The 40,544-nt window shown below is 61.0% G+C and carries 32 protein-coding genes and 3 pseudogenes; 23 read left to right on the forward strand and 12 right to left on the reverse strand.

Annotation, left to right across the window (positions count from 1 at the left end; translation table 11 throughout):
- The first annotated feature begins 144 nt into the window (after positions 1–144).
- Together ASG68_RS28905 and ASG68_RS28910 are read left to right on the forward strand one after the other, a co-directional pair.
- On the forward strand, positions 145–495 hold the full coding sequence (locus tag ASG68_RS28905; protein WP_062581283.1) for a hypothetical protein: 351 nt from the start codon (positions 145–147) through the stop codon (positions 493–495).
- A gap of 21 nt (positions 496–516) precedes the next feature.
- Positions 517–1,497, forward strand: a complete 981-nt coding sequence (locus tag ASG68_RS28910; protein WP_062581284.1) for an SDR family oxidoreductase — start codon at positions 517–519, stop codon at positions 1,495–1,497.
- On the opposite strand, the gene ASG68_RS28915 is transcribed toward ASG68_RS28910, so the two are convergent.
- Positions 1,491–2,105 carry a TetR/AcrR family transcriptional regulator gene (locus tag ASG68_RS28915; protein WP_062602489.1) on the reverse strand — a complete coding sequence of 205 codons (615 nt, stop codon included), beginning with the start codon at positions 2,103–2,105 and terminating at the stop codon, positions 1,491–1,493. The genes ASG68_RS28910 and ASG68_RS28915 overlap by 7 nt on opposite strands.
- A gap of 77 nt (positions 2,106–2,182) precedes the next feature.
- Here ASG68_RS28915 and ASG68_RS28920 point away from each other — a divergent pair.
- Both ASG68_RS28920 and ASG68_RS28925 read left to right on the forward strand, forming a co-directional pair.
- A pseudogene (locus tag ASG68_RS28920) lies at positions 2,183–2,796 on the forward strand (NAD(P)H-dependent oxidoreductase).
- A gap of 111 nt (positions 2,797–2,907) precedes the next feature.
- Positions 2,908–4,362, forward strand: coding sequence for an MFS transporter (locus ASG68_RS28925; protein ID WP_082478135.1), 1,455 nt, complete (start codon positions 2,908–2,910; stop codon positions 4,360–4,362).
- A 4-nt stretch (positions 4,363–4,366) separates the two neighbouring features.
- On the opposite strand, the gene ASG68_RS28930 is transcribed toward ASG68_RS28925, so the two are convergent.
- The 4 genes from ASG68_RS28930 to ASG68_RS28945 form a co-directional block, all read right to left on the reverse strand.
- Positions 4,367–5,911: an MFS transporter gene (locus tag ASG68_RS28930; protein WP_062581287.1), complete on the reverse strand. Its 1,545-nt coding sequence runs from the start codon at positions 5,909–5,911 to the stop codon at positions 4,367–4,369.
- 387 nt (positions 5,912–6,298) lie between these two features.
- Positions 6,299–9,787 (reverse strand): carbamoyl-phosphate synthase large subunit, encoded by a 3,489-nt coding sequence (gene carB / locus ASG68_RS28935; RefSeq protein WP_062581289.1) that lies wholly within the window; start codon positions 9,785–9,787, stop codon positions 6,299–6,301.
- Positions 9,788–9,994: 207 nt separating this feature from the next.
- Positions 9,995–11,404 carry an adenylate/guanylate cyclase domain-containing protein gene (locus ASG68_RS28940; RefSeq protein WP_062581291.1) on the reverse strand — a complete coding sequence of 470 codons (1,410 nt, stop codon included), beginning with the start codon at positions 11,402–11,404 and terminating at the stop codon, positions 9,995–9,997.
- A 75-nt stretch (positions 11,405–11,479) separates the two neighbouring features.
- On the reverse strand, positions 11,480–12,508 hold the full coding sequence (locus ASG68_RS28945) for a zinc-dependent alcohol dehydrogenase family protein (RefSeq protein WP_062581293.1): 1,029 nt from the start codon (positions 12,506–12,508) through the stop codon (positions 11,480–11,482).
- 193 nt (positions 12,509–12,701) lie between these two features.
- Between ASG68_RS28945 and ASG68_RS28950 the strand changes: the two genes are divergently transcribed.
- The 3 genes from ASG68_RS28950 to ASG68_RS28960 all read left to right on the forward strand — a co-directional run bounded on the left by ASG68_RS28950 (position 12,702) and on the right by ASG68_RS28960 (position 14,673).
- The gene (locus ASG68_RS28950; RefSeq protein ID WP_062581294.1) at positions 12,702–13,637 is read left to right on the forward strand and encodes a neutral zinc metallopeptidase; all 936 of its coding nucleotides are present in this window, start codon (positions 12,702–12,704) and stop codon (positions 13,635–13,637) included.
- Positions 13,638–13,881: 244 nt separating this feature from the next.
- Positions 13,882–14,217: a hypothetical protein gene (locus ASG68_RS28955; RefSeq protein ID WP_062581296.1), complete on the forward strand. Its 336-nt coding sequence runs from the start codon at positions 13,882–13,884 to the stop codon at positions 14,215–14,217.
- A gap of 108 nt (positions 14,218–14,325) precedes the next feature.
- Positions 14,326–14,673 carry a hypothetical protein gene (locus tag ASG68_RS28960; protein ID WP_062581298.1) on the forward strand — a complete coding sequence of 116 codons (348 nt, stop codon included), beginning with the start codon at positions 14,326–14,328 and terminating at the stop codon, positions 14,671–14,673.
- Between the two features lie 65 nt (positions 14,674–14,738).
- Here ASG68_RS28960 and ASG68_RS28965 read toward each other — a convergent pair whose 3' ends face one another.
- Positions 14,739–15,734, reverse strand: a complete 996-nt coding sequence (locus ASG68_RS28965) for an aldo/keto reductase (protein WP_062602487.1) — start codon at positions 15,732–15,734, stop codon at positions 14,739–14,741.
- Positions 15,735–15,838: 104 nt separating this feature from the next.
- Here ASG68_RS28965 and ASG68_RS28970 point away from each other — a divergent pair, with 104 nt between their 5' ends.
- The 4 genes from ASG68_RS28970 (at position 15,839) to ASG68_RS28985 (ending at position 20,210) form a co-directional block, all read left to right on the forward strand.
- A complete protein-coding gene (locus ASG68_RS28970) occupies positions 15,839–16,738 on the forward strand; it encodes a LysR family transcriptional regulator (RefSeq protein ID WP_062581302.1) in 900 nt (299 codons plus the stop codon).
- A gap of 154 nt (positions 16,739–16,892) precedes the next feature.
- Positions 16,893–18,149 carry a TCR/Tet family MFS transporter gene (locus ASG68_RS28975; protein ID WP_062581303.1) on the forward strand — a complete coding sequence of 419 codons (1,257 nt, stop codon included), beginning with the start codon at positions 16,893–16,895 and terminating at the stop codon, positions 18,147–18,149.
- 172 nt (positions 18,150–18,321) lie between these two features.
- Positions 18,322–19,728 carry an MATE family efflux transporter gene (locus ASG68_RS28980; RefSeq protein WP_062581305.1) on the forward strand — a complete coding sequence of 469 codons (1,407 nt, stop codon included), beginning with the start codon at positions 18,322–18,324 and terminating at the stop codon, positions 19,726–19,728.
- A gap of 98 nt (positions 19,729–19,826) precedes the next feature.
- Positions 19,827–20,210 (forward strand): VOC family protein, encoded by a 384-nt coding sequence (locus tag ASG68_RS28985; protein WP_062610324.1) that lies wholly within the window; start codon positions 19,827–19,829, stop codon positions 20,208–20,210.
- A 63-nt stretch (positions 20,211–20,273) separates the two neighbouring features.
- Here the strand turns inward: ASG68_RS28985 and carA are convergent, their stop codons facing one another.
- Positions 20,274–21,479 (reverse strand): glutamine-hydrolyzing carbamoyl-phosphate synthase small subunit, encoded by a 1,206-nt coding sequence (carA, locus tag ASG68_RS28990; RefSeq protein WP_062581338.1) that lies wholly within the window; start codon positions 21,477–21,479, stop codon positions 20,274–20,276.
- A 270-nt stretch (positions 21,480–21,749) separates the two neighbouring features.
- On the opposite strand from carA, the gene ASG68_RS28995 reads away from it, so the two are divergent.
- Entirely contained in the window at positions 21,750–22,208 is a 459-nt protein-coding gene (locus tag ASG68_RS28995; protein ID WP_062581309.1) for a GatB/YqeY domain-containing protein, read from the forward strand.
- On the opposite strand, the gene ASG68_RS29000 is transcribed toward ASG68_RS28995, so the two are convergent.
- On the reverse strand, positions 22,183–23,070 hold the full coding sequence (locus ASG68_RS29000) for a hypothetical protein (RefSeq protein ID WP_062581310.1): 888 nt from the start codon (positions 23,068–23,070) through the stop codon (positions 22,183–22,185). The genes ASG68_RS28995 and ASG68_RS29000 overlap by 26 nt on opposite strands.
- Positions 23,071–23,283: 213 nt before the next feature.
- Here ASG68_RS29000 and dnaG point away from each other — a divergent pair, with 213 nt between their 5' ends.
- Together dnaG and ASG68_RS29010 are read left to right on the forward strand one after the other, a co-directional pair.
- Positions 23,284–25,278, forward strand: a complete 1,995-nt coding sequence (gene dnaG, locus ASG68_RS29005) for a DNA primase (protein WP_062581340.1) — start codon at positions 23,284–23,286, stop codon at positions 25,276–25,278.
- Between the two features lie 149 nt (positions 25,279–25,427).
- The gene (locus ASG68_RS29010; RefSeq protein WP_062581342.1) at positions 25,428–26,063 is read left to right on the forward strand and encodes a LysE family translocator; all 636 of its coding nucleotides are present in this window, start codon (positions 25,428–25,430) and stop codon (positions 26,061–26,063) included.
- Between the two features lie 151 nt (positions 26,064–26,214).
- Here ASG68_RS29010 and ASG68_RS29015 read toward each other — a convergent pair whose 3' ends face one another.
- Complete coding sequence (locus ASG68_RS29015) at positions 26,215–26,415, reverse strand: hypothetical protein (protein WP_156373717.1); 201 nt, start codon at positions 26,413–26,415, stop codon at positions 26,215–26,217.
- A 603-nt stretch (positions 26,416–27,018) separates the two neighbouring features.
- Between ASG68_RS29015 and ASG68_RS29020 the strand changes: the two genes are divergently transcribed.
- From ASG68_RS29020 to ASG68_RS29030, 3 genes are all read left to right on the forward strand, one after another.
- On the forward strand, positions 27,019–29,301 hold the full coding sequence (locus tag ASG68_RS29020) for a calcium-binding protein (RefSeq protein WP_062581313.1): 2,283 nt from the start codon (positions 27,019–27,021) through the stop codon (positions 29,299–29,301).
- Between the two features lie 235 nt (positions 29,302–29,536).
- Complete coding sequence (gene recQ / locus ASG68_RS29025) at positions 29,537–31,393, forward strand: DNA helicase RecQ (protein WP_062581315.1); 1,857 nt, start codon at positions 29,537–29,539, stop codon at positions 31,391–31,393.
- Positions 31,394–31,425: 32 nt separating this feature from the next.
- On the forward strand, positions 31,426–31,911 hold the full coding sequence (locus ASG68_RS29030) for a cupin domain-containing protein (RefSeq protein WP_062581317.1): 486 nt from the start codon (positions 31,426–31,428) through the stop codon (positions 31,909–31,911).
- On the opposite strand, the gene ASG68_RS29035 is transcribed toward ASG68_RS29030, so the two are convergent.
- Positions 31,912–32,682 carry an SDR family oxidoreductase gene (locus ASG68_RS29035; RefSeq protein ID WP_062581319.1) on the reverse strand — a complete coding sequence of 257 codons (771 nt, stop codon included), beginning with the start codon at positions 32,680–32,682 and terminating at the stop codon, positions 31,912–31,914.
- A 97-nt stretch (positions 32,683–32,779) separates the two neighbouring features.
- Complete coding sequence (locus tag ASG68_RS29040; protein WP_062581321.1) at positions 32,780–33,187, reverse strand: lysozyme inhibitor LprI family protein; 408 nt, start codon at positions 33,185–33,187, stop codon at positions 32,780–32,782.
- Between the two features lie 269 nt (positions 33,188–33,456).
- Between ASG68_RS29040 and ASG68_RS29045 the strand changes: the two genes are divergently transcribed.
- The 4 genes from ASG68_RS29045 to rpoD all read left to right on the forward strand — a co-directional run bounded on the left by ASG68_RS29045 (position 33,457) and on the right by rpoD (position 38,846).
- A complete protein-coding gene (locus ASG68_RS29045) occupies positions 33,457–34,644 on the forward strand; it encodes a glycine C-acetyltransferase (RefSeq protein ID WP_062581323.1) in 1,188 nt (395 codons plus the stop codon).
- A gap of 248 nt (positions 34,645–34,892) precedes the next feature.
- Positions 34,893–35,927 carry an L-threonine 3-dehydrogenase gene (tdh, locus tag ASG68_RS29050; RefSeq protein ID WP_062581325.1) on the forward strand — a complete coding sequence of 345 codons (1,035 nt, stop codon included), beginning with the start codon at positions 34,893–34,895 and terminating at the stop codon, positions 35,925–35,927.
- Between the two features lie 60 nt (positions 35,928–35,987).
- Positions 35,988–36,332 carry a GFA family protein gene (locus ASG68_RS29055; RefSeq protein ID WP_062581327.1) on the forward strand — a complete coding sequence of 115 codons (345 nt, stop codon included), beginning with the start codon at positions 35,988–35,990 and terminating at the stop codon, positions 36,330–36,332.
- Positions 36,333–36,791: 459 nt separating this feature from the next.
- Positions 36,792–38,846: an RNA polymerase sigma factor RpoD gene (gene rpoD, locus ASG68_RS29060; protein ID WP_062581329.1), complete on the forward strand. Its 2,055-nt coding sequence runs from the start codon at positions 36,792–36,794 to the stop codon at positions 38,844–38,846.
- A gap of 62 nt (positions 38,847–38,908) precedes the next feature.
- Here the strand turns inward: rpoD and ASG68_RS29065 are convergent, their stop codons facing one another.
- A complete protein-coding gene (locus ASG68_RS29065) occupies positions 38,909–39,472 on the reverse strand; it encodes a hypothetical protein (RefSeq protein ID WP_062581331.1) in 564 nt (187 codons plus the stop codon).
- A 95-nt stretch (positions 39,473–39,567) separates the two neighbouring features.
- Here ASG68_RS29065 and ASG68_RS30990 point away from each other — a divergent pair.
- Positions 39,568–39,726, forward strand: a pseudogene (locus tag ASG68_RS30990) (sigma factor-like helix-turn-helix DNA-binding protein); the annotation flags it as partial.
- 419 nt (positions 39,727–40,145) lie between these two features.
- A pseudogene (locus ASG68_RS30995) lies at positions 40,146–40,435 on the forward strand (DUF427 domain-containing protein); the annotation flags it as partial.
- Positions 40,436–40,544 lie beyond the last annotated feature (109 nt).

The following is a 40,544-nucleotide window of genomic DNA, read 5'->3' on the forward strand; positions in this document are numbered from 1 at the left end:
TGGTCCTGCGACAAGAAAATTCCACGCACAAAGCCGGTTGCCAGAACATCGCGAAGGCAAGCCAGATGCTGAAAAGATTGCGCGTTTCTCAAACGCCTTTCGTGGAATCCAGAGACGATTTTCAAGGTACGAGGAGGACAGGCCATGCAGGAGAACACAAGACCGCAGGAAACGCTGAAGCTTTACCGGCTGGTGCCCGTCGCGGCCCCCGATGATCCCAACTGGGACAATGCAGGCAACCAGGGTGAAATCCTCGTTCGTGCCTTTTCACCTGCCGATGCGCGCATCACCGCTGCCGAAGCCGAACTGGATTTCACCGAGATCGATTCGCTTCCCGCCGAGGGTAACTCGACACGTGACGCCAGCGCGTTCCGCAATGAACGGCTCTACACGGTGATCGAGGAGACCGGCGCAAGTGATGCAGACGGCGGACCTCGTGGTGTCGTTGAAGGCACCGTGTCCGTCGGCACGATCAAGCCCACGCAGATTTCTTGAGGCAAGCTAGGAGAAACGATCATGGCCGTACGGTCCAGCAGTGCCGCCCGCACGGCGGAGAAACAGAGGGACATCCAGGAGCAGGTGGCGGAAGCCGATGCCCGCGACAAGCAGGAAAAATCCGGCAAGCCGAAAGCGATGCAGGCGGGCGCGCGGCTTTATCCCGTCCCGCCTTTCCCCAAACAGCATCAGCTGAAGCCTGGCGCCGAGTACAAGCTCGATCCCGCGCCGCTTTATGAGGCGCCGTTCTACAAGGGATCCGGCAAGCTCAATGGCAAGGTAGCGCTGATCACCGGCGGCGATAGCGGTATCGGCCGCGCGGTCGCGGTCCTGTTTGCCCGCGAAGGGGCTGACGTTGCCATCCTGCATTTGGCGGAAGGGCGCGATGCGGACGACACCGTCAAGGCGATCGAGGCCGAGGGGCGCAAGGCCATGACCATCCCCGGCGACGTCAAGGACAGGGCCTTTTGCCAGAAGGCGGTCGCAGCCGTGGTCGAGGTGTTCGGCAAACTCGATGTCCTCGTCAACAATGCCGCGTTCCAGGTCCACACAGCTGATGTCCTGGACCTGACGGAAGAGCATTTCGACGAGACGCTGAAGACCAATCTCTATGGCTATTTCTTCATGGCGCAGGCGGCTGTCCCGCATATGAGGGAAGGCAGTGCCATCATCAACACCGGTTCGGTCACCGGCATCGAAGGCAGCAAGGAACTGCTGGATTATTCGATGACCAAGGGCGGCATTCACGCGTTTACAAAGGCGCTGTCCGGCCAACTCGTGCCCAAGGGTATCCGCGTCAATGCGGTGGCGCCCGGTCCCGTCTGGACGCCTCTCAACCCCTCCGACAAGCAGGCGGAAGACGTCTCGAAGTTCGGCGCCAACACGCCGATGAAGCGTCCGGCACAGCCCGAGGAGATCGCACCGGCTTACGTCTTCCTCGCATCGCCACAATGCTCCAGCTACATCACCGGCGAAGTGTTGCCGATCATCGGCGGCTACTGACCGGCGGTGCGTTGTACCATCGAGACGATCGTCTGCTGGATTTCGTCTTCCGCCTGTGCCGCGGTAATATCGTCGGCAGCAGCGGCGCGGGAGAGGGCCTCGGCGGCGCCGAACATGCCCCAGAGACCGGCCATGGTGATGCCGGTTGCTCCGGCGAATGGAGCGAGGATATTCCGGCATTTGTCGATCAGCTCGGTTTCACATTCCCGCTTGACCTTTTCCAGTTCCGGCGAACCGGCAAGTGCCGCGCTGATACCGGAAACCTCCTTTCCCTGCAGAAGCACGCACTGGACATAGGCGGACGCGATCACCCGCGCCCTGTCCCGCAGGGTGGGCTGGCTCTCCGCGAGCGCCTTGTCCATCAGCACCGTCTGGCGGTCGTCGAAGTCATGATACAGCACGGTCAGCAGGCCGGGCCGGGTGGTGAAATGATCGTAGACGACGGGCTTCGTCACGCCAGCTCGTTCGGAAAGGTGCCCGAGCGTCAGCGCCTCGGTTCCTTCTTCGCGAATGATGCGCCAGGCGACATCGAGCAGCTGTCGCAGTCGGTCGTCGCGCGTCAGCCGGCGGCGCGTTGGGGATTGAGTGCCATTTTCCATGCTTGACATCGTTATATACCAAAAGTAACTTACTAATAGTATATAAGATGCGGTTTCCGTCCGCAACAGCCAACAGGAGTTTCGATATGCATGCTCTCATTGTTGTCGCCCATCCCGATCAGAATTCCCTCACGCACGCCATCGCCCGATCCGTCTCGGAGGGTGTTTCCGACAGCGGAGAGGCAATACCTTCGAAATCGCCGACCTGACGGCGGAAGCGTTTGCGCCGGCATTCTCGATGGCCGATGTTGCCGCCCATCATCGCAAGGCGCCCCGTCCGCAGGATGTCGTTGCCGAACAGGTGCGGATCGAGCGCGCCGATGCGCTTGTCCTCATTTTCCCCGTCTACTGGTGGTCGATGCCCGGAATTCTCAAGGGCTGGATCGACAGGGTCTTCTCGAATGGCTGGGCCTATGACGACAGCGAGGGCAAGGTAGTCAAGAAACTGGGCCGCCTCGAAATCCACCTGGTGGGCATCGGCGGCGCTGATGCAGGGACCTATGGGCGGCATGGCTACGACGGTGCCATGAAGGCGCAGATCGATCACGGCATTTTCGACTATTGCGGCGCGCCGGTCGTCACCTCCGAACTCCTGCTCGAAGCGGACACCATTGACGTGGCGCCCCATCTTGAAACGGCCCGGACGATCGGTCGCGATCTCTTCAAGTCCCGCAAGAGCGAAGCCGTCAAAGTCGCCTGACGGCCATTTCCTTATCGGCGGTCGAAAAATTCGGAATTACCAAAGAATGGGGCTTTACCTCAACAGCGCTTGAGGTTGTAACAGTCGTGCTTCCCTGATGGAGACGGAAGCATGACGACGGACAACATGATTTACGCAGATGACCCCATGAACGATACGACCGCTGAAATCGCAGGCCGGTGGAGCGAACTTCTCAAACCCCGCTATCTCGCCTCGACGATCACGCTCTGCCTCGGGGTTGCGCTGTTTGCCTTCAACGAGTTCTTCATCTCCACGGCCTTGCCGACGGCTGTCGAGGAACTCGGCGGTGCGGCGTTGCTGTCCTGGGCGATCACCTTCTATCTGGTCTTTGCCATTATCGGTGGCATGACGGCGGCCAACCTCAAGCAGCGTTTTGGCGCACGTTTGACGCTACTGGCGGCCGCCGCCCTCTTTGTCGTTGGAACGATGCTCGCCGTGACTGCCACCGCCATGCCGCAGGTCCTGGTCGGGCGTTTGCTGCAGGGCGCGGGGGAGGGTGTCGTCGCCGCACTTTGCTATGCGCTGATCCCCGAGCTTTTCCCGTCGCGCCTCGTTCCCAAGGTGTTTGGCGCCGAGGCGATCGTCTGGGCAAGTGCTGCCTTTGCCGGACCGCTGGTCGCCGGCGGATTGACGGAACATATCTCCTGGCGCGCCGCCTTCTTCATCAGCGTACCGGCGGCGGCCCTGTTCTGCCTGCTGGTTCTCGTCATCGTACCGCGCGCAGGGGCAGCACCTTCCGCAAGCAGGCCGATACCTTTCCTGCGACTGGCCGCTGCCGGTTGCGGCATCCTGCTGATCTCCGTGTCCGCCGCCATGGAACTCGCCGGGCTGCAGATGCTGTTCCTCACCATTGCCGCGCTTATTCTGGTTGTCTCGGTGCGGCTCGATCGCCGTTCCCTCTCGCCGGTACTGCCATCGGCCGCCTTCTCGTTCCATCGCTCACTCGGCACCGGTCTGTGGGTCGTCTTCCTCATGCCGCTATTCCAGTCCGTTGGCGCAGTCTTCATCGTCTACAGCCTGCAGCATCTGTGGGGCCTCGGACCAATGGCTGCCGGCGGCCTGTCGGCCGTCATGGCGATCTTCTGGAGCCTTGTCGCGATCGGTGTCGCCTCGATCCCGTCGCATGGCCTGCGCAATCGCATCACACAGGCTGGTCCCGTTCTCCTGGCGGTCGGTCTTGCGGTATTGGTGGTGGCGCTCTGGACTGGCCTCATCTGGCTCGTTCCACTGGCGCAGGCCCTGATCGGCAGCGCTTTCGGCATCTGCTGGGGTACGCTCAGCCAGTTGATGATGGATGTGTCCAGCGATGTTGAGCGGGATCGCACTTCGGCCATGCTGCCGACGCTGCAATCCGCCGGTTACGCGATCGGCGCGGCCGTCTGGGGCTTTGTCGCCAATGCCAGCGGCTTTGCCGAGGCCGCAGCGCCGGAGACCATCCGCCACGCCATGCTCGTCGTGTTTTCGGTGTCCGCCATCCTGTCGCTGAGTGCCATCTGGTTCGGTTTTCGGACCGTGCGCCTAGCCAGAGCGGAAGATAGGCTCTGACCACTCAATGCGCCGTCAGCGCGCTTTCATCCAGGTGGGCGCGGGCGTAGATGCGCTTGGCGATGAACGCGAGCAGCAGCAGCGTGACGGCCGCGACCGCGCAGCACACGGCAAAGCCGAGCGAGAAGGCGCTGCGGGCGGGATCGAGCCAGACTGGCGCGTCCGGCCCCAGCGCCTTTGCCGTCTCGACGGCGCCTGCCAGCGTTGCCGAAGCGGCTTCCGCCTGCTGCGGCGAAAGGCCAGAGAGATCGACGCCCGTCATCATCACGCGGTAGATCAGCGTTCCGAGGCTTCCGAGCACGGCGATACCTAGCGCACCGCCGAATTCGGCGCTGGTTTCCGAAAGTGCCGAGGCGGAGCCCGCCCGTTCCGGCGGCGCAGTGCCGACGATCAGGCCGGTCGTCGTCAGGATGACCGGCACGAAGCCCAGGGCAAGGATCATGCTGGCGGCAAGCACGCCCACAACCGTTTCGTGATAGGCGGCGATCGCCATGGCGGCGGAGCCGACTGCATTGATGACCAGCCCCATCAGCACCGTCCGGATCGGGCCAAGCCTGCCGGTAAAGCGATAGGACTGCAGCGACATCACGGTGAAGACGAGCGAGGAGGGGATCGACCAGATCGCCGCTTCGAGAGGCGACAGGCCTCCAACGAGCTGAAGAAACAGGTTCTGGTAGAGGAAGACGCCGAAAATGAAAAAGACCCCGGCGAGGTTGACGGCAAGCGAGGCAACAAAGGCGGGAATGCGGAAGAGCTGCAGGTCGATCAGCGGATGCTCGAGCGTCTTTTGCCGCCTAACGAAGACATAACCAAAGACGAGGCCGATCGCGACCGCCACCGGCTGATCCATTCCGAACCCGTAAGCTGCCAGATGCTTGAAGCCGTAGATGATCGGCAGGACGGTTGCCAACGACAGCACGACGCTGACAAGATCGAGACTGCCGCCATCGTCGTTCTTGTATTCCGGCAGCAGCAGCGGCCCGATGATAAGCAGGGCCGCCATGACGGGGATGTTGATGATGAACACCGATCCCCAATGGAAATATTGCAGCAGGAATCCGCCGAGCAACGGCCCGACCAGTCCGCCGAGCGCGAAGGCCGTGCCCCAGATGCCGATTGCGCGATTGCGCTCACCCTCATCCTTGAACAGATTGACGATCAGCGACAGCGTCGAGGGTGCGACGGTGGCGCCGGCAATCCCGAGCAGCGCGCGCGAGGCGATGAGTTGCTGCGCCGTCGAAGAAAAGGCGGCGAGTGCCGAGGCGATCCCGAAGGCGAAGGCTCCGGCGAGCAGCACCTTGCGACGCCCGACCCGGTCTCCGAGCGTGCCCATGGTCACGAGGAAACCGGCGACCATGAAGCCATAGATATCGTTGATCCACAGGAGTTCCGAAGGGCTCGGATCAAGATCCGTGACGATTGCCGGCATGGCGAGGAAGAGCACCGACAGGTCCATGGAATAGACGAGGCAGGCAATCGACAGAACGTAAAGCCCGACCCATTCGCGCCGCCCGGCGCGTTCGCCCGTCGTCTCCACCGTCTGTTCCATCGTCCATCTCCCAAATCATGCAGGCGCACTTTGGTCTGCAGGGCAGAAGATGGCAATGCTCGCGGGAAAGAGAAGAGGGCGCCTCATGGGCACGCTTCAGACTACCGACAAATCCGGAAGCTTGTGATCGGACGACAGCGAACCCCCACACTCCGTCTTCCTCGCCCTTGTGGCGGGGATCCAGCGACCCGACGTCCGTCGGGTCAAAAGACTCTTTAAAGGTTGACTGGTTCTCTCACCGCGCGGACACGCGGTGACTGGATGCCTGTGACGAGCACAGGCATGACGGAGGAAATGGCAACCGTAGAACGTCCGAAACAACCTTCAAATCATCAGAAAAGACTGTGTCAGAAATGTCGAGGGCGCCTCATGGGCGCCCTCGGGAGATTACGCGAAGTAGCTCTGCAGCGTCCGGACCTCGAGGCTTCCGGCCTTCAGCGCCTGGATCGCCCGGGCTGCGGCTTCGGCGCCCGCCATGGTCGTGTAGTAGGGCACCTTCTGCATCAGCGTCGCGCGGCGCAGCGATTTCGAGTCCGAGATCGCCTTGGAACTGTCGGTCGTGTTGATGACGAGGTGGACCTGACGGTTGCGGATGGCGTCCTCGATATGCGGACGGCCTTCCTGCACCTTGTTGATCTTGATCGACTGGATGCCCTTTTCGGCGAGGAAGCGGGCGGTGCCGCCGGTTGCCATCACCTTGAAGCCGATATCGGTCAGGATGCGGATGGCCGGCAGGACGCGCTCCTTGTCGTCGTCGCGGACCGAGACAAAGACGGTGCCTTCGCGCGGAAGGTCGACGCCGGCGCCGAGCTGCGCCTTGGCAAAGGCGAGCGCAAAATCGGTGTCGAGGCCGATGACTTCACCGGTCGAGCGCATTTCCGGCCCGAGCAGGATGTCGACGCCGGGGAAGCGGGCGAACGGGAAGACGGCTTCCTTGACGGCGATGTGCTTGAGGTTGCGCGGATCGGGCTTCTTGCCATAGGCCGAAACCGCCTCATCCAGCTTCTCGCCGGCCATGATGCGGGCGGCGATCTTGGCGATCGGTGCGCCGATGGTCTTGGCGACGAAGGGCACTGTGCGGGATGCGCGCGGGTTGACTTCGAGCACGTAGATCGTGCCGTCCTTGATGGCGTATTGTACGTTCATCAGGCCGCCGACATTCAGTGCCTTGGCCATGGCCTTTGTCTGGCGCTCCAGTTCATCGACGATGTCGTCCGACAGCGTGTAGACCGGCAGCGAGCAGGCACTGTCGCCGGAATGGATGCCGGCTTCCTCGATATGCTCCATGATGCCGGAAACGAACACCGTCTCGCCATCGCACAGCGCATCGACGTCGACTTCGACAGCGTTGGTCAGGTAGCTGTCGAACAGCAGCGGGTTCTTGCCGAGCAGCGTGTTGATCTGGCCGGTCTTGTCGTTCGGGTAGCGCTGCTTGATGTCTTCCGGCACCAGTTCCGGAACGGTGTCGAGCAGATAGGTCTGCAGCATCGATTCCGAATGGATGATCTGCATGGCGCGGCCGCCGAGAACGTAGGACGGGCGCACGACCAGCGGGAAGCCGATTTCCGAAGCCACGAGCCGGGCCTGCTCGACCGAGTAGGCGATGCCATTGTTCGGCTGGTTGAGGTCCAGCTTCATCAAAAGCTTCTGGAAGCGGTCACGGTCTTCGGCGAGGTCGATCATGTCAGGCGCGGTGCCGAGGATCGGGATGCCGTTCTTTTCCAGCGCTTCGGCGAGCTTCAGAGGGGTCTGGCCGCCGAACTGGACGATGACGCCGTGCAGCGTACCGTTTTCCTGTTCGGCGCGCAGGATCTCGATCACGTCTTCTGCCGTCAGCGGCTCGAAATAGAGACGGTCGGAGGTGTCGTAGTCGGTCGAGACGGTTTCCGGGTTGCAGTTGACCATGATCGCCTCATAGCCGGCATCCTTCAGTGCGAAGGCGGCATGGCAGCAGCAGTAGTCGAACTCGATGCCCTGGCCGATCCGGTTCGGACCGCCACCGAGGATGACGACCTTCTTGCGGTCGGAAATCTGCGCTTCCGAGCGTGCTGCGCCGTTGAAGGGCGTCTCGTAGGTCGAATACATGTAGGCCGTCGGCGAGGCGAATTCGGCGGCGCAGGTGTCGATGCGCTTGTAGACCGGCCGCACATTCAGCTTGTTGCGCAGTTCAGCCACTTCCTTCGGGCGGCTCTTGGAGAGCGTGGCAAGGCGAGCGTCCGAGAAGCCCATGGCCTTCAGCATGCGCAGGTTTTCGGCGTCGGCCGGCAGACCGTGCTCGCGCACGCGCGCTTCCATGTCGACGATCGCCTTGAACTGGGCGATGAACCAGGGATCGATCTTCGAGCCGTCATGCACGTCGGCTTCCGACATGCCCATGCGCAGTGCCTGGGCGACCATGCGCAGGCGGTCCGGCGTCGGTGTACCGATCGCGGCGCGGATCGCATTGTGGTTGTCGCCGGCCCCTTCGAGGCCCGGGATCTCGATCTCGTCGAGACCGGTCAGGCCGGTTTCAAGGCCGCGCAGCGCCTTCTGCAGCGATTCCGCGAAGGTGCGGCCGATCGCCATGACCTCGCCGACCGACTTCATCGCCGTCGTCAGCGTCGTGCCGGCGCCCGGGAACTTTTCGAAGGCGAAACGGGGGATCTTGGTGACGACATAGTCGATCGACGGTTCGAACGAGGCAGGCGTCGCGCCGCCGGTAATATCGTTGTCGAGTTCGTCGAGCGTATAGCCGACCGCGAGCTTGGCGGCGATCTTGGCGATCGGGAAGCCGGTGGCCTTCGATGCCAGAGCCGAGGAGCGCGACACGCGCGGGTTCATTTCGATGACGACGAGGCGACCATTGGCCGGGTTGACGGCGAACTGCACGTTCGAACCGCCGGTTTCGACGCCGATCTCGCGCAGCACCGCGATCGAGGCGTTGCGCATGATTTGGTATTCCTTGTCGGTCAGCGTCAAAGCCGGCGCGACGGTGATCGAGTCGCCCGTATGGACGCCCATCGGGTCGATGTTTTCGATCGAGCAGATGATGATGCAGTTGTCCGCGGTGTCGCGAACCACTTCCATCTCGTATTCCTTCCAGCCGAGCACCGATTCCTCGATCAGCACTTCGGTGGTCGGCGAGGCATCGAGACCGGAATTGACGATCTCGAAGAACTCGGAGCGGTTGTAGGCAATGCCGCCGCCGGTGCCGCCCATGGTGAAGGACGGGCGGATGATGGCCGGCAAGCCGATCGTGTCGAGCGCCTGCGCGCCGATCGCCATGGCGTGGCTCATATAGCGCTGCTTGCGGTCGGTCTCGCCGAGGTTCCACTGGTTTTCCAGATCGTCCAGAGCCTTGTCGAGGGCTTCGCCTGACAGCGACGCCTTCAGCTTTTCGCGCTCGGCGACATGCACCTTGCGGTCGGCATCCTTGATTTCGGTGGCGTTGGCCAGCAGTGACTTCGGCGTTTCGAGCCCGATGCGGTCCATGGCTTCGCGGAACAGGGCGCGGTCTTCGGCCATGTCGATCGCCGCAGGCTTCGCGCCGATCATCTCGACATTGTAGCGGTCGAGAACGCCCATGCGCTTCAGCGAAAGTGCCGTGTTCAGCGCCGTCTGGCCGCCCATGGTCGGCAGCAGCGCATCAGGGCGTTCCTTGGCGATGATCTTGGCGACGACTTCCGGCGTGATCGGCTCGACATAGGTCGCATCCGCCATATCAGGGTCGGTCATGATCGTCGCCGGGTTTGAGTTGACCAGGATGACCCGGTAACCCTCTTCCTTCAGCGCCTTGCACGCCTGGGTGCCGGAATAGTCGAACTCGCAGGCCTGGCCGATGACAATCGGTCCCGCACCGATGATGAGGATCGATTTGATGTCTTGGCGCTTTGGCATGGGTTCTATCCGCTTTTCCGGCTGCGCGAAAAGCCGGCAGGGTGGGAGATCACCGGCCGGTTGCGCGCATCATTGGTCTTTTCAGGCTAGAAGCGGCTTATAGGGAAATGTGAGAGCGAGCGGAACCCCGAAAATGCGACAATGGACAGGAAAGTTGCAGAGTTCAGGAGCAGTCTTCCGTTGTGGTCGGCTCATCCGTCAAGGCGCTCAGGGAATCGTGAAAATATTGATCTGATCGGTAATCCCCCTCAGCGCAACGGGATGCGATGTCGGCATCAGGCCTGAGGCGGCCAGCACGCGCGAGGCACCTGGGTTGTCGAGCACGGATCGTGTGGCGAAGATCTCGTGGGATGTCGCAAGGTGCTGGACGCGGGAGGCGATGTTGACGGTCTGGCCGAAATAATCCTGCCGCTCGTTCAGGCTGACCGCAATGCACGGTCCTTCATGGATGCCGATCTTCAAGAGCAGGTCTTCATTGCCGCGATCTTCGTTGAGGTTGCGCATCGCCTCGCGCATCCGCATCGCCGCGACAACGGCCCGGTCGGGCGTCGGAAAAGTCGCCATGACTGCGTCGCCGATGGTCTTCACCACCGCGCCGGCCTCGGCGCTGACGATCTCGTGCAGGATGCCGAAATGGGTCTTCACTAGGTCGAAAGCGGCGAGATCGCCGACTCGTTCATAAAGTTCGGTCGAGCCGCGTAGGTCGGTGAAGAGAAAGGTCAGGCTGGTGATCTTCAGTCGCTGGTCGACGCCCAGCGTGTCGGTGCGATAGATGTCGCGGAAGGTCTGGTTGGAGAGCACGCGCTTGGCGGTCAGGAACGGGCGGCGTTTGCCCAGTAGGTCATGCAGCGCGTCGTTGGCGATGCAGACGGAGGGCAGGGTGCGGCCGGCGGTGTGGTTCTCGACGGTGATGCGCACCGGGCCGGGCCGCATTTCCAGCGTTTCGCGATGCTGGTGACCGCGATCGAAGACCAGCGTCAGCGGCGTCCGCTCTTTGGTCGGCGGGCCCTTCACGTCGATGAACTGCGCGGCGTGCGTCACCGGCTCGAAGACGATGATGAAACCCTCCGGCAGTTGCAGCGATATGACTGCCTTTTCCCCGGCCGGCAGTTCGAGTGCCTCGAGCATGAACTCGTCGACGTTTTCCTGGTAATCGTCTTCCGGCATGTCGACGCCGGAGCCCCAGTAGATCTGGCGAAAATACTCTGTCGGCGGCAGTTCGTGGGGATTGTGCGCCGCTATATGACGGATGCGGGGACTGACGGTGAAGGTCACTTCAACCATCTCGTCCAGCGTCGGCTCGTAACCGGCGGCACAAAGCGCGCAGGTATATTGGTCACTCTGCACGGTTTTAAGCGACGTATTGGCATCGAGCACGCCGCCGCAGCCCGGACAGAGGATGTTCCAGGACATATCGAACAAGCCGAGCCGCGATGCATGCAGAAAGGCGTTGATCGCATCCTCGTCGTCGAGCCCATGACTGGCGGCGAAAGCGAGCGCGTTGACGCGTCCGAGCTTGCGGTCGGGTGCCTCATGCACGAGCCGCTCGATGGCATCGACGATATCGGGCTTTGCCGATTGGAGCAGCACCGCGAACAAAGACTGGGCTTCACTCATATCGGCACTCTACACCAAATCCGAAATTTCAGCATATTAGTTTTGCGTGATGCTTGGCGTCGCTGGCCGGATTTCCTAGCTTTTTCCGGCCACCACCAGCACCTTCACTTCGCCCGGAGCCGGCGGATTTCGGATGACCTCCGGCGCGTCGTCCAGCGCGATTTCCCGCGAGATCAGCGCCTCGACATTGATCCGTCCCGAGGCCACCAGATCGGCGGCGCGGCGGTGGGTATGGGGGTTGATGAACGATCCCAACACCCGAAGCTCCCGGAAGAGTATATCGAACGGTTCGATCGATACCTTGTCCCCCTGCGCCATCACGCCAAGGATCACCACGGTGCCTCCGGCCTTGGCGAGCCGCGTCGATTGCTCGACTGTCTCGGCGACTCCGGCACATTCGATCACCACGTCAACACCGCCCGGCACCAGCCCGTCCGGTCCGGTCATCTCGGCAACGATGTCGCCGGCGGATGGGTCGACGCTTCCCGTGGCGCCCAATCGTTCCGCCAGCTTCCGCTTGGCCTCTTGCCGCGTCGAGAGAATGACCGTGGTTGCGCCGGCAAGCCGCGCCAGTTGCACGGTTAGAAGCCCGATGACGCCGCCGCCGAGCACGACGACGGAGGAGCCCGCCTTGATCTCGGCCATGTCGATACCGTGCAGGCAGCAGGCGAGCGGCTCGCAGAAGGCGCCGAAGCGCGGATCGAGCGACAGTGGAATCTCGAAGGCCTGCTTTTGCGGAACGATGACATAATCGGCGAAACCGCCGTCACGGCTGATGCCGATGGCCTTCAGATTGCGGCAGAGATTGATGCGCCCGGCCTGGCATTGCGGGCAACGGCCGCAGGAAATGTTGGGATCGCCGGTAATGCGGGCACCGAGCGTGAAGCCCTGCACGTCAGCGCCGACGGCCTCGACGATGCCGGAAAATTCATGGCCGAGCGTCACCGGCGGCGTCGAGGGAAATTCACCGTGCAGCAGGTGGCGATCCGTGCCGCAGATGCCGCAGGCCTCGACCCGCACCAGAAGGTCACCGGGGCCGGGAACGGGCGTGTCCACCTCGCGCACGAACAGATTGCCGATCGATTCCAGACGCATGGCCTTCATGTACCGTTCCTCCCAAAACAAGCGTGGTCATTGTTGCATGCGCAATCGCCTGCTGCCAACGGCTGCATGAAATTTCTGCGTGTGGTTGAACTTTGTCGTTTTGGTCTTGCACAAAATCGTCTCTGGCGCGTTATATGGTCTCCAATGCAGGCCGGTCGGCCATATGAGAATGCAGAAGACGGGAGATCGCACCATGGAATGGAAGGGCCGGCGCCAATCGGGCAATATCGAGGATCAGCGCGGATCCGGTCCCGTCCGGGGTGGTCTTGGCGGAAATCCGTTCGGTCGCGGCGGCGGTTTCCGCATCCCGACCGGCGGTGGCGGTCGTGGCGGCGGCATGAGCATCGGCACGATCATCTTCCTCGTGGTCATTTATTTTGTCCTGAAGATGATGGGTATCGACATGCTGCAGGTGCTCGACGGCGGCCAGGGAGGATCGCCATCCGGGTATGAGCAGACGCAGGGATCGTCCCCGCAGGGCTCCGCCCAGGAGGAGGAAACCAAGGCCTTCGTCTCGACGGTGCTGGCTGAAACAGAAGACACCTGGAACGGTATCTTCCAGGCCAGCGGCGAAACCTACGAGGAGCCGAAGCTGGTTCTGTTCCGCGACGGCATCAATTCCGCCTGCGGCATGGCCTCGTCTGCGACCGGTCCGTTCTATTGCCCGGGCGATCACAAGGTCTATCTTGACATGGCCTTCTTCGACGAACTGGCGCAGAAGTTTGACGCGGCCGGCGATTTCGCCGAAGCCTATGTCATCGCGCATGAGGTCGGCCACCACGTCCAGAACCTGCTCGGCATCCTGCCAAAGGTCAATCAGCAGCGTCAGCAGGTGAGCGAGGCTGAATCCAACCAGCTGTCCGTGCGCGTTGAACTGCAGGCGGATTGCTTTGCGGGCATCTGGGGCAAGTATACCGAGCAGAAGGGCCTGCTCGAGCAGGGGGACCTGGAGGAAGCACTGAACGCCGCGACCCAGATCGGCGACGATACCCTGCAGAAGCGCACCCAGGGCTATGTCGTTCCCGAAAGCTTCAACCACGGCACATCCGCCCAGCGCGCAACCTGGTTCAAGCGGGGCTTCGAAAGCGGCAAGCTTTCGGCTTGCGATACGTTCAAGGGCAATATCTGAGCCCAGCCGACGTTTAAGCCGTGATTTTTCGCCCGCGCCAGTCGATCGCCGCGCGGGCGATTTTGTGTCAAAAAGGACGCGCATAGGTCGTGTCCGGAAAAATTTCGTTTCGGTCTCGCCGCAGCGGTCGCAAAGCCCATAAAACGAACTATATCTTTCTTGATGACTGGCTGCATGCCTCGGCGCGCCGGTCAGGTTTTCGCCCTCGGGCCGATTGCTCCGGGGGCCGGTAAAGGAAGGTGCCATGTTGAAATCCATTTCCCTCGCCATCGTAGCGGCCACGCTGAGTCTGTCTGCCGCGGCGCCCGCGGGAGCGACCGAAACACTCGCGACCATCCTGTTCGGTCATCCGTCCGAGCGCGGCATCGCCGTCATCTTCGTGCGGTCGAGCTATCACAATGACGACAATGTTCCGGTGATCTACCGCCGCCCCTCCGCCGAGATGCGGGCCCGCGCCCAGAGCGAGATCGCGTCCAATCCGGTGATCCGCGCCTCGCTCGAGCGCCGCAAGATCCAGCCGCACAACGTCCTTGCCATCCAGACCGCGCTAAATGGCGGCAAGGTCATCTATGCGCGATGACGGCGCGGGTCGTCGGCATGACTCTATGAGATGAAAACTGAACGTGTTTCGCCGCCCGGCCGACCCGGCATCTGAATCGAAGGCCGCTGTGATTTGGGGAGAATGACCATGAAGAAGTTTCTCGCGCTTGTGCTTGCGGCCGCCCTCATGGCTCCTGTTGGAGCCGGTCTTGCGACAGGCACGGCCTATGCGCAGAAAGCGCGCACCAGCCGCGATGCGAGCACCGGTCCCCGGGTCACTGTCATCTATGTCCGCGATTATGTTGGTCCGGACGAGATTGATGACGTGCCACGGACCTACCGCTTCCCATCAGCTCAGACGCGGGCAAAAGGGCAAGCGGAAATCCGCAATGTCCCGAATATTCGCGCTGCCCTGCAGAAACGTGGCATTCCCGCCTATCGGGTGATTGGCGTGCAGACAGCCTTCAACGGCGGCAAGATCGTCTATGTCGAGTGAATTGCTTGCGCAGGGAGAGGCTCCAGGCAGCGCCCGGAGCCTCTCCCTGCGGGGGCGTTTTTCTGTTATTTCTCGCTGTCCATATGCGCCAGCATCGCTTCCGGATAGCGCCCGCCGGCAGCGGCATTCTTCGGGATCGCCGCTTCGATGGCGGATAGATCGCCTCCCGTAAGCTGGACGTTTTGTGATCCCAGCGCCTCCTCCAGCCGCTCGACCTTGCGGGCACCGACCAGCGGAATGATATCGCTGCCCTGCGCCGCTACCCACGCAATGGCGATCTGGGCGACTGAAACACCCTTGGCGCCGGCAATGGTGCGAAGCGCATCGACCAGCGCCAGGTTCGTGTCGATATTCTCGCCCTGGAAGCGCGGGCTGTAGGCGCGGAAATCGCCCTTGCTCTGTCCCTGGCCCTTTTGCCAATGGCCGCTGATCAGGCCGCGAGACAGAACACCATAGGCGGTGATGCCGATGCCGAGTTCCCGGCAGGTCGGCAGGATCGTATCCTCGATGCCACGCGAGATCAGCGAATATTCGATCTGCAGATCGGCTATCGGATGGACCGCCGCCGCACGGCGGATGGTGTCCGCGCCGACTTCCGACAGGCCGATATGCCGGACATAACCCGCCTTGATCATGTCGGCGATGGCGCCGACCGTGTCCTCGATCGGCACGTTCGGATCGAGCCGGGCAGGGCGGTAGATGTCGATATAGTCGACGCCCAGCCGCTGCAGCGTGTAGGCAATGAAATTCTTCAGCGCCGCCGGACGGTTGTCGATGCCGTTGAAGCCGCCATCGCGGTCGCGCAAGGCGCCCGTCTTGACGCTGATGATGGCCTTGTCGCGGGCAACGCCCTTCAGCGCTTCGCCGATCAGCATTTCGTTATGCCCCATGCCGTAGAAGTCGCCGGTGTCGAACAGGTTGACACCAGCCTCCAGCGCCGCGTGAATGGTGGCGATGCCCTCTGCGCGATCCGATGGCCCATACATGCCGGACATGCCCATGCAGCCGAGGCCGAGGGTCGAGACCGAGGGGCCTGTCTTGCCGAGTTGAATATATTTCATGACACGTTTCCTGTTGCGGTAAATTCCGATGAGCCGGTTTTACCGCGAAACGCTTTGTGCGATAATCATGATCGATATGCACAAGCTGTTTGGAAAATCGTACAATGACCGATCTGCCGCTTGCCGATCTCGATGCCTTCATGGCCGTGGCGCGCGAGCGCAATTTTCGCGCCGCCGCGCGCAAGCGACAGGTGTCCGCCTCCTCGCTCAGCGAAGCCTTGCGGCGGCTGGAGGAACGGCTTGGCGTTCGCCTGCTCAATCGCACCACCCGCAGCGTCACGCTGACGGAGGCGGGCGAACAGTTGATGGAGCGACTGTCGCCGGCCTTGGGTGAGGTCGCCTCGGCGCTCGACCAGATCGGAAGTTTTCGCGATAGTGCTACCGGCACGCTGCGTCTCAACGTTGCCACCGTCGTCGCCAAGGTCGTGCTGCCGGATATCGTCGCGGATTTTCTCAAGGCCTATCCCGGCATCACCTTGGAAGTGATCGGCGACGACAGTTTCATCGATGTGCTCGCCGCCGGCTTCGATGCGGGCGTGCGCTACGACGAGCGGCTGGAAAAGGATATGATCGCCGTGCCGATCGGCCCGCGCCGCCAGCGCTTTGTCACCGCTGCGTCGCCGGCCTATCTGCTCGCCCACGGCGAACCGCGCCATCCGCGCGATATCCTCGACCATGTCTGCATACGACACCGCTTCGCCAGCGGCCGGGTCTCGTCCTGGGAATATGAGCGCGGCAACGAGGTGGTGCGCATCTCGCCGCAAGCCCGCATTACCGCCAACACGCTGGAACTGGAAATCAGCGCCGCCGTTGCCGGTCTCGGCATCATCGCCACCTTCGAGGAGTTTCTGGCACCGGCCATCGAGACGGGCGGATTGGTGCCCATCCTGCAGGACTGGGCGCCGGAATTTCCCGGTCCCTATCTCTATTACGCCAGCCGCCATCACATGCCGCCGCCGCTGCGCGCCTTTATCGACTTCATCAAGAGCCGGCCGAGAACATGACCTCAATGCCCGATCAATGTTCCAGAAGCACTCATCAAGAACATTGAAATGTTCACGTATTGTTTCCATCCAATTTTTTCGATAAACAGCCTTTGCCAGTCCGCGTTCGCGTTCTGTATCCGTTTGAAGCCGATGCTGTTGAGAGGTGCGTTCGATGATCGATCCGAAGTCAGCGCGGCGCGGCCTCGTTCTGGTTTTCATCATTCTGTTCCTCGATATCATGGGCATCGCCATCATCGTGCCGGTGCTGCCGAGCTATCTGAAGGAACTGACGGGCGACACGATCAGTGAGGCGGCGGTCGATGGCGGCTGGCTGCTTCTGGTCTATTCCGGCATGCAGTTCCTGTTCGCGCCGCTGATCGGCAACCTGTCGGATCGCTTCGGCCGCCGGCCGATCCTGCTCGCCTCGGTGCTGACCTTCGCGCTCGACAATCTCATCTGCGCACTGGCGGTCAGCTACTGGATGCTGTTCGTCGGGCGGGTGCTTGCCGGTATCAGCGGCGCCAGTTTCTCGACGGCGGCGGCCTACATCGCCGATGTCAGCGATGACAGCAACCGTGCCAAGAATTTCGGCCTGATCGGCATCGCCTTCGGCACAGGCTTTGCGCTCGGGCCGGTGCTGGGCGGCCTGCTCGGTGAGTTCGGTCCACGTATTCCCTTCTATGGCGCCGCCGCCCTGTCCTTTGCCAACTTCCTCGTCGCCTGGTTCCTATTGCCGGAAACGCTGGAGAGCCACAATCGCCGCCGTTTCGAATGGCGTCGCGCCAATCCGCTGGGCGCGCTGAAACAGATGCGCAACTATCCCGGCATCGGCTGGGTGCTGCTGGTGTTCTTCCTGTTCTGGCAGGCGCACGCGGTCTATCCCGCCGTCTGGTCCTTCGTCTCGTCCTATCGCTACAATTGGAGCGAGGGGCAGATCGGCCTGTCGCTCGGCATTTTCGGCGTCTGCGGCGCGCTGGTCATGGCGGTCGTGCTGCCGCGCATCATCCCGCTCCTCGGCGAATGGAAGACCGGCGCGGTCGGCCTGATCTTCACCGGGCTTGGGCTGTTCGGCTATGCCTTCTCGTTCCAGGGCTGGATGGTCTACGCCGTCATTCTCGTCACCTGCCTCGAAGCGCTGGCCGATCCACCGCTTCGCAGTATTGCGTCCGCCAAGGTGCCGCCATCGGCGCAGGGCGAGCTTCAAGGCGCGCTGTCGAGCATTTCCAGCTTCACCACCATTGTCGGTCCGCTGATATTTTCGCAGATGTTCAGCACCTTCACCGCGCCGGAAGCACCCGTCGTCTTTGCCGGCGCTCCCTATCTGCTGGGCGGCATCTTCGTGATGCTGGCGATCGGCATCTATATTGTCAAGCTGCGGCCGGTCTCGTCGGTCAGCGAAGACCCGGATGGGGCAGCACAGTCGGCCTGACCCGCCGACCACTCCTCGTTGATCATGAAACGATCAAACTTTGTGATGTTTAGATGAAAAAATAAGCATTTTGGCCTTTGTTGCTGGTGCTTTATGGACGGTTCATCTATTTCGGTCTCTTCCGTCGTGCGGCCCATACTGGCTGCGACGAAGCCAAAGGCTCCATTTCATCATGCTGACATCGACCCCAAATCAGGCGGCCGTTCGCACCGATAATTCCTGGCCTGCCCATTATCGCGCAAGCATCTTGCTCGGCGTGCCCTTCGTCGGAGCGCAACTGGCGCAGTTCGCCATCCATGCCACAGACGTGCTAATGGTCGGCCGTCTCGGCACGACCGAACTCGCCGCCATGGTGCTGGCCGCACAGATGTTCTTCACCGTTTTCATCTTCGGTTCCGGCTTCGCCAATGCCGTCGTGCCGATCGTCGCCCAGGCGGAAGGCCGGGGGGACCGGGTCGCCGTTCGCCGCGCCGTGCGCATGGGCATGTGGGCCGTGCTCGGCTACGGCGTTTTCACGATGCCGCTGCTGTGGCATGCGGAGTCCGTTCTGAAGCTGATGCGCCAGCAACCCGAAGTGGCCGAACTTGCCGGCCATTATCTGCGTGTTGCCATGTGGGGCATGTTCCCGGCGCTGCTGTTCATGGTCCTGCGCGGTTTCCTGAGTTCGCTCGAACGGGCCGGCGTCATCCTCTATGTGACGATCATCGTGCTGCTGTCCAATGCGCTGCTCTGCTACATCTTCATCTACGGCCATTTCGGCGCGCCGGCGCTCGGCATCGTCGGTGCCGCCATTTCCGCGCTCGCCGTCAATACGCTGAGCTTCGTGCTGCTCTATGTCTATATTCAAGCCCAGCCGAAAACGCGGGAATATGAGATCTTCGTGCGCTTCTGGCGGCCGGATTGGCCGGTGCTGAAGGATGTAGTGAAACTCGGCCTGCCAATCGCGATCACCATCCTGGCCGAGGTCAGCCTGTTCACGGTGGCCTCGCTGCTGATGGGGATGATCGGCACTGTCGAGCTTGCCGCCCACGGGATCGCGCTGCAGTTCGCCTCCATCGCCTTCATGGTGCCGCTCGGTCTCGCCCAGGTCGCGACCGTTCGCATCGGTCTTGCCCATGGTCGCCGCGATGCGGAAGGCATCAAGCGGGCGGCGATCGCGGTTCTCGTCATCGGCTGCGGTTTTGCCTTGATCGGCAGCGCCGTCTTCGCCCTGTTTTCGCACGAGCTGGCAGCGCTTTATCTCGATACGCGCCGCCCGGATGCGGCACAGGTTCTGGCCTATGCCGGCCCGCTGATCGTCATTGCCGGTGTGTTCCAGCTCGCCGATGGCGTGCAGGCGCTTGCCGCCGGCATGCTGCGCGGCCTGAAGGATACGACGGTACCGATGATCCTGTCGCTGCTCTCCTATTGGGCGATCGGTTTCGTTGCGGCCTACCTTCTCGCCTTCCATGCCGGTCTCGGTGGCGTCGGCGTCTGGTATGGCTTCGTGCTTGGCCTTTCCGCCGCCAGCATCTCGCTCACCTGGCGCTTCTTCCGCTTCCTGTCGCGGGAAAGGAAGCTGCTGGCGCTGCCGGCATAAACAGCGGCGCCCGTGGGGCGTCGCTGCAATCACTCAATTTTGTTCTTGATATGTTCTTTCGTCTTCCATAAGGTTTTGCTCAGCAAACGGAGGATGACATGAGCGCTTATGCAACGGTTGGAGCACTGGACCACGATAAGTCGGTGCGTTTCTACGATGCGGCCCTGACGACGATCGGCTGGGACGCGCATGCGACCTATCCGGGCTGGCGCGGCTATTCGCTCGGTGGCAGCGGGCAGGGCTTCGTCCTTTGGGTCTGCGAACCCTTCAACAGCGAACCCGCAGTCCCCGGTAATGGCACGATGATCGGCTTCATGGCGAAGTCCCACGCCGAGGTCGATGCCTTCTACGATGCGGCCTTGAAGAACGGCGGCAGTGACGAGGCGGCTCCCGGTCCGCGTCCGCAATATGGCCCGGATTGGTATTCGGCCTATCTGCGCGATCCCGCCGGCAACAAGCTGGCCATCGTCTTCAACGGTTGAATCAAAAGCCCCGGCCTATCCATCTGGATAGCCGGGGCTTTTTGGTATTCCTGTCGTGAAATCTCAGCGCTCGGCCAGTGCCGGTTCGCCCTTCTTCTCGCGCACCAGGTTGATGAAGCGGCGGAAGAGGTAGTGGCTGTCCTGCGGGCCGGGCGAGGCTTCCGGGTGATGCTGGACGGAGAAGACCGGCTTGCCGGTGACGCGCAGACCGCAATTGGTACCGTCGAACAGCGAAACGTGAGTCTCTTCAACGCCTTCCGGCAGGGACTTCGAATCCACCGCGAAGCCGTGGTTCATCGAAACGATCTCGACCTTGCCGGTCGTGTGATCCTTCACCGGATGATTGGCGCCGTGGTGGCCCTGGTGCATCTTCTCGGTCTTGGCGCCGAGCGCCAGGCCGAGCATCTGGTGGCCAAGGCAGATGCCGAACAGCGGAATATCGCTCTTGATCAGGTCCTGGATGACCGGGACAGCATATTCGCCGGTCGCGGCCGGGTCGCCCGGGCCGTTCGACAGGAAGATGCCGTCCGGCTTCTGGGCCAGAACCTCTTCGGCCGAAGTCGTTGCCGGCATGACCGTGACCTTGCAGCCGAGACCGGTGAACAGGCGCAGGATGTTGCGCTTGACGCCATAGTCGAGCGCCACGACATGGTGCGTCGTGTCGGCGTCGGCGAGTTCGTCGAAGCCTTCGTTCCAGACCCAGGGCTTTTCGCTCCAGCGCGAGGACTGGCCGGAGGAGGCGACCTTGGCGAGGTCGAGGCCTTCGAGGCCACTCCAGGCCTTGGCTTCGGTCTTCAGCGCGTCGATGTCGAAGACGCCGTTCGGGTCGTGGGCGATCACTGCGTTCGGCGCGCCGTTCTCGCGGATCCAGGCGGTCAGGGCCCGCGTGTCGATGCCGCAGAGCCCGATGACTCCGCGTGCCTTCAGCCAGGCATCGAGATGCTTGGCAGCGCGGTAGCTCGACGGGTCGGTGATATCGGCCTTGAAGATGACGCCGACCGCACCGTGGCGGGCTGCCGGCGTCAGGTCCTCGATGTCTTCGTCATTGGCGCCGATATTGCCGATATGCGGGAAGGTGAAGGTGACGATCTGGCCGAGATAGGAGGGGTCGGTCATGATCTCTTCGTAGCCGGTCAGCGCCGTGTTGAAGACCACTTCGGCCTGCACCTTGCCGGTGGCGCCGATGCCCTTGCCCTCGATGACGGTGCCGTCGGCAAGAACGAGCAGGGCGGTTGGTTTTGCTGTGGTCCAGGGGGCTGTCGCGGTCATTGTCTTCATCCCGTTCAGGCGGCGTGCGACGGACATTCGTGAAAATGCCGTCCGGCCGTTTTGGTTCGCAGGCGGGCAGATGCGGGCGATGGGCGCGCGCTGTCAGGCCTGGTCACGATGTTGGTGCAGGTGACGGTCATTAACCGCAGCTTGGGGCGAGGTCAATCTTGAAGGCGCATGGATCGGCCTTTTGCTGCAGTTTTTGCGCAATTCATTTGCTCCCCGTTGCACGGCTGGTTTATGAAGCGCCATCAAACAGGAGTAAGAACAATGATACGCGATCAACTCGCTGCCGCCCTCAAGGATGCGATGAAATCGAAGGACGCGGCCCGGCTTTCCACCGTTCGGCTCGTCCAGGCCGAGATCAAGACCCGTGACATCGCCAATCGCACCGCCGGCAAGGGTGATGCCAGCGACGACGAAATCCTGCAGATCCTCGCCAAGATGGTCAAGCAGCGCGAGGAATCGGCAAAGATCTACGAGGACAATGCTCGTCCGGAGCTTGCCGCCAAGGAGCGCGCCGAAATCGATGTCGTCAAGGCTTTCATGCCGGCGCAACTGAGCGAAGCCGATATCCGCGCCAATATTGCGGCTGCAATTACTGAAGCCGGTGCCAGCGGTCTGAAGGACATGGGCAAGGTGATGGCGGTGCTGAAGGAGCGTTACGCCGGACAGATGGACTTCGCCAAGGCCTCGTCCGTCCTCAAGGAACTGCTGACAGCTGCCTGAGCGTTGATGCCGGCGCGGCCTCCCGGTGGAAGGCCGCGTCGATGATCGCGAATTTTTCCGCCTGGTAATTCCAGTATTCGCGAATGAAGCCCTGCGACAGCCACAGCATGTTGCGCCGGTCGATCGTCTCGAAGGCGACGCTGCCCATTTCGCCGGCCTTGCTCATCAGCCGCTTCAGATGCGTCTTGGAAATCATGTAGGACTGGCAGACTTCCGCCGATGAGATCGGCCCGATCACCGTGCGCGGCGCGTCGGGATCGAAGTCGGTGATCATCGAGATGAAATAGTCCATCACCACGCCGCCTGAGTTGGCCCAGGTGAACAGGTTGAACGTCTCGCCGGGATTGCGGACGCTGTGATTTTCCAGGATGCCGGTGGCGATGATCGGCTGCAGTTTCGTGAACAGCGCCGGATTTTCCGTCAGGCAGATCGCCCGGTTGCCGCCATCCAGCGTGTCGAGGATAGCAAGGTGGGCATAGAGCCATTTCACCACCGTTTCGATGGCGATTTCGGTCGGCTCCAGCGGCCGCATGCGATTATCAGGCGGGTTGTCGCTGGCGCGCAGGAAACGATAGGCCATCATTTCCTGAACGAAGGCGGCCGCCGTGTTGCGGCTGGCGATTCGGTAATCCATCGCTCTGGCGACGAAGCGCCCTGCATAGAGCGAAGTTGTCGGATCTGCTGGGTCGCGGCCGTAATGCAGGCACAGTCCCAACTGCGCCATCAGCCAGCGTTGCTGTGAGGCGAAGATCGAGGAAAGCCGCGGGTTTTCTGCGAACATGGCGGTCATCTGCCGCGCATAAACCCGCATGGCGTCGAAGAAGGTGGTGTTGGAAGCAAGCTCGTTCGCAGAAAACATCATCGCGGGAATCCGAAAAGGCCATGAACACTTCATTGCCTTTCTATACGTTTGCTATCAACATTTTATTCAAGAAATATGTCATGTCCGCACGTTGCGTGCGCCCTCGATCTGGTTGTCATCCGGCCGGCGGCCTGTGAATTGCGGGTATGATCGATACCCTTGCTGGCGCGGCCGGCGATTGCTGCCTATATGGAGGCCACACCAGAGGTATTCATGCGATTTTCCAACAGCTTCCTTGACGAGATCCGCGACCGCGTCCCCATTTCGGACGTGATCGGCCGGCGCGTCCCCTGGGATCGCAAGAAGACCAATGCCTCGCGCGGCGACTACTGGGCCTGCTGCCCGTTCCACGGCGAGAAGTCGCCGAGTTTCCATTGCGAAGACCGCAAAGGCCGCTATCACTGCTTCGGCTGCGGCGTGTCCGGCGATCATTTCCGCTTTCTCACCGAACTCGACGGCATGGCCTTTCCGGAGGCCGTGCAGCAGATCGCCGATCTCGCTGGTGTCGCCATGCCCCAGCCGGATGTCGAGGCGGAAAAGCGGGACCGCCAGCGCATCGGCCTGCAGGATGTCATGGAACTTGCGACGCAGTTCTTCGAGACGCAGTTGCAGACCGCCAACGGCGCCAAGGCGCGCGCCTATCTGCGCGACCGGGGCCTGACCGGCCGCACCATCGAGACCTTTCGCCTCGGTTATGCGCCCGATAGCCGCAACGCGCTGAAGGAGCATCTGGCCGGAAAGGGCATCGCCAAGGATCAGATCGAGGCCTGCGGCCTCGTCGTCCATGGTCCCGATATTCCGGTTTCCTACGATCGCTTCCGCGACCGCATCATGTTCCCCATCCTGTCATCGCGCGAAAAGGTCATCGCCTTTGGTGGCCGCGCCATGTCGCCGGATGCACCGGCCAAATATCTCAATTCAAACGAGACCGAGCTCTTCCACAAGGGCAATGTGCTCTACAATTTCTCCCGCGCGCGCAGGGCCATGTCGGGTGCCGACGGGGCAGGGACGATCATTGCCGTCGAAGGCTATATGGATGTCATCGCTCTGCATCAGGCGGGCGTCGAAAATGCCGTCGCGCCGCTCGGCACGGCGCTGACCGAAAACCAGATGGCGCTGCTCTGGAAACTGACGCAACAGCCGGTCCTCTGCTTCGATGGTGACGGCGCCGGCATTCGCGCCGCCAACCGGGCCGTCGATCTGGCCCTGCCGCACCTGAAGCCCGGTTACTCTGTCCGTTTCGCCATGCTGCCGGATGGCAAGGACCCCGACGATCTCGTTCGCAACGAAGGCCGCGCTCCCTTCGACAAGGTCATGTCGTCCGCCCGCTCGCTGTCGGAAATGGTCTGGTTGCGCGAGGCGCAGGCCGGCAGTTTCGAGACACCGGAAGCCCGCGCCCAGATGGAGGCGACGCTGAAGCAGGTCGTCTCGGTCATCGCCGACGAGAACGTCCGCCGCCATTACGGCCAGGATATCCGCGACCGGCTCAACCAGTTCTTCCAGGGCGCGTCGCGTCAGCAGAACAACCAGCGCGGTTTCGATCGCACCCCGCGTGGCGGCAATCGCGGCGGGCAGGGTGGCGGTCGTGGCGGACAGGCGGGTGGCCGGATGGCCGAGCGTGGCGGTATTTCCGACCGGCTCGCCCGCTCCTCCATGGTCACCGGCAGCCAGGGCCTGCCGCCGCTGCGCGAAAGCGTGCTGGCGCTGACCATCGTCAACCATCCGCATCTGCTGTTTGCCGAGTATGACGAGATTTCCGCGATCGAATACGACAATCGCGACCTGCAGCGCTTCTGGTCGGCCGTACTCAACGCCGCAGCTGCCAAGGGGCCGCGCCTGTCGCGCGAAAACCTGCTGGAACAGTTGCAGGCCGAGGGTTTCGATCCGCTTCTGAAAGCGCTCGACCAGCAGATCCGCTTCGCCCGCCTCTGGACCGCCACCACCGCCGCGGCCCCCGAGGACGCCCGCGAAGGCTACCTTCAGGCGCTTGCCCTGCACCAGCGCACCAAGGCGCTCCTCTGGCAGCGCCGCGAACTCGAAACCGAACTTGCCCACGCCACCGAAGAGGGCGACGACGACGCCGTCAGCCAGATCCTGCGCAACCTGCAGGAAGTCCAGCTCGAGGTGACGCGGCTGGAAAACCAGGAAGCCATCATCGACGGGTTCGGCGTTCTGTCGGGCCGGGTGAAGGGGCCGGCGGGGAAGTAGTCGTTCTTCGCCATCTGATGGCGTTGTGACCGGGTGGTGCGCGGTCTGGACCAATCGTCATCGAACGTTCTCTCCCCTTGCCTTCATTCCCCTGAATTGCAAAGGTCATGCGATGATCGGCGGCGAACCGCTGGTTGGAGGAGATCGCCTTGACCGAAATGACACTGCTGGCTTTCGCATTCGTCTCTTTCATCGGCATCGCCACGCCCGGGCCGACGGTGCTTCTGGCGCTGACCAACGGCTCCCGTTTCGGTGTGCGGCGTGCGTTTGTCGGCATGGTCGGAGCCGTGCTGTCCGATTTCGTGCTGATTGGCGCCGTGGCACTCGGGCTCGGCGCACTGCTGGCCGCATCCGAATTCTGGTTTTCCGTCGTCAAGTGGATTGGCGCCGGCTACCTTGCCTTCCTAGGCATTATGCTGCTGCGTTCCAAGGGGACGCTCAACGAAACGCTGCAAGGGACTGTTGAGGGCAGCTCGGGTTCGGCGCGTGCGATCTTCCTGAAAAGCTTTCTGGTCGCCGTGACCAATCCCAAGGGCTATCTATTCTTCTCGGCATTCCTGCCGCAGTTCATCGTGCTTTCGCAGCCTCAGATGCCGCAATATGCTTTGCTCGCGCTGGTCTTTGCCACGATCGATTTTTGCATCATGTTCGGGTACGCGTCGCTCGGCTCGCAGGCAGTTCGTGTGCTGAAAAAATCCGGCGCGTTGTGGCTCGACCGCATTTGTGGCGGCGCCCTTCTGGCCCTGGCCGGTTCACTGGCTTTTTACCGGCGGGCGAGTGCCTGATCGTCAGCGTTGCAGACGGTGTTTTCGCCGCTGGGAGATGGTGAGTTAACCGTTTCCCGAATCTCCCCGCATCACGCCATCTGATTGTCCCGCGTCGGACCAATCCACTCCAGATAATAGACATCGATGGACTGCTTCGCTTTCGGCGGTTTCACATAGGCGCCGCCCTTCTGGTAAGGCCCGGTATCGCCTGATAGCCGAATTTGATATTGCGGTAGCACCAGCATTTTTTTGTCGGGCCGGGCGAAACGTTGAAGGATAGGATGGGCCCGCGCTGCCCAAGGCTGTCGAGCGCATGGACCTGGCCGATGATGGTCTGCGATGCGGCAATGATGTCGTCATCGAAGCTCACCGCCACCGGGCTCAACAGGTCATGAAGCGCGCCTGCGGGTGCGTCGTAATTTTCATATGCCGTTGCAAATCGTGCCCTTCGACGCGGTAACCGCATTCTCGCAGTGCAGCATTCGGATGGCGCAAAATGCCTCCTTGCAAACCCTCGCCGCTGCCATAGATCCAAGCGGTATGGTTTGTTCCCGATCTCAATGCCGGGGCAGCCAAACTGAAAAGCGACTATTTTCCGTCTTGTCGAATTGAAATTCCTGGCTCTTTACTGTGAGTTTCGTGCAAGGATTGGAGGGACGTTAGCCCCTGTTAATGCAAAGAGATAATAATATCGTTTCCATTATTGAAGAATGGATTTCGTTTTACTCGATTGACGAATATCTCTTCCTGAGCAATATTCCCGCACTATACACGCTGTGAGTCCAAAGTCTTTAGGTGTGGAAGGATTATTTCCTTCTTCTCAATTCGAGATTGCAATTTTTTGCGAAAAATATGCTGCCTGATCGCCATGGCATTTTGAATTTTACATCCCGCATGATCAGTCAGCCGTGAATTCCATCCCTTGGCGCAATTACAAATTCGCGCGCAATAATTTTTATTGGAGGAGAATTTCATGCCCAATATCCCTGTCACCTGGCTCGACGAATTCAACGTCACCACAACCAGCGGCGTCGGCGATCCCGATATCATCCAGCTTGCAAACGGCAACATTCTCGTCACCTGGACGAGTTCCGATCCAGCCCGCCCTGGCGCATCCGGCGATTCAGACATAATCGGACAGATTTTCGATCCTATGGGTGTCGCCGTAGGGGGGCCAATCCGCGTCAACCAAGGTTTTTTCGCAGACAGCGAGATTGACGCAGATTCGGCTGCGACGACGCAAGGTGGCTTCATCAGTGTCTATGAGGATGTAGAGACGAGTGGCACACCCCTGCGCTTCAGTATCTATGGGGCGGACGGCTTAGTTGACTTCAATGGCACGATCGAAAGCGATAGCAACGCGGGAACACAGCCAAACTACCGCGACCCGCATGTGGCCGTGTCGAGCAGCACGTCGGCACTGGTCGTTTATGCACTCACCGATGGCGCGGGCACGCGTATCGTCGGTCGCATCATTGACCCATCGGCTGGCACAATCGGCGCGCAGATCGGCCTCATCACCTTTACCGCAAATGAGTCTCAGCCCGACGTGGCCGCCCTGACCAATGGCAACTATGTCATCACCTGCACCGACTTCACCGGTGGCGACAACCGCATCGCCTATCGGATCATCGATTCGGCTGGTGCCAACGTGCTTTCTGCCAGCTTTATCTCGGGGACGAGTGGCGACACCTTCAGTGACAGCGAGCCTTCGGTGACCGCGCTCACCGGCGGTGGATTCGTCATCTCCTATACCGATACCGACGTGAATGACACCGATATATCCTTCCGCGTGTTCAATGCTGGCGGGACCGAGATTGGCAGCGGGACAGCAGGCGTCAACTCGGGCAACACCACAAACCTCAGTAACGAGTCCGTTGTCGCAGGTCTCGCGGATGGCAGCTTCGTGATCGTTCTGGATGCCGATGAAGCCGGCGTCGATCGCATGGAAGTCACCCATGTCAGCGCAACCGGAACCGTGCTGGGCAGCACCAGCTTTTCGGGCGCCGGCACCGACCCCGCTGTGGTTGACATGGGCGATGGACGCTTCGCCGTTACCTGGCAGTCTCTCGACACCACCGGCGGCATACGTATGGAAATCCTCGATACACGCGATTTCGCCAACTCGACTGCTGTCTATAACCCCGAGCCCAACTGGCAGGTTGGCACCATCGGCAATGATACGATCGTTTCCGACGGCAATTCCGATATCGTCCACGGCCATTTGGGAAATGACGATATCACCGACAGCAACAGCTCCGGCCTCAATCAATATTTTGGCGATGCCGGCAATGATATCTTGCGTGTCCTGACACAGATCGACTCCGACAGATGGGATGGTGGCGCCGGCAGCGGCGATACGATCAACTGGGTTTCCGCTGCAATTGCCAGTGGTGCAGTCTTCGATCTTGCCGCTGGAACGGCGAAACTGGGTGCGAATACGGAAGTCATGGTCGGCTTCGAAAATATCGTCGGTAGCACCTTCAACGACATTATGCGTGGCACCAGCGGTGTCAATGTCATGAAAGGCGCGAGCGGTAACGACGTCATTCGCGGCGGGGCCGGTGGCGACGACCTTGACGGTGGGTCGGGGGTCAACACACTCGACTACACCACGTCCACAGCGGGTGTGAAAATCGATATCACTGCCAATACCGCTTCTGGAGGCCATGCCCAGGGTGACGATATCCTCAACTTCCAGAACGTTTACGGCAGTGGTTTCAACGATGTCCTCATCGGCAGCAGTGCGGGCAACATCCTGCGCGGGTATGCCGGTGTCGACACGCTCGAAGGCCGTGGCGGTAACGACAACATCTACGGTCATGAGGGCGACGATGTCCTGCGCGGCGAAGCAGGAAACGACAGTCTTTCGGGGGACGACGGCATTGACAAGCTGAATGGCGGTGCCGGCGCGGACGCTCTGCGCGGCGGCGTCGGAGCCGACCAGTTCATATTCTCGAACGTGTCGGACTCGACGGTTGCCGCGAGCGGTCGCGACACGATCTATGACTTCTCGCGTACCCAGGGCGATCGGATCAATCTCAGCCCGATTGATGCAAATACCGACCTCGTGGGAAATCAGGCCTTTAAATTTATTGGCTCGGCTGCCTTCAATGGGGTCGCCGGCGAATTGAGGTATGGCAATAGCGGCGGCGATACCTTCATTTCAGCCGATATCGACGGCGACGCGGTTGGAGATTTGAGAATTGTTCTCGACCGGGATCTCAAGATGATCAGTGCCGACTTCGTGTTGTGACGGATGGGCTGACTGAAGCGCCGCCTGCGAACTGCTGCGGCGCTGCTATCCCCGAAAAGCCCGGCGGAGAGCCGGGCTTTTCTCTGTGATCGTCAGCGGAGTTGTCCTGTTGAGGACCGTCCCACATCACTCGGACCACGATCGAGCGGAAGCGATATGGTGAAGCCTTTCACAAACCCTCGCCCCCACCACTCCACCTGTGCCATAGTTCCTTTCTCCCCACGAAAGCGATTCCATGCCGCAGATCCAAGACCGTATCGATCCCCTGTTTGACAATGAAGGCGTGAAGAATCCGCTTTCGGTTCTGAAGAGGGTCTACGGATATTCGGCCTTTCGCGGCAAGCAGGCGGCGGTCGTCGATCGGGTCGTCTCGGGTGGCGATGCGGTCGTGCTGTTTCCGACGGGGGCGGGCAAGTCGCTCTGCTTCCAGGTGCCGGCGCTTTGCAGGGATGGTGTCGGCATCGTGGTCTCGCCGCTGATCGCGCTGATGCGCGATCAGGTTGAGGCGCTGAAGCAGCTGGGTGTGCGGGCGGCGGCGCTCAATTCGTCGCTGTCGCGTGAAGAATTTCTCGATGTGCGCCGGGCGATCGCCAATGGCGATCTCGACCTTCTCTATGTGACGCCGGAGCGGATCGTCACGCCGGGCTTCAAGGAGATGATCGGCAATGCCCGGATCGCCTTGTTTGCCATCGATGAAGCCCACTGCGTCTCCCAGTGGGGCCATGATTTCCGGCCGGAATATCGCGAGCTCGGCCATCTCGGCGAGCTTTATCCCGGCGTCCCGCGGTTGGCGCTGACGGCGACCGCCGATCCGCATACCCGAGAGGATATCATTGAAAGGCTCGGCCTGCAGCGGGCGGCGGTCTTCACCACCTCGTTCGACCGGCCCAATATCACCTATGAGATCGTCGAGCGCGACCAGCCGCGCCAGCAGCTGCTACGCTTCCTGTCGCGTCATGAAGGCTCGAGCGGTATCGTCTATTGCCTGTCGCGGGCAAAGGTCGAGGACACCGCCGAATGGCTGAATACGCAGGGTATCCGCGCGCTCGCCTATCATGCCGGCATGGACCGCGCGGTGCGTGACGCCAATCAGGATGCCTTCCTGAAGGAGGAAGACCTCTGCCTGGTCGCCACCGTCGCCTTCGGCATGGGCATCGACAAACCGAACGTGCGCTATGTCGCCCATCTCGATCTGCCGGGCTCGGTCGAGGCCTACTATCAGGAGACCGGCCGCGCCGGGCGCGATGGCCTGCCGTCGGATGTCTGGATGGCCTATGGCATGGCCGATGTCATCCAGCGCGGCCGGATGATCGACGAGAGCGGTTCCGCCGACGATATCAAGCGGGTGGAGCGCGCCAAGCTCAATGCGCTGCTTGGCATCTGCGAAACGCCCCGCTGCCGCCGTCAGGCGATTCTAGCGCATTTCGGCGAGGCCCATCCCGGCGGCTGCGACAATTGCGATACCTGCCTGAAACCGGTCGAAACCTGGGACGGCACGGATGCCGCGATCAAGGCGCTCGCGGCGATCTACCGCACCGGCGAGCGTTTCGGAACCGGCCACCTGATCGATGTGCTGCTCGGCAACGAAACCGAAAAGACCACGCGCTTTGGCCATGCTGACATGCCTGTTTTCGGCGCCGGCAAGGATATTCCCTCGAAAACGTGGCAATCGGTCTATCGCCAGCTGCTCGCTGCCGGCTATGTCAGCGTCGATCATCAAGCGTTCGGCGCGCTCAAGCTGACAGAACAGGCGAGGGGCGTTTTCAAACGCGAACACGAGGTCCGCTTCCGCAAGGACCGCCCGACCACGGGCAAGGCCGCGCGCCACAGCAAAGGCGGCTCACCGGCCGCCAAGGCAGAGCTGCAGGGTGGCGATCAGGACCTTTTCCAACAGTTGCGCGCCTTGCGCGCCGGCCTCGCCAAGGAACTCTCCGTGCCGCCCTATGTCATCTTCCCGGATACGACGCTGATCGCGCTCTCGAAGGAACGGCCGCAGAGCCGCGACGCATTGCTCGGCATTTCCGGCATTGGCCAATCCAAGCTGGAACGGTATGGGGATGCGTTCTTGAAGGTTATTCGGGCGGCGGAGTGACTGCGTTCTGGGACATGGGAACGGGAGGCGGCATGAGCGATCACCATCACGACGATCCGGAGCGCTGGAAACATGACGGCGTCCGCGTCATCAAGGGCGACCAGCTTGACGACAACACGCCGCAGACGCCGGGCATGTATCGGCAGGCCGCGATCACCCACGCCCGCGTGGGTGCGCAGAAGATCTGGGCCGGCACCGTCGCCATCGAGGCCAATGCCAAGACCGGCGTCCATCATCACGGTGCGCTCGAAAGCGTCATCTTCGTCCTGCGCGGCAAGGCACGCATGCGTTGGGGCGAGCGGTTGGAATATGTCGCCGAAGCCGGTCCCGGTGATTTCATCTATGTGCCGCCCTATGTTCCGCACCAGGAAATCAACGCCGACCCGGACAATGTACTGGAATGCGTGCTCGTCCGCTCCGACAACGAGGCAGTCGTCGTCAACATCACCGATGTCGACCCCGTCGAAAAGCCGGAAGAGGTCTATTGGGTAGACCCGATTCACAAGCGGCCGGAATAGTTACATCCGTACCGTCATGCCGCCATCCACCGTCAGCACATGGCCGTTGACGAAGGACGCTGCATCGCTCGCCAGAAACAGCGCAGCGCCGGCGATTTCGTCGGGGCGGCCCCAGCGTTGCACGGGAATGCGCTGGCGCACGAAAGGCATCAGGCCTTCGTCGTTGGCGAGGCTCGCATTGGTTTCGGTTGCAAACCAGCCTGGCGCGATCGCGTTGCTGGTAATACCGAAAGGCCCGTATTCGACGGCCATTGATCGCATCAGGCCGGTCAGTCCCTGTTTCGCGACGGGATAGATCCCGTCTCCGGGCATGGCCACCTGACCGTTGATCGAGGTGACCGAAATCAGCCGTCCGTGTCCGTTCTTCTTCATCAGCGCGGCCGAATCGCGCGACAGGGTCGCGGCCGCAAGCAGGTCCGTGCGGATCAGGTCGAGAATGGCGTCATTGTCGAACTCCGCCAGTGGGCGCCGGTCGCGGGCGCCGACATTGTTGACGAGAATGTCGAGCCGCCCGTGCTTTGCCTCGATATCCGACAACGCGGCGCGCTGGGCATCCCGGTCGGCAATATCGAAGGCGGCGGATTCCGCGCTGCCGCCGGTTGCGCCGATGGCAGCAACGGCATCAGAAAGCGTCGAGGCGGTGCGGCCGGTGATGACGACATGCGCACCTGCATCGGCCAATGCCCGGGCGATCTCCAGCCCAAGGCCGCGCCCACCACCGGTCACCAGCGCGATCCGGCCCTTCAGGGAAAATCTATCGAAAATGCTCATGCTCAAACCCGCCGACTGATCCTGGACCCATCGACACCAAAATGATTGACTCAGTCACCTAATTTTTTAAGAGAGAAACGATCAGCGCCGCTGCTCGTCACTGTGCCGACGGAACCGGGCAGCTCAGGTCGCCTTCCTCGCAGGAGAGATAGGTCTGCAGGTCCTTCACCCTTTCCTGCGTCATGCCATCGAGGCACATGGCGTAGATCATCGGATAGGCCGTGCCTTCCGCGACGCCGGACGATGAAAACGTGCATTCGGCGTCGCGAAATGCGACCCAAGAGCGTTGCGCCGTGACGAGCAGCTTCGTCGTGTCCGCATCGTCTTTCAGCCGCGCCTCGATCTGTTTGTAGAGGTCGTTGAGCTGCTTGTCGGATTTCTTGAACGAGTCGCCGGCGCAGATGTTCATCGTCGCCTGGTCGGAAGCATTGGCGCAATCATCGGCAGCCTGCGCGACTCCGGTTGTGAACAAGGCCAGCGCGGCACATAGAATCACGCGGTTCATGAAATCCTCCCTGATGACAGCAGACATTGAACATTCGTTGATGGGCAGTCTAGGCAATCTCTGGATGTAACGGCAACAAGAAGTTGCTTTGATGACAGGACGTCCGGTGCCTGCGTGTTTTTGAAACATCGCCCGTCGCCTTTAGGCAAGAGCGCTTCCGCATCATATCGCGCCAACGCCGCCTCCTGCCGCTCTCTTTCGCTGTCATCGGGACAGGAATATGTTAGGTCTGCCTGACAACCTGATCCCGAGCCTCGAAAGCGGATATCATGACGACAGCCTTCATCCATCACCTGTCATCCGAACTCGAAGGCCTGAAGGCGGCGGGGCTCTACAAGTCCGAGCGCGTCATCACCTCCAAGCAGGCCGGCGAGATCGAGGTCGCCTCCGGCGCGCGCGTCCTGAACTTCTGCGCCAACAATTATCTGGGTCTCGCCGACAATCAGGAACTCGCAGAAGCCGGCAAGCAGGCGCTGGATCGATACGGCTATGGCATGGCCTCCGTCCGCTTCATCTGCGGCACACAGGAGGAACACAAGCAGCTTGAGGCCCGCATCTCCTCCTTCCTCGGCATGGAAGATACGATCCTCTATTCCTCCTGCTTCGATGCCAATGGCGGACTGTTCGAGACGCTTCTGACCGACGAGGATGCGATCATTTCCGATGCGCTGAACCACGCCTCGATCATCGATGGCGTGCGTCTCTCCAAGGCCAAGCGCTTCCGCTATGCCAACAACGACATGGCGGCGCTGGAAGAAGAACTGAAGAAGGCCGAGGGCTCGCGCTTCAAGCTGATCGCCACCGATGGCGTCTTCTCGATGGATGGCATCATCGCCAATCTGCAGGGCGTGTGCGATCTCGCCGAAAGGTACGGCGCCATGGTCATGGTCGATGACAGCCACGCCGTCGGCTTCGTCGGAAAACATGGCCGCGGCTCGGCCGAATATTGCGGGGTCGAGGGCAGGGTGGACATCATCACCGGCACGCTCGGCAAGGCGCTCGGCGGTGCATCCGGCGGTTATACCTCGGCGAAACGGGAAGTGGTCGACTGGCTGCGGCAGCGCTCGCGCCCCTATCTGTTTTCCAACACGCTCGCCCCGGTTATCGCCGCTGCCTCGCTGAAGGTGTTCGATCTGATCGACAATGGCGACGCCCTGCGCGCCCGGCTCGAAGCCAATGCCGCACTGTTCCGCAGCGAAATGGGCAAGCTCGGCTTCACGCTGGCCGGCGAGGGCCACCCGATCATCCCCGTCATGCTCGGCGATGCCGCGCTGGCGCAGGAGATGGCCGCAAAGATGCTGGAAAAGGGCGTCTACGTCGTCGGCTTCTCCTTCCCCGTCGTCCCCAAGGGCCAGGCCCGCATCCGCACCCAGATGTCGGCCGCCCACAGCGAGGCGGATGTGCGCCGGGCGATTTCGGTGTTCGAGGAGGTCGGGCGGGAGCTGGGTGTGATTTGAGGGGGCAATAAAACCCCTCACCAAGCGCGTCCAGTGATCGGCTTGCGCCTCTCACGGACTTGCTATCCTCTCCCGCAAGGGGAGAGGTAGGGTGCCACAATCACCGTTTCTCATATGAGGCAAGACGGTGCCGCGGGTTTAACTCTCCCCTTGCGGGAGAGGATACGAAGGCCGGGTGAGCGTCAGCGAACCCTTGGCCGAAGTTGGTGAGGGGGTCTGCTCCACAGGCTCGAGTGAGGACACACGAAATGACCAACATGATGAAAGCCCTCGTCAAGGCCAAGCCCGAAGTCGGCCTCTGGATGGAGCATGTGCCGGTTCCGGAGCCCGGTCCCAACGACGTGCTTATCAAGGTGAAGAAATCCGCTATCTGCGGCACCGACGTGCATATCTGGAACTGGGACCAATGGGCGCAGAAGACCATTCCGGTGCCGATGGTGGTCGGTCATGAATTCGTCGGCGAGATCGCCGAGATCGGTTCGGCCGTCACCAAGTACCATGTCGGCGAGCGCGTGTCGGGCGAGGGGCACATCGTCTGCGGCAAGTGCCGCAATTGCCGGGCGGGCAGGGGACATCTCTGCCGCAACACGCTCGGCGTCGGCGTTCACCGCCCGGGCTCGTTCGGCGAATATGTCTGCATCCCCGAATACAATGTCGTCGCCATTCCCGACGAGGTGCCGGATGAGGTCGCGGCCATCTTCGACCCGTTCGGCAATGCCGTGCATACCGCCCTGTCCTTCGACGTCGTCGGCGAGGACGTGCTGGTCACCGGTGCCGGCCCGATCGGCATCATGGGGGCGATGGTCGCCAAGCGCTCCGGCGCCCGCAAGGTCGTCATCACCGATATCAACCCCGTCCGCCTCGCGCTCGCCGAGAAGGTCGGCATCGATTATGTCGTCGATGCCTCGAAGGAAAACCTGTCGGAGGTGATGAAGCGCATCGGCATGACCGAGGGCTTCGATGTCGGGCTGGAAATGTCGGGTGCGGCGCCGGCCTTCCGTGACATGATCGACAAGATGAACAATGGCGGCAAGATCGCCATTCTCGGCATCGCGCCGACGGGCTTCGAGATCGACTGGAACAAGGTCATCTTCAAGATGCTCAATCTGAAGGGCATCTATGGCCGCGAAATGTTCGAGACCTGGTACAAGATGATCGCCTTTGTCCAGGGCGGGCTCGATCTGTCCCCGATCATCACCCACCGCATCGGCATCGACGATTTTCGCGAGGGGTTCGAGGCCATGCGCTCCGGCAATTCCGGCAAGGTGGTGATGGACTGGTAGCCGCTTGAAATCCCTCGCGACTGTGTGATCTGTTACGGATGAAACGCGTGGGGAAGGTGCATGGCCTATATCGGAAGCTGTCATTGCGGCGGCATCGTCTTCGAGGTCGATAGCGAGATCACCGAGGTGATCGACTGCAATTGCTCGATGTGCCGGCGGCGCGGCGGGTTGATCGCCTTTGTGCCGAGCGAGATGGTGACGTTGCGTACACCGGAATCGGCTGTCTCCACCTACCAGTTCCACAAGTATGTCATCCAGCATCATTTCTGCGCCGTCTGCGGCATCGCGCCCTATGGAGAGGGAGACGGAATGGATGGCCCGATCGCGGCCATCAATGTACGCTGCCTTCCCGATGTCGATCTGGATTCGCTTGTCGTTATCAAGGTGGACGGCAAACAGTTCTGAGGGAAATACTTTCCAAATCGGCGTCTTTTGGCTGAAATTGGTTGTTCACGGAAGATCTCGAAGCCCGCGAGCCCTTGTCTTTTGTCCAGTCATTCCTACATTTCCGCCATGGGAACTGAATCTTTGAAACCGACAGGGTGATTCAGTCTTTTTTGCCGTTTTGAACGGTTTTTCGCCGGAAATGCTTGACGGGACCGAAAATTGTGGGAATCACCATTTCTGGCACAAAGGGTGAAATGGGTACGGCGGATACGACCATCATGAGAATGATGTCCGAATGGCGCTGCTGTCGCAGCCGGCCAATGGAACCGCGGTGACTATCGTGGTTAATCAGGAATTAAATATCATCCCTTTACGTCAGGGGTAATGATTCGCGGTGGGAGCGTCTGACGCTCTCGGGCCTGGATAAGGTCTGCACCGCTCATACGTTGAATGCTGTCCAGGAAAGCGACGATTTAAATGGCAACAAAAGTCAAAGAGAACGAAGAAGCAGAAGGCGAACGCGAAGGCGCACCCGATGGACCGCTTCTCGACCTCTCGGATGACGCTGTCAAGAAGATGATCAAGGCCGCCAAGAAGCGTGGCTATGTGACCATGGACGAGCTGAACTCCGTCCTGCCTTCCGAGGAAGTGACGTCCGAGCAGATCGAAGATACGATGGCAATGCTGTCCGACATGGGCATCAATGTCGTCGAGGACGAGGAAACGGACGAGGGGGCTGCGGCTTCCGAGGACGAAGACGGCGATTCCGACGGGGACAGCGAAGGCGGCGAACTTGCGCCGTCAAGCGGCACGGCGCTGGCAACCGCCAAGAAGAAAGAACCGACCGATCGTACCGACGATCCGGTGCGCATGTACCTGCGCGAAATGGGCTCGGTCGAGCTTCTGTCGCGCGAGGGCGAAATCGCCATTGCCAAGCGCATCGAAGCCGGCCGCGAAACGATGATCGCCGGTCTCTGTGAGAGCCCGTTGACGTTCCAGGCCATCATCATCTGGCGTGACGAACTCAACGAAGGCAACACGCTGTTGCGCGAGATCATCGATCTCGAAACCACCTATTCCGGTCCCGAGGCCAAGGCTGCGCCGCAGTTCCAGAGCCCGGAAAAGATCGAGGCCGACCGTAAGGCGGCGGAAGAAAAGGAAAAGAACCGCCGGCCGCGTGGCGGTGGCGACGACGACATCACCAATGTCGGCGGCGAAGGCCTGCCTCCGGAAGAGGAGGAAGAGGACGACGACGAGTCGAACCTGTCCCTTGCGGCCATGGAAGCCGAACTGCGCCCGCAGGTCATGGAAACGCTCGACATCATCGCCGAGACCTACAAGAAGCTGCGCAAGCTGCAGGATCAGCAGGTGGAAGCCCGCCTGCAGGCAACCGGCACGTTGTCTCCCGCCCAGGAGCGCCGCTACAAGGAACTGAAGGACGAGCTGATCACGGCCGTGAAGTCGCTGTCGCTCAACCAGAACCGCGTCGATAGCCTTGTCGAGCAGCTCTACGACATCTCCAAGCGCCTGATGCAGAACGAAGGCCGTCTGCTGCGCCTGGCCGAGTCCTATGGCGTCAAGCGCGACTCGTTCCTGGAGCAGTATTCCGGCGCGGAGCTCGATCCGAACTGGATGAAGTCTATCTCCAACCTGGCCGCCAAGGGCTGGAAGGAATTCGCCAAGAACGAAGGCACGATGATCCGCAACATTCGCGGCGAGATCCAGAATCTTGCCACCGAAACCGGTATCTCGATCTTCGAATTCCGCCGTATCGTATCCATGGTGCAGAAGGGCGAGCGCGAAGCCCGCATCGCCAAGAAGGAAATGGTCGAAGCGAACCTTCGCCTCGTCATCTCGATTGCCAAGAAGTACACCAATCGCGGCCTGCAGTTCCTCGATCTCATCCAGGAAGGCAATATCGGCCTGATGAAGGCGGTCGACAAGTTCGAGTACCGTCGTGGCTACAAGTTCTCGACCTATGCCACATGGTGGATCCGGCAGGCGATCACCCGTTCGATCGCCGACCAGGCCCGCACGATCCGTATTCCGGTGCATATGATCGAAACGATCAACAAGATCGTTCGTACATCGCGCCAGATGCTGCACGAGATCGGCCGCGAGCCGACGCCGGAAGAACTGGCCGAAAAGCTCGCCATGCCGCTCGAGAAGGTCCGCAAGGTCCTGAAGATTGCCAAGGAACCGATCTCGCTCGAAACCCCGGTGGGTGACGAAGAGGATTCGCATCTCGGTGATTTCATCGAGGACAAGAACGCGCTGCTGCCGATCGACGCCGCCATCCAGGCGAACCTGCGCGAAACGACGACTCGCGTTCTCGCATCGCTCACGCCGCGTGAAGAACGTGTGCTCCGCATGCGCTTCGGCATCGGCATGAACACCGACCACACGCTCGAAGAAGTCGGCCAACAGTTCTCGGTCACCCGCGAACGTATCCGCCAGATCGAAGCCAAGGCGCTGCGCAAGCTGAAGCACCCGAGCCGCAGCCGCAAGCTGCGCTCGTTCCTCGACAGCTGACGTGCTGCTTGAAGGGATGAAATATCGGAACCCGGTCAGCGGACGCTGGCCGGGTTTTTCGTTTAAAGCGTGACTTTTATATAAACCTTGTTGGCATCTTTCAAAGCGTCTCCGATTACCTTGGCCCTGTCTTGATAACTGCCAGTCCTTGAACTCGGATGGCAGACTTCAGTAGCCTTCACGCCATGGCGCCGGCAGGCGGCCATGGCGGCTGTGCCCAATGCAATTACTTTTCGGTTCTCGATTTCATGGCGCGTAACATGCTCGAATGAATAATCAACATACCGTTGCGGTATCCCCTCTGAGCGTGTTGTCGGCAGGAGATGAAATGCCTGCGTCACGTAGATATCCGGACGAGATAAGCCAGCATACTCTAACGCAAGGTCCATCACCTGATTGAAGGGGATGCCGGGAAGATAGCCAAGCTTAGCCAGAATTTGCCGATGTTGTAAAACAGACGGTGCATCCAACCAGTTATAGGCAACTAAAACAGGTCCCGTTTTCGAGTTTGATATGGTTTGATAGGGACTGATCCAATTGTCTCCATCGAAGCCAACATCGGCCAACGTTTTATAACCAGGCAATGATAGCTGCCGGCGACGTTGCAAAAGCTCTGCGAATTTCATTTGCTCCTCCCTTTGTTTCAAGAAAGGTGGCGTGGCAGTTTTTACGCGTCAATATCCTTTAATGCGTAGAAATTGCTTTCCGTTGCCCTGTTGGAAGGACCTGGATCGGCATGAACACCGACCACACGCTCGAAGAAGTCGGCCAGCAGTTCTCGGTCACCCGCGAACGTATCCGCCAGATCGAAGCCAAGGCGCTGCGCAAGCTGAAGCACCCGAGCCGCTCGCGCAAGCTGCGGAGCTTCCTCGACAGCTAATTGGCTGCTTGAGATATCGGAGACCGGTCAGTGAAAGCTGGCCGGTGTAGCCTACCGACAAACTCGGAGGCCGGTTGTTTGACGAGAGCCAACCCTCACACTCCGTCATCCTCGCCCTCGTGGCGGGAATCCAGCGACCCGACGTCCGTCGGGTCAAAAGACTCTTTCAGCCCAATGACTTGGGCTGAATGGATTCCCGTGACAAGCACGGGAAAGAGGGAGGGGATGGTAGCCCGGAACCTCCCAAGCAACCTTCGAATCCTCCAGAACAAGACGTTTCAGTAGTCCGGCGCGTTCGTTTAAAGCTGGCCGGGTTTTCCTCGATCGCCTTTCGGCTGCGATCTTTTCGGGCAGCGCATCTTGGGCAAGGCCTTATTGCACCCCATGTCATCCCTGTTGCCTTCGAACAAGGATGCCTGATGCCCAATAAGCCCATCAAAATCCCCGGTCCCGATCATCCGATTACCGTCACCGCAAGTGATGCACGCATCGTCATCCTGCTCAACGGCCGGACCATTGCCGATAGCCGTAATGTCCTGACTCTGCGTGAGGCTTCCTGTCCGCCTGTGCACTATATCCCGCGTTCGGATGTCGATATGGCGGCGCTGAAGCGCAGCGACCACATGACCTATTGTGCCCCTACAAGGGAGAAGCCTCTTATTTCAGCGTGCCAGCAGGAGGTCCGCGCCTTGCCGATGCGATCTGGTCCTGAAGTGCACCCCGTTTCACCGGACATGTCGGCTAGTTTGATTTAGCCCTGATGAACTGCCGAGGGGAAGCCATCTTGAGCGCGGAATGAGGATGGATTTCGTTGTAGG

The sequence above is a fragment of the Rhizobium sp. Leaf453 genome, from assembly GCF_001425605.1.
Classification (GTDB): Bacteria; Pseudomonadota; Alphaproteobacteria; order Rhizobiales; family Rhizobiaceae; genus Pararhizobium.

What these genes read in the sequence shown, in the direction of transcription:
- ASG68_RS28950 (WP_062581294.1), top strand. Translation starts at nt 12,702, where the DNA reads ATGGAATGGAAGGGCCGGCGCCAATCGGGCAATATCGAGGATCAGCGC.
- ASG68_RS29055 (WP_062581327.1), top strand. Translation starts at nt 35,988, where the DNA reads ATGGCCTATATCGGAAGCTGTCATTGCGGCGGCATCGTCTTCGAGGTC.
- ASG68_RS29065 (WP_062581331.1), bottom strand. Translation starts at nt 39,472, where the DNA reads ATGAAATTCGCAGAGCTTTTGCAACGTCGCCGGCAGCTATCATTGCCT.
- ASG68_RS29030 (WP_062581317.1), top strand. Translation starts at nt 31,426, where the DNA reads ATGAGCGATCACCATCACGACGATCCGGAGCGCTGGAAACATGACGGC.
- ASG68_RS28975 (WP_062581303.1), top strand. Translation starts at nt 16,893, where the DNA reads ATGATCGATCCGAAGTCAGCGCGGCGCGGCCTCGTTCTGGTTTTCATC.
- ASG68_RS28965 (WP_062602487.1), bottom strand. Translation starts at nt 15,734, where the DNA reads ATGAAATATATTCAACTCGGCAAGACAGGCCCCTCGGTCTCGACCCTC.
- ASG68_RS29000 (WP_062581310.1), bottom strand. Translation starts at nt 23,070, where the DNA reads ATGATGTTTTCTGCGAACGAGCTTGCTTCCAACACCACCTTCTTCGAC.
- ASG68_RS28955 (WP_062581296.1), top strand. Translation starts at nt 13,882, where the DNA reads ATGTTGAAATCCATTTCCCTCGCCATCGTAGCGGCCACGCTGAGTCTG.
- tdh (WP_062581325.1), top strand. Translation starts at nt 34,893, where the DNA reads ATGACCAACATGATGAAAGCCCTCGTCAAGGCCAAGCCCGAAGTCGGC.
- ASG68_RS28960 (WP_062581298.1), top strand. Translation starts at nt 14,326, where the DNA reads ATGAAGAAGTTTCTCGCGCTTGTGCTTGCGGCCGCCCTCATGGCTCCT.
- ASG68_RS28985 (WP_062610324.1), top strand. Translation starts at nt 19,827, where the DNA reads ATGAGCGCTTATGCAACGGTTGGAGCACTGGACCACGATAAGTCGGTG.
- ASG68_RS28970 (WP_062581302.1), top strand. Translation starts at nt 15,839, where the DNA reads ATGACCGATCTGCCGCTTGCCGATCTCGATGCCTTCATGGCCGTGGCG.
- ASG68_RS29035 (WP_062581319.1), bottom strand. Translation starts at nt 32,682, where the DNA reads ATGAGCATTTTCGATAGATTTTCCCTGAAGGGCCGGATCGCGCTGGTG.
- ASG68_RS29045 (WP_062581323.1), top strand. Translation starts at nt 33,457, where the DNA reads ATGACGACAGCCTTCATCCATCACCTGTCATCCGAACTCGAAGGCCTG.
- carA (WP_062581338.1), bottom strand. Translation starts at nt 21,479, where the DNA reads ATGACCGCGACAGCCCCCTGGACCACAGCAAAACCAACCGCCCTGCTC.
- recQ (WP_062581315.1), top strand. Translation starts at nt 29,537, where the DNA reads ATGCCGCAGATCCAAGACCGTATCGATCCCCTGTTTGACAATGAAGGC.
- ASG68_RS28995 (WP_062581309.1), top strand. Translation starts at nt 21,750, where the DNA reads ATGATACGCGATCAACTCGCTGCCGCCCTCAAGGATGCGATGAAATCG.
- ASG68_RS28930 (WP_062581287.1), bottom strand. Translation starts at nt 5,911, where the DNA reads ATGGAACAGACGGTGGAGACGACGGGCGAACGCGCCGGGCGGCGCGAA.
- ASG68_RS28945 (WP_062581293.1), bottom strand. Translation starts at nt 12,508, where the DNA reads ATGAAGGCCATGCGTCTGGAATCGATCGGCAATCTGTTCGTGCGCGAG.
- ASG68_RS28940 (WP_062581291.1), bottom strand. Translation starts at nt 11,404, where the DNA reads ATGAGTGAAGCCCAGTCTTTGTTCGCGGTGCTGCTCCAATCGGCAAAG.
- rpoD (WP_062581329.1), top strand. Translation starts at nt 36,792, where the DNA reads ATGGCAACAAAAGTCAAAGAGAACGAAGAAGCAGAAGGCGAACGCGAA.
- dnaG (WP_062581340.1), top strand. Translation starts at nt 23,284, where the DNA reads ATGCGATTTTCCAACAGCTTCCTTGACGAGATCCGCGACCGCGTCCCC.
- ASG68_RS28905 (WP_062581283.1), top strand. Translation starts at nt 145, where the DNA reads ATGCAGGAGAACACAAGACCGCAGGAAACGCTGAAGCTTTACCGGCTG.
- ASG68_RS28915 (WP_062602489.1), bottom strand. Translation starts at nt 2,105, where the DNA reads ATGTCAAGCATGGAAAATGGCACTCAATCCCCAACGCGCCGCCGGCTG.
- carB (WP_062581289.1), bottom strand. Translation starts at nt 9,787, where the DNA reads ATGCCAAAGCGCCAAGACATCAAATCGATCCTCATCATCGGTGCGGGA.
- ASG68_RS29040 (WP_062581321.1), bottom strand. Translation starts at nt 33,187, where the DNA reads ATGAACCGCGTGATTCTATGTGCCGCGCTGGCCTTGTTCACAACCGGA.
- ASG68_RS29020 (WP_062581313.1), top strand. Translation starts at nt 27,019, where the DNA reads ATGCCCAATATCCCTGTCACCTGGCTCGACGAATTCAACGTCACCACA.
- ASG68_RS28980 (WP_062581305.1), top strand. Translation starts at nt 18,322, where the DNA reads ATGCTGACATCGACCCCAAATCAGGCGGCCGTTCGCACCGATAATTCC.
- ASG68_RS28910 (WP_062581284.1), top strand. Translation starts at nt 517, where the DNA reads ATGGCCGTACGGTCCAGCAGTGCCGCCCGCACGGCGGAGAAACAGAGG.
- ASG68_RS28925 (WP_082478135.1), top strand. Translation starts at nt 2,908, where the DNA reads ATGACGACGGACAACATGATTTACGCAGATGACCCCATGAACGATACG.